Origin of the sequence: Aeromonas sp. R2-4 (assembly GCF_040908365.1) — a bacterium.
GTDB classification, from domain to species: domain Bacteria; phylum Pseudomonadota; class Gammaproteobacteria; order Enterobacterales; family Aeromonadaceae; genus Aeromonas; species Aeromonas veronii.
This window is the reverse complement of record NZ_JBFODO010000012.1, coordinates 114,202-169,748: the sequence shown is the minus strand read 5'-3', so window position 1 is coordinate 169,748 and position 55,547 is coordinate 114,202. Positions and strand designations below refer to the sequence as shown.

The following is a 55,547-nucleotide window of genomic DNA, read 5'->3' as shown; positions in this document are numbered from 1 at the left end:
TTCCAAACTGGTCATCATGCCGCTCGGCTCCTTTTAATTTGACGATGTATTGCTGCTTGCCCTTGCTCACCACCACCGCATCGGGGCGAATGGCCAGCACCCGCACCCCGCTGGAGGTTGCGCCCCCAACCGGATAGCGCTGGTTGTCTGCCAGTACCACATAAGGCACCCGGCCAAACGAGACGCTGCGCACGTCGAACTCCAGCTCATCCTGACGCGGCGTTCTGGTCTGATTGATCAGCTCCAGCGTCGGGTGTGTACCGAACTCCCGGCGAAACTGCTGGTTGACCTGCTGAAACTGGCCAAGTTGGCGCTCATCCAGCTGGCCGGAGAGTTCGAGTCGCCCACCCGCCTCACGCACCCGCAATGCACCATCCAGCCCCTGCTCCTGCAGCAAGGCATCGAGGCGCTTGCGATAAGCCCCGGCAATCTGTACCTGATTTTCAACCCCCAGCAGGCCGGGCACCTCCTGCTTGAGCAGAGACTCAATAGTGCTCCACTTGCCATCCTGCCCCTGAATTTCACCGCTGAGCTTGAGCCAGCCGGGCTCCTTGCCATTGCGGATCTGCAGCTGTTCATAACCCAGCTTCTGCAAGATAAAGCCGGCCCCCTGCCGCAGATCTTCCATGGTGCGCAGCTCCAGCCGGTAGTTGAAACCCCTGCTATCGAGATACTGCTGCAAGGCAAGACGCGCGCTGTTCTCATCGACGTAACCCGAGAGTTGCCACAGCTCGGGGTCACTGCTGTTCAGCACCACCTGACGGTAGTTTGGTGCGGCCAGAAAGCGCTTCAATGCCTGCTCACTGCGGGCGGATTCGTTCTCGTCGGCGCCATGCCACCAACCCGTGCCGAGCAGCAAGACCACCGCGACCACCAGACTCAGGCAGAGGACCCCCATCCAGACATCGGCGCCCGCTGCCCGCCGCCGCGGCGCACGAGAAGGAGCAACCACCGCCGCCAGTGCCTCCAGCTGTTCGGGTAGCGAACGACTGTTGTCACAGAAGCTCCAGAGCAGCGGACCGGCCTCCAGTCGCGTCCCTGCCCTGAGCGCCTCTCCCACGGTCAGGGCGACACCGTCCTGAGTCGGGGTAATACCGTCCGCCCAGGCTTGCAGAGTGATCCCTTCCCCATTCACCAGCAGTACCAGATGCTCGGGGGCCATCCCCTCATCCACCAGCACCAGATCAGCCTTGAGGGGATCGGAACCGATGACCAGACGCCCCTCCGGCAGAGGAACTTCTACCCCGCGGTTGAGCCCGCGATATACGCGGCACTTCCAGCTCATCGGGTAGCGCCCTCATTACCCGCCTGCACGCACCAGCTGGCGGCCGGTGTACATTTTTGATCCTTGTTCATTTCGACCAGACGCCAACCCAGCTCATTGCCCATCCGGCACTGAGTGAGGGACGAGCTCTTGCCCCCCTGACGCAGCAGTTGCTGCACATCACGGGCTGCAGCCAGCGGCTGGCATTGCGCGCCCCCCAGCACCTTGCCAAGGGAGAGACTCTGATTGGAGATCTCATCAGCCCCGAGCACCCCGGCTCGCAGATCCTGACCATTGCCCAGCGCCAGATAGTGGGCAATACCGTCATCAATCAGACGAGGCTCGATGATAAAGAGCCGCACCGAACGACGAGTCTGGGTATCCTTGCTACGGAACAGCGCCCCCAGATAAGGGATGTCACCAAGGAAGGGCACCTTGCTCAGGTTCTCGCTCATCTCGTCGCGGTAGATACCGCCTATCAGCAGACTCTGGCCATGGCCGACCCGAGCGATGGTATCGACCACGGTGCGACTGATGGTGGGAATGCCATCAGCCCCCGCACTGTTGGGTTTCTGGTTGCCATCCTCGATGTGGAGGCTCAGGCTGATCTCGGGTCTGTCACCCATCTGGATCACCCGGGGCGTCATCCGCAACATGGTGCCGTAAGTGATCCCCTGCAGCTCGGCCACCCGCTCGCCGCTGATCTTCACGTAATAGGTTTCGCTGTGGTCGATCACCGCCTGGGTGTTTTCCTGGGTCAGCAAGGTCGGGCGGGAGACCACCTGGGCATTGCCTTCGTTTTCCAGCAAGTTGACCCGGGCCAGCAGATAGTCGAGTCCCTTGGAGTCCACTAGACTTCCGAGCGCAGCGCCCCCTTCAATTCCTTTGCGATCGCCGGTGGTCTTGATAATCACCTGCTGGTTGGAACCGGTGCGGATCCCCACTCGCCAATCCACCCCCAACTGGGAGAGATCCTCGGCATTGATGTCGATGATGGATAGCGCCACCTCAATGCGGGCCGCCGGTTTGTCGAGCGCGGCGATCAACTTGCCGTACATCGCCATCCGCTCCGGAGCATCGCGCACGATCACCGCATTGAGGGAAGGATCGGCTTGCACGATGGCCTGACCGGAGGTGGCCGTCGCTGCCGTGCTACCCTCGCCGTTGACCATCTGCACGCCAGCATCGCTCAGCAGCTTGGCCAGAATGGTCGCCACACCGGGCGCCGCCACATCGGTATCGCGGTACTGGATGGATCGGTCAGTCGCCGAGGCGTACTTGAGGGGGAAGATCTCGATGGCCAGCGGCCCGGTCTTCTCGCTGCGCAGCTGGGATTGTTGCTCCAGTGCCAGCGCGGTCTGCTCAATCAGCTCAAGGTAACGGGGCGGGCCGGAGACATAGACCAGCCGGTTATCCGCATCGGGGCGCCAGCCAAAACGGGGCTCCCAGATCCCGGCTCGTTGCAGTGCCTGCTTGAGTTCTGCTGCGCCAGTCTGCTCCAGATTGATGAGACGGGACTGCACTTCGCTGTTCTTGAAGACGTAGAGCACATTGCCGTCGTAGTACCAGACCAGGTTGTAGAGGGAGGAGAGCTGCTGCAAAAAGGCGAGCGGCTCGTCATGCTCAAACTGACCGTTGACCTGATCGTTGACCTTGTCGCTGACTACCACCGAGACCTCGTAGTTAGCACCGAAGTTCACCAGCACGTCGCGCAGACTCTCCCCTTCTGCCACATAGCTGTAAGGCATGGGCACCCAGTCCAGCTCCTGTGCCATGGCGGGACGCTGCCACGCCATCACGGCGAGGCAGATCCACAACAGGGGACGCAGCAGGGGTTGCACGCTCAAGGGTGCCATATCATCTGTCTCCATTGGGGGGCCAAAGCGGCCTCGGTCAATTGGGGTTCCAACCGCTCCAGCAGGGCGATGTGCTGGCTCAGGCGCTCCGCCAGCAGCGCCTCGTCGAGCCACTCCAGCGCGAGCCGCGCCTCCAGCTGCAAATTGCCAAGATCGTCCAGCACCAGGGCATGGGGGGCATGACGGCCCCAGGCCACCACCTGTTGCAACAGACGCTTTAGCAGCGCCGGATCATGGGCCTCAGCGTCATTCCTCTGGCTGCTTGCAAGCGGGGTACTCAGCAGCAATTCACCGTTTCTGGGGGTCAGAAAGAGGGGATAACCATCGATCCGCAGATGGTACTTTCCCTGTGCGTCGGCAATAAAAGGCCCTTGGCCAAGGTTTGCGGCCAATCGATTCAGTAGCGTTTGCATAGTTCCTCGGGCTATCTAGGGCGCAGGAGGCTGCCAGTAGAAGTGATCCTGACCCAGGGCAATGCCCCGGCCGGCCAGCCACTCATGCAGGGTTAGGGCAGCCTCATCCTGATGGGGCAGAGCCTGCAGGGCATGCCAGAATGTGCCGAGCTCGAGCGGTACCGGCATCAGGTGAACCGGGTCCCCCTCCTTGCTCGTTTGCGCATACCAGGCAGGCCAGGCCAGCTGGAGACGTGTCTCACAATCAGTCTGCAGCCGGGTTAGCTCCTGCTCGCGCTGGTTCAACTGCTCAAGCTGATCGGCGATCCGGCTCTCCAGATCCGCCGGTACATCGACCACGGTCTGCCAGAACACAGCCTGGGCATTGAGCTGGCGGCGCATCACCTGCAACTGCTCCAGTTCGTTAAGCCAGGCGCCGTAAAGTGGTTCAAGACGCTGAACCCACCAGCGGTGCAAGGGATAGAGCACCCAGTGCCACAGCAAGGGACGATCCGCCAGATTGATGCGATCCCCCAGCTGCTGCATCCAGTCACAACGCTCGCTGCCTGCCAGACGCAAGATCTGTTGCAGCTCCTCACGCGAGACGGCCAGCGCGGCATCGAGACGGCGCTGAAACCAGATGGAGCCCAACAGGCTCTCCAGTCGGGTTCTGGGCAACAGTCGTTGCAACAGGGCCATCTGCTGCGAGGTGATCACGCCGGCATCCTGATAACGGAGCACGGACAGCTGGCCGACCAGACGATCCCGACTCAGGGTATCTGGCTGGACAACGGTAACCCGACGACCTGCAAACAGGCCCTGGTTAGGTGAATGGTGATCTTGCTGACTCATGCTATGCCTTGCTCATCTTGCTGCGGGCAATAATGGAATGATGTTTCGATATGCTGGCTATTCTATCCATTGCCTCGCTCCGCGGCTTATAAAAAACGTCAGATTATTTTAGTCCGGCGTTAATCTGTGCCGTGTCGGGCACGGCTTGGCGTACAGCCAAAACGACGACGATAACTCTGGGTAAAATAGGATTGGCTGGAGAAACCGGCCTCCATCGCAATATCGACAATGCTCATTTCACTATTGAGTAATAACTGATGAGCGAAAAGGATCCGCCTTTCACTGATCCAGGCGCGTGGAGAAACACCATATATCGAGCCAAACAGCTCCTTGAAAGTGGTCAATCCCATACCGAACTCTTTGGCGAATTCGCTGAGCTTCCACTCCATCAGATAGTGCTTTTCCATAAACTGTTGCAACCGCTCGACCTGGCGATTGCTCAGCTGGCGCAAAATAGACATTAGTTGAGGCCCCTGTTCGCCAAAAGCGAGCAGAAACAGCAACTCTTCGGTGCGTAATTGGGCCAGTGCGGGGGGATGTTCATGTTCGGTCAACCCGCGCAGTCCCTGAATACATTGGGTCAGCAAGGGGGATGAGTGAAACGGCAACAGCGTGGGGGCCATCCCCTCCAGCCGGGGGACTTCACTCAACAGTGAACCGAAACGTTGCAAGAAGCCTTGCAAAAAGGAGTTTGACAGAGGTAGCCAAAGCAGGCGGCAGGGGCCGTCACCGGTACAGACCGCGTAGTTGCCACGGCGTACGAACAGAAGTTCGTTGGGGGATAATTCATAGGTATCGGTACAGTCCTGCCACTTCATCGATCCTTCCAGGAGAATATAAATTCCCTCTTGCGGATGTTCGATAACGTTAAAAGCAGACATGCACCACTGGAGCAGGGCCATATCGCCCTTCTCTGTGGTAGTAATGCCCTTCATGTTTTATTTTCCTGAATCTGCGTGTAGTACCAGTAACACCTCCGGAAGCGGGTCGCTCTCGGGTGCTTTATTATTGCTGTTATTTTTATTTATTATTTTGTAATCAAGTCATTCGCTGGTGAATTCAAAAATTAATCACCATTGAAATGAGGGGGGATCCTACAACAGTCACAAGCAGAAAAACCAGCCTAAAATTAGAGCTAACACACTATTTATCCAGTGCAACGACTCATACTTAATGGTGTGCTTACAGCAAAAGATACTTCGTTACAAAAAGAAACCTTCAATCTTAACTGACAAATTAATAAATGATTGATTTGAGGCTTTTTATTTAAACGCAATCATTACTGACATTGTGGATAGCAAGCTTTTGGCTGCAATTGAATAATCATTTTTTTGTCATTAAAAATCTTAAAAACTTTCTGCTGACTCATAGCCTGTACCGCGGTGCCATCCATAAATCGCAAGCGGGCACGCAGATAGATCTCCCCTTCCGCCAGTTGCAGAGGGGTCAAACGCAGATCAAACAGCAATGGCAGCATGGTCACCTCATAACGGGTGGCTGCCACTTGCAACGGACGCCCCCCGATCACGCTGAGCACAGCCACCTCCACTGTCGCCGGACGTGGCAAGGCTTGCGGGAAATGCACCTCGCCCTTGAGTTGCTGTTGCGATGGCTTCAGCTCCGGGGTGGTGACACAACCGGCCAGCATGGCCGACAACATCAGTGCCAGCAGACCTCTCATAACACCCGGATCCGCCGTTCACTCAGCGGTGTGTGCTCACCCTGTTGCAGTCGCTGCAGCGCCAGCTCCTGGACCTGATTGAGGGTGATGGAGCGTCGCAGCAGTGCCGACAGGGGAACCTGGCTCGCACTGGCTGACCGGGCACTCACGGTTCTGCCTGCAAATGCCCCCACCTTGCCCGCCTCTGCCCCATGCAGGGCCAGCGCGCCTTGTGATTCTTGAATCTTCATGGTTATACCCGCACTCCCATCACCTGATCACTGCTGCCTGCCTCCCGAGTACCGGGTTGCAGCAACTCCTGCCAGAACTCGGTATGCTCCAGCATGCTGGCGAGACTCTCTTCAAGGTACGCCAGGGTCAACCGGCTTGCCGCCATCTGGCGATAGAGTTGCACCGTCAGACTCTCTTCATCGAAACCGAAGTGAAGATTGAACTGATACCAGTGACGATTGAAGCTGGCCAACTGACGAAAAATCCCCTCGCCCACCTGATGCAGCTCGGCCACGTCGGCCTGCAACACCAGCTGATCACGCTCCGGCACCAGGATCAGGCTGAGTTGGAACTGCTCGTCAAAGCAGAGCGCCGCAACCCCCTCCTGATTCAGAGCCAGTGATGGCAAACCATATTTGGTGGCAAATTCAGCGAGCAGTCGATTGATGATGACAGTTACATCCATGATTTCCTCCAGCAGAGAGGAAGGCATGTTAGCCTGCCACCGCCATGCAGGCTGTCACTCAAGGGCGGCACTTTTAAGAAAAATGGCCGGAAAACAAAAAGGCGCCCCAGTGGGCGCCTTGATTGCCATGACGTTTATGCAACGCCGAATGCCGCTTTCCAGGCCTGATTCTGGCTCTGGGAATACTGCTGCATCAGTTGCAGCAGATCTTTCATAAAGTTGGCATTGAAGGACATATTGTCCTCGGCCTTCTGCTTCTCGGTCTGACTGATGGTCGCCTCGACCTCGTCTTCTTTCGCATTGGCCTGGCTGTCACCCTGCGCCACCTGCACCGCAGAGTTGCTCATTTGCCCCACAGACTGGGTTACGCTGTTGAACACCTGACCACGCTGGGTATTGCGGTCAAATTTCTTGTCCAACAACTGCTTCGCGTTACTGTCTGCAACTTGATCCTGTTTCCAGACTTTGCCCACATCAGCACGGTCAACCTGTTGGCCCTGCTTGCTCAAGCTATCAACCTTGGCGTCAATCAAGGCCTCGCGACCGGCAATCTTGCCATCAAGGGATTGTTGCTGCTTGATAGCCTTGGCGCCCTTGCCCAGGCTGATCCCGCCCATAATGGCAGAGAACCCCGCCATCACGCCGGAGACCACCGCCATAGCGATCATCAGCTTGGCGCCGTGGCGCATCTCGTCAACCTGTGCCTGCTGGTTGCTGATGACCAGCTTGTTCTCGATATCCCGAACCTGTAACCCCTCCTCACGGGCCTGACGGGCCAGTTTGAACAGCAAGGACATCATATCCATCGCACTGTCCAGCTGCGCAACCATCTGGGTCACCCCTTTGGTATCGAAGGGAATGGAGGGACGTGGCAGAGTAGGAACGCTCTTGTTCTCTGCCCCTTGCGAACGGGTCGAAGCGGCGGCCTCATGGGCAGTGGTCGCACTGCGAACCTGCTGCGGCTCACCGGCCTGCACCTCAGTCAGCGGGGCGGTACGGGTCACGCCATTTGCATAATCACTGTTAATCATGGTCGGTACTCCTTAGATAGCGGCAGGTCTGCGGGCCAGGTTGTTCATCATGTCGCCCTTGGCATTGATCATCTGGAAGATCATCTCCATGGTCTGCTGGAACGCCTCGATCATCTGGGCTATCGCCTCCTTGAGCTTGTCGATGACCCCTTGCAGTTCGGTCATCTCGCTCTTGCTCAAGGCAAGATCAGCCTGGGCATCGAGCGACTCGGACTCTTTCGCTGACTGGACCGTTTTGGCCACGCCACTGCTCACATCAATGAGGATATCGGCACCCTGGGTGGCCAGTTTGGCCACTTTCGCCACCTTGTCACTCACCTTCACCGCCTCAACGGTTGCTTTGGCACCAAATTTGGCGGCCACTTCACCCGCCTTGGCAGCGATTTTGGCGGTAACATCCGCGACCTTGCCACCAATCTTGGCGCCCAGTTTGGCAATCGCACCACCAATGGTCGCGCCGAAACTGACTGCGGCTGAAATCACTGCCAACGCAATCTCTATCCCCATCAGGGCTGGCCCCAGCTTCTCCATCACCTCCTTGGAGATAAGGCCATCAGCGGCAGCCTGCTGCACAGCCATGTTGACCACGCCAACGACGCCAGCTGCGATCATCAGGGCACCGGCGGCAGCACCAATCCCGGTTGCCACCATGATGGCACCGATCACCAGCGAGGCGATGGCACTGATCCAGCCAAAAATCTTGCCAAAGATACCGGCCTTCTTGGCCTCCTGGGCACTATCTTCTGCCTCTTTGATCTTCGCCTGGTTCTCGCCGATCTTCTTCTCGTTCAGCGTGCGAGCTTGCCGGATATCATCAAGCTTCAACTTGGTCTGGGTCTTCTCCAGATCGCTGGTGAGCTTGCCCAGCTCAATCTCGAACGCTTCGGGCGAGGTAAAGGCTGCGGTCACCAACCCGGTGGTATGCGGCAGAATCAAGCGGGTGTTCTCTTTCACCGAAGCCACCAACTTGCCGATTTCACCAAGTTGCTGCGCACTGACCTGGCTATTGCTTACCGCCAGTGGTGCGTTTAGCGAGACCCCTGACTTGCGGGCCTGACCGGTGGCTTGCACCGTGGCGGCATCGAGCCGTGTTTCACTGCGAGGTTGGGTTACGGGCGCCAGGCCCGCAACATCACCTGTGTTTCCCAGCGGGGAAACCTGTCTTTCATTGCTGATCGGGTTCATCTTGCAGATCCCTTCTGATTGCGATGGCTTCCAACATGACCTTGGCGCTTGCCGCCAGGTCTGCCTGCCGGGGATCTGTGTCCGCCAGCAGTCGGGCCGAGTGGAAGCCACTCTCGGCCCCGTTCAAATCACCTTGTTGCAGCAGGCACTCGGCAGCATGAAACGGGAAACGGGGATCGTTCAGGTCGAGCATGGCGCCAAAGCTATAACTTTGAACCGCCGTTTCAAACTCCCCCATCGCCTGACGGCAGGCACCCAGCCCGAGGAAATAGCGCGGCTCGTAGTGATCCAGCATGCAGAGGGCCTGGAAGATCTTGTGAGCATCCTCCCACTTGCCGGCCTGATACTGGCCAAAGGCCAGGGCATAGAGCTGCTCCAGGGTGTCGCCCGAGATATCCTGCAGCATGGCCAGGGTGCCACCGTCAGCCATAAAGGCTTCCAGCTCTGCTTCATATTCCGGGGTCAGGGTGGTATCGGTCTGCATGATCTCTCCTCAAATTGCGCCAAGAATGTCGCGCATAATGCTGTCGTATTTCTGGATAAAGCGGTTGAGTGCCTCGATGGCAGCGTTGTAGCGCGAGCTGACGTCGTTGAGGCGGGTGGTCTTTTCACTGACCTGATCGTTGAGCGGGCGAGAACGGTCGCTCACACTGGTGGAGAAGTTGCCAAGCTTGTTGTTGTCCTTGTCATAGCTGTAGCTGGCTTCGATATTTTTCATCGCGCCGCTCTTCTTCTGATCACTTTCCAGGAAATCTTTAACTGTGATGTGCTGCTTCGCTACGATCCGCTCCAAAATGGCTTTTTTACTGTCGTACGCAGCCTGCAGTTCAGAACGTTGTGACTCGAAATTTATGGCGATACCTGTCGATAAACCCGCATTATGGCGTTGCTGATTCTTGATTAGCTCGTTCAGATTACTTTCAGCCTCGCTGACATCTTGTTGTGCTTTTTTCACTTGCTCATCAGTAAACATTTTTGACAACAGTTTGTACTCGGCCCCATCCATAAATTTGGCCTGCGACTCATAGCCATAGAGCTTGTAATCCATCAAATTGAAATTAGTGTTGAAGGTCTGGCTGGATGCCGCAGAGAGCACCTTGTTGATCTCGGACTGGATCACCCCGTAGATCTTCAGCTCACCGGTCATCTCTGCCAGCTCGTCCCGCAGCCCTTTACGCTGGTTGTCCTGAAACGCCATCACCCCGGTAAAGGTCGTGATGAGATCGTCATCGATGCGATCCATGGTCAGCGCACTGAGGGAGAGCAACATAAATTCAGGGACGGTCCAGTGGGTGACTGGCGGGGTTTGTTTTGCTCCCCGCTCGATCATTCCCTTGATGGCGGCAATGGCCGCATCTTGCCCCCCCTGGAACTGGCCCATCGCCCAACCCCCGTTGATCGAGGCGGGATCCGTCAGATAGGCAGCCAGCAACTTCTCCAGCTGCTCCTTGCTCAGCGCAGTCGATGAGTCAGCACTGATAGTGATCTTGCCCTTGAGCAGCTCGACCAGTTCGGTCAACTTGGGGTTTTTATGGCCCGGCAATGCGTCCAGCGCTTGCCCATCAAGCCAGCCGACGAACGCACCAGGGTTGGTGTTGTAGTCAGGGATAGTGCTCATCACGACTCCTTAAATCATCAGTCCGCGCATCATGGTGGGACGGCGACTCTTGCGGCCCTCTCCCGGCTGTGCCGGCAGTAACGCCTGTCTGCGCTGGATCTCAGCCAGCAACTCCTGCTCGGCCACGGCCACTTGCTCGGTCGGCGCATCGAATAGCAGCTGACAGGTCTGATCCGAGAGAGCGAGGCCAGCCAGCATCTCTTGCAACAGAGCGTTGCGGTGATCGCTGTCGGCAATGGCCTGCTCTGCCTGCGAAATGGTCTCGCTATGGTCGGCAAAACGCGGTTGTTTCATCTTGGCTCCTATTCTATGAGGCCCTTTTGGACATGCCTGTCACGCAAGGCCGTGCTTTTGTCGTTTTCGCATATCTCGTAGGGAACAGACTTGCTCGGCGGCCAGCATGAACCAGCCGGGCTCGGGTTCACTGGCTCCCGTCCAGCGCAGGTAGAAGCGCCCGAGCCGCTCACAGCTCAGGCTACTGCCGCGAAAGACATCGACGTTGCCGTAGAGGTAATAGCCCGGCCCGAGTACAGCCAGAGTGGCTTCGGCCAGCAGATAGAGAGCGGCAAAGGGATTGGCCAGTCCGGCCCGCCCCCCCTCACGGCGCACCAGCAGGATCCAGACCCGTCGGGTCGCTGGTTCAAGGCGCCAGGCGAGATAAATTTGGCGATAGCAGAAAGCGTGGCCGAGCTGGATGGGGGTTGCCCCCAGATGGTGAGGGGCCACCGCCACTCCCCTGGCCTGCAGCCAGGGGATCAGGGGGTCAGAGGTTAACGGCTCCCCCCTCACAGGCAGACCCTCCCGAGGGGCTGGATATTGATCTGCTGGGTCAGCTCCTGATAGGAGAGCACCGGCAGGGCGTGGTAATCCCCCTCGATGAGCTTGCGCACATAGCGGCGGATATCCATGGAGACGATGAGCACCGGTTTGTTCTGCATCTGGGCCAGATCACCGACGGTATGGCGCACCTGATCGAGGAAGCTCTGGGTAATGGTGGGATCGAGCGCCAGATAACTGCCCGCGCTGGTCTGGCGAATGCCGCCACGGATCTGCTCCTCCACCTGCTGATCGAGCAGATAGGCAGGCAAGATGTTGTTGCCGTTGGCGTACTTGTAGCAGATGTAGCGCTTGAGGCTGCTGCGGATGTACTCGGTGAGCTGCACCACATCCTTCTCTTTCTGGCCCCACTCCACCATGGCCTCGAGGATGGCGCGCATGTTGCGGATCGAGATATCCTCCCCCACCAGCCGCTGCAAAATTTCGGTCATTCGCTGTAGCGGGATGATGCGTTGCGCCTCCTTGACCAGCTCGCCATAGCTCCCCTCCATCTGCTCCAGCAGGTAGCGGGTCTCCTGAATGCCGATAAAGTCCTCGGCATATTCCCGCAGCACATGGGATAGATGCCAGGTCACCACCTGATCGGTGGTGAGGCTGGCCAGCCGTGACTTCTCCAGCCGCTCCTGATGTTCATTAGCGACCCACAAGGTCGGTTGTCCGGGCAGCAACGGCGCCCCCTCTTCGTAGGGGATCCCCAGCAGATCGAGCTGGGAGGCGCTCTCCTGCACCAGCTGATGGCCCGGGCGCAGCAGACCGCGGGCGACCGGCACCTCCTGCAGCTGGATCAGGTATTCACCAGGCCCCATCCCCTCGTTGAAACGCAGGTGAATACCCGGGAAGGGCACCCCGAGATCGAGATAGAGGGCGCGGCGCACCCGCACCAGTTCGTCGTTGAGGGCAATCGCCTCCAGCTCGGCCTGCAAAGCGGCATCCACATCGATCAGGAGCGGCACCGTCATGGCGAACTCCTCCTTCTCCCCCAGCTTGCCCCGAGGCTTGCTGCCCGGTTTTGGCTTGCTGCGGGCGGCGGGGGCTCCCGCCCCCTGCGCCAGCACGGCAGGAAGATCCTGACTGTTGCTGCTCTGCGCCTTGCGCTGACGCAAGCCGATAAAGTAACCGCCCGCCGTGACGATGGCCGCCAGCGCAAAGAAGGTGATCATCGGGAAGCCCGGGATCAATCCAAACAGCACCAGCAGCAGACCACCTATCAGCAGCGCCTTGGGCTGGGCCACCACCTGGGCGCCAATATCGGTACCCAGATCGGAAGACTCTTCGGAGGAGACCCGGGTCACGATGATCCCCGCGGTGATGGCGATCAGCAGCGCCGGCACCTGGGAGACCATGCCATCACCCACCGTCAGGATGGAGTAGAGCTGCAGCGCATCGGCGGCGGATAACCCCTTCTGGGTCACCCCGATGGTGACGCCGCCGAGGATGTTGACGAAGATAATGATGAGGCCCGCGATGGCGTCCCCTTTCACGAACTTCATGGCGCCATCCATGGAGCCGAACATCTGGCTCTCCTTCTCGATGACCCCGCGGCGATCCCGCGCCTCGTGCACGTCGATCACCCCGGCGCGCATGTCACCGTCGATACTCATCTGCTTGCCCGGCATGGCATCGAGGGAGAAGCGGGCACTCACCTCGGCGACCCGTTCCGAGCCCTTGGTGATCACCAGAAACTGGACGATGGTGATGATGAGGAAGATGACGATCCCCACAACCAGATTGCCCCCCACCACGAAGTTGCCGAAGGTATAGACGATCTGCCCCGCATCGGCCTGTAGCAGGATCATCCGGGTAGTACTCACCGACAAGGCAAGCCGGAACAGGGTGGTGATCAGCAGCACCGCCGGAAAGGCGGAGAACTGCAGCGGCGAATTGATATAAACCGCCATCATCAGCAGTACCACCGAGATGGTCATGTTGATGGCAATCAGGATATCGAGGGCCACAGGCGGCAGCGGCAAGACCATCATAAAGACGATGGCCAGCAGCAGGATCGCCAGCATGATGTCCTTGCGCTCGCCTATCCGGCGCAGCAGCTCAAGGGAGCGTTGATTCATTCTGCTCTTCCAGTTCGAGGTATTGTTGATAGGCAAAACGGGCTTCATCCAGCCGCCCTGCCAACTGGCAGGCCCTGCTGCGGCAGAGCCAGAGCGGGCCGTCGGCCTCCCCTTGCTGCATCAGCTGATCGACATGGGCCAGCGCCGCCTCCCCCTCCCCCTGTTTGATCAGGGCCACCAGCAGGGTCCGTCGCCCTCCCTGATGGTGGGGGTGGATCAGCAACAGGGCGGCCAGCAGGACGCACGCCTTGTCAGGGTGGCCATATTGCAGTTGCAACCAGCCGGTGAGCAGCAGCGCATCCTGCTGCTGTGACGTAAGCACCATGGTCATACCTTGTGCAGCAGATGAAGGGTCATCTGCATCAGTTGTTCATCGGCGTGCATCTGTTCGAGCAGCGCAGCGGCCGCTCGCAACTCGGGACTCTGCCCTTCTGCCAGCACACTGCGCAGCCCCTGCATCGCCTGATTGAAATCAACCGGCCGCAGCAAGTCGTGGAAGCCGCGATCCGGGGTGGCGAAATCGAGCAGCGCCCGATCCGCCAGCCGCTCGGGGTAGAGGCGGCTGATATGGGGTTCGATGGACTGGCCATCGGGTAACAGGGCATAACGCCTCGGCAGGCTTCGCTCCTGATCGTCAAGAGAGATGGCACTGAGCTGCTCGATACCGATATGCGCGACAGTGATCCGGCTCATGACGCCAGCACCTCTCGCAGCAACCGTGTCAGGGTGGTCACTGCCTGATGGAGCAGGGGCAAAGTCACGGCCCGCTCATCCAGGGTGACGAAGAGGATCAGCTGATCCTCCCCCAACCAGCCGCTGCGCACCGGCAGTGCCGGGCCTTGCGCCGCGGCGGTCAAGGTCATGGCGCGGCGGATCGCCTCGCCACTCTGATGCCAGGGCACGGAGCGGGCCAACCAGAGGGTCAGTTGCCCCTGATGGCGCTCCAGCTGCAGAGTGCCGCTCTGCTCCAGTTCAAGCTGGATCAGCGAATGGGGGTTATCCCCTATGGTGATGCCCAGATCCTGGCAAAACTGCACCAGCAGGGGTTCAATCCAGTTCATGACGACTCTCCAGACAACTCATCCTCTTCCCGCTCGATGGCGTTATCGAGCGCACCCTGACAGCACTGCAACAGGTTCTGGCGCTGCTCTTCCTCACTGAACAGCTCCACCGGCAGCAGGCGGATCAGCCGCTTGAGCTCCTGATAAAGCAACACCTGCTGGCGACAATCTGACAGCTCAAGAGCCACACCGACCTGCTCCACATCCCGCACGCTGGCCCAGCGTTTCTCCACCAGGGCGATCAGATCGCCCATCAGATCAGAAGGCCCGTATGCCATGGGCCGAGCCCTCCTTCACCCGTTGCCACAGCTCGTCCACTTGCGCCGAGAGAGTGTTGAGCAGCCGCAGCTTGTGCATGTCGCTCATCACCCGCTCCAGCTTGACCGGGTCGAGCCAGCGCTGCTGGCTGTCGAGATCGGCGCTCAGGGCCTTCATCATGAAGCCGGTCACCTTCTCCAGCGCACCGTTGCCAAAGCGGCTGTGAATATCGCGCCAGGCGGCAGAAAGGGCACGGTAGTCCTGCACAGCATCGCGATAGAGATCCCGCAGATCCTGCTCGGCTCCCACGCCCGCTTTGGCCGCTTCGGCCGCGGGGCCGGTAATGCGGGCTCCCAGCACGATGGCACTGCCCTGCTCGTCCGCCAGCTTGGCCAGCGCCTGCTCCACCAGCGCCAGGGTGCCCTGCATCTCCGGTCGTCCGGCGAGGGCCTTGCGCGCCTGACAGAGCGCCTCGAACTGCTCGCTCACTTCCCCCGAATAGCTCTCGAGGTAGGCCAGCAGCTGGGAGAGATTGGCCAGCCGACCACTGCCGAGGTGGCTCACCATCTCCTTGATCTTCTGCTGGCGTTCGAGCTCCGGCACTTTATCGAGGTAATCCCCCACCAGCGCCTCGATCTCGCTGATGCGGGCATGGCTGTCACTCAGCTTGCGCTTGGCGAGCGAAAGCTCAGCACGCTCGGAAAAGACAAAGGTGAGCTCTTCGGCGGCATCTGCCAGCGACTGGGCGGCACTGGCCAGCACGACCCGCTCCCCCTGAAATTGCCCACCCTGCAGGGGAGCCTGACGGGATGCGACCTCTGCTCCGCGCAGCTCGGGCTGGGCAGCAAGGACATAGGGGTTGCTCTGGATAATGGCCATGGAAACTCCCGTGACGAATGGATTGACGAGGATGGCATTATAAAAATCGCCCTAGCCTCCCTATGCCAAAATCGGCCGTGAATTTTTAGCCCGCCCCCAACGGTTTTCTAAAAAGTCCCGACTCGCGCTGAAATCCCCGTAGCCCCCCATCCCCTATAGTGGCCACCAGTTTCAATGGCGCAGATTGCTATGACCCTCTCCCTCGACCACATCCCCGACCAGCTTCGTCACGCCATCGACGAGTGCCGCCTGATCCAGATCCGTGGCCGGGTCACCCAGGTGACCGGCACCCTGCTCAAGGCGGTCGTCCCCGGGGTGCGGATCGGCGAGCTCTGCCATCTGCGCAACCCGGACAACACCCTCTCCCTGCAGGCAGAGGTGATCGGCTTTGCCCAGCATCAGGCGCTGCTCACCCCCCTTGGCGAAATGTTTGGCATCTCCTCCAATACCGAGGTGAGCCCGACCGGCGCCATGCATCAGGTCGGGGTCGGCGAGCATCTGCTCGGCCAGGTGCTCGATGGCCTCGGCAACCCCTTTGGCGGTGGCCATCTGCCAGAGCCCGAGGCCTGGTATCCGGTCTATCGGGATGCGCCCGCTCCCATGAGCCGCAAGCGCATCGCCGAGCCCATTTCGCTCGGTATTCGCGCCATCGACGGCCTGCTCACCTGCGGTGAGGGGCAACGGATGGGGATCTTCGCCGCCGCAGGTGGCGGCAAGAGCACCCTGCTGGCGTCGCTTATTCGCAGCGCCGAGGTAGATGTCACCGTGCTGGCGCTGATCGGTGAACGGGGCCGTGAGGTGCGCGAATTTATCGAAGCGGATCTGGGAGAGGAGGGTTTAAAAAAGGCCGTGCTGGTAGTGGCCACCTCGGATCGCCCCGCCATGGAGCGGGCCAAGGCGGGCTTTGTCGCCACCTCCATCGCCGAGTATTTCCGAGATCAAGGCAAGCGGGTACTGCTGCTGATGGACTCCGTCACCCGCTTTGCCCGTGCCCAGCGGGAGATTGGTCTGGCCGCTGGCGAGCCGCCAACCCGACGGGGCTATCCGCCGTCGGTGTTTGCCGCCCTGCCCCGCCTGATGGAGCGGGCCGGTCAGTCAGACAAGGGATCCATCACTGCCCTCTATACCGTGCTGGTAGAGGGGGATGACATGACAGAGCCGGTCGCTGACGAGACCCGCTCCATCCTCGATGGCCACATCATCCTGTCGCGCAAACTGGCGGCGGCCAACCACTACCCGGCCATCGACGTGCTGCGCTCCGCCAGCCGGGTGATGAACCAGATCATCGAGCCCGAGCATCAGGCTCAGGCCGGTCGACTGCGCAGCTGGCTGGCGAAATATGAAGAGGTGGAGCTGTTGCTACAGATCGGCGAATACCAGAAAGGGCAGGACAAGGTAGCCGATGAGGCGATCGCCCGCATCGAGACTATTCGCCAGTGGCTCAGGCAAGGCACTCATGAACCCAGCTCACTGCCGGAAGCCCTCTCGACTCTGGAGACGCTGACCCGATGATTGGCCGCCTGCAACGAATAAAAGACCTGCGGCTGGATCGAGCCGAGCAGCAGCTCGCCGCCCAGCAGGCTCGGGTGCAACTCGCCCGCGTTCGCCAACGCGAAGCGGAGCAGGAGAGTCTCGACTATCGCCAGTGGCGCCTTGCCGAAGAGGAGCGGCTATTTGCCATCTGTCAGGCGGAGCAACTCGATCGCAAGGGGCTCAAGGCGTGGCAACAGCAAGTGGCGCTGCTGCGGGAGAAAGAGGCTCAGCTTGAACAAACTGCCGCCGAGCAGGCCGAGCGGGTCGCCGAAGAGCGCATTCGCTTGCAGGAGCGCCAGCAGGCGGTACACCGAGCCCGCCAGCAGCAACAGAAATTTGCCGAACTACACCGTCAGGAGCAGGCCTCACAGCAAGCCCTGCGTGACTACAACGAAGAGCAGGAACAGGAAGAGTTCCGCCAGCAGATCAGGATGTAACGAGTCATGAACCGAATCCTCCCGATACAGGGCACAGTGACAGCCCGGGGCGATACCCAGATGGCGGAAGCCAATCGGTCGCAACAGCAGCGTTTCGAGCAAGCGATGCGGCTGGATCAGAACCTCAAAGAACGCGGCCACAACCCGCAGCCTGATGGTAAAGGGCAGATTCGTCATTCACAGAGAGTGACGGACGTCCACCCCTTGCCGCAACAGAATATCTACCGCGCGCCCTCAGAAGCTGGCAACCAAGTTCCCCTACGCCACACAACCAAAGGCACGCAGCCGGACAACAAAGAGATCACTGCAAAACAACAGCGGCAGGGGAGCGAGCAAACCAACCCGCAACAGCTAACATTCACCCCTTCTAACGGAGATCAGAGCCAACGCCTTACTGATGAGCGAGTGGCAGCAACAGATATCTCAGCTAAAGAAAGGCACGACAAACCCACTTTTGCTGCACATTCTAGCGCTGAACTGCTCGACACAAACCCGATAGCGGTAACGGCCAACACACCACTCGTGCCACCAGCCATTGCACCAATAAATGCTATAACACTGACGCTTGATAAGGCTCGCACATCTCGTCAACAAACCAAGTACACACAACCCACTGCTCAGGACAAGGATCAACGCCCCCCCATACTGACGATAACCGCTAATCCGGCTGCACTGAGGCCAACACATGCCAGCAGCGATGTAATTTCAACGCCCCTCAACGAGTCTCTGCCGCTCACCGAGGGGGTTGGGAGCAAGCTCACCGCGCAACCGGAGAGCATGCAAAGCGCTCCAGAGACAAGCTTGCTCGAAAGCTCTGCAGGTTTGGGGCTAACCGCCATTATTACCCAGCCCTATGGTCATGTTACCCAAGCCACGCTGACTGAAAACGAGTGGCTTGATGAACAGCGTCCAGTCATGGAGGTTCATGAAGCAAGCAGCGCCAACCCGATACATACCCTCGCCAATACCACGCCACATCTACTGCCATTGGCAACGGACAGCGAGGTGATAACTCCCGAACTGGCCCCCCCCCAGCCAACGGAGGTCGGTGAACAGGTAGCTCAACTTGACGCAGAAATACCACCGCTGGTGGCGCTCAAGTCTGTCACTACAGGTGAAACAGCCCCCCAAAATGAGCTCTTTACCAACCCGACAATCTGGATCGCTCCCCTTGCCGTGACCCCAGGGGATCTGCAGCTCGCCCGGCTGGCACCAGCCGAGAATAATCGGGAGCTGGGTCAACTGCTGGAACGGCTGGCAGTGGATATCTATCAGGAGCTGGGCCGCCCGGAGCGTCCGCCGCTGCTGCGCCTGACGTTGCCACAGCTGGGCGATCTCTCCATTCGCATCGCTCACCACCATGGCGAGTTGCAGATCGAGATCCTCGCCACGGCGCAAGGAGAGCTGCTGCTCAATCAGGGGCGTAGCGATCTGATCGACCGCCTGCAACGACTCTATCCCGGCGAGCGGGTCGCCCTCGATCTCTTCGGCCAGCCTGACAGTGAGCAGGGCTCGCGCCATAAACGATCCATCTACGAAGAGTGGGATGCCGACGCATGACACCGATTGCCCTCACCTCCGCCTCGCTGGCGGAGTTGACTTTACAGCAGACCCTGAGCCAATACCGCCAGCACTTTAGCTGGAGTGGCGGCGAGCTTCTCCTCGCCATCGGTTTGCCGCCTGCGACACTCGATACCCGGCTGCAACTGCAGTGGCAGGGGCTCTCTTTGCCGCTGTTGTGCAACGGCGCAGAGCTGGCGCACTGGCTCGCACCAGATCTACAACAGGCGGCGCTGTTCAGTCTGCCCGAGCCACTGCAACTGGCGTTGATCGAACGGCTGGGACAACCCCTCGGTGGCCTCAGCTGCTCGGCGCTGACCCAACCGGAGAGGAACGTTCAGACCGATGAGCCTGCCCTGCAACTGCTGTTGCAACGGGAGGGGGCCAGCCTCGCCCTCTGGCTGCCGCAGCCCGAGCCCTTGCTGAGTAAGTTGCCACCACGGCCACAGCAGCAGCGGTTGCCGCTGCCCCTCACCCTCTTCCTGCAGTGGGGCGAGATGGGGCTGACCATGGATGAGCTCGCCACTCTCGCCATCGGCGATGTGCTGCTGCCGCCGCCCCATTCGCAGCTCGGCCAGCAACTGCTGATCTGCGTGGAGGGTCGCCCCTTTGCCTACTGCCAACCCCATCAACAACATCTGGAACTGACTGCCATGTATAATGCTGCCTCCGCTGAACCCTTCGGCCCGACCGAACTGGATCAACTGCCGATCCAGGTGAGCTTCGAAGTGGGCCGCCAGACCCTGGACTGGCATACTCTCACCAGCCTGCAACCGGGCGCCCTGATCGATCTTGGCACGCCCCTCGATGGCGAAGTGCGCATCATCAGCAACGGCCATTCGCTGGGAACGGGCCGACTGGTGGAGATCCAGGGACGCCTGGGGGTAAGAGTCGAACGCCTCGACAACGAGTCACAGTCATGATCCAGTTGCCAGACGAGCTAAACCTTATCGTCGGGCTGGCGCTGCTGGCCCTGCTCCCCTTTATCGCCGTGATGGCCACCTCCTTCGTCAAGCTGGCGGTGGTCTTCTCGCTGCTGCGCAACGCCCTCGGGGTGCAGCAGATCCCCCCCAACATGGCGATGTACGGGCTGGCGATCATTCTCAGCATTTATGTGATGGCGCCGGTCGGCTTTGCCACCCAGGATTACCTGCGCCAGAACGAGGTGTCGCTGGCGAAAGCCGAATCGGTGGAGAAGTTCCTCGATGAGGGGATTGCCCCCTACCGCGACTTTTTGAAAAAGCAGATCAAACCGCGGGAGCACGCCTTCTTTATCGACAGCACCAAGCAGCTCTGGCCCAGCAAGTATGCCGACCGGCTGGAGCCCGACAGCCTGCTGATCCTGCTGCCCGCCTTTACCGTGAGCGAGCTGAGCCGCGCCTTCGAGATAGGCTTTCTGATCTACCTGCCCTTTATCGCCATCGATCTCATCATCTCCAACATCTTGCTGGCGATGGGGATGATGATGGTCTCCCCCATGACCATCTCGCTGCCCTTCAAGCTACTGCTGTTTGTGTTGCTCGATGGCTGGGCCCGCCTGACCCACGGGCTGGTCATCAGTTACGGAGGCTAGCATGAGTCACGCCGATATACTTCACTTTACCAGCCAGGCGCTCTGGCTGGTGCTGATCCTCTCCATGCCACCGGTGCTGGTGGCGGCGCTGGTGGGCACCCTTGTCTCTTTGCTGCAGGCACTGACTCAGATCCAGGAGCAGACCCTGGGCTTTGTCGCCAAGCTGATCGCCGTGGTGATCACCCTGTTTGCCACCACCGCCTGGCTGGGTAACGAGCTCTACAGCTTTGCCGATATGGTGTTGTTCAAGGTGCCGCAGATCCAATGACACTGGAGAGCCTGCAGGCCCAGATGCTGGCCTATACCCTGCTGCTGCCGCGCTTTATCAGCTGCTTCGTGATGCTGCCGGTGCTGAGCAAACAGATGCTGGGAGGGGCGATGATCCGCAACGGCGTGGTCTGCTCGCTGGCACTCTACGCCTACCCCACGGTCGCCGACACCTTGCCGGATCAGATCGACGGCATGGCGCTGGCCATGCTGATCGCCAAGGAGGTGCTGCTCGGCCTGCTGATCGGCTTTGTCGCCGCCATCCCCTTCTGGGCCATCGAGGCGAGCGGGTTTCTGATCGACAACCAGCGCGGCGCCGCCATGGGGTCCCTGTTCAACCCGAGTCTCGGCAGCCAGACCAGTCCCACCGGCCTGCTGCTGACCCAGACCCTGATCACCCTCTTTTTTGCCAGCGGCGCCTTTCTCGCCCTGCTGGCCGCCCTGTTCCAGAGCTATATCAGCTGGCCGGTGGCGCACTTTTTCCCCACCATCGACGAGCAGTGGGTCAACTTTTTCTACAGCCAGTTCAGCCATATGTTGCTGCTCTGCGCTTTGCTGGCAGCGCCGCTGCTGATCGCCATGTTTCTGGCCGAATTCGGGCTGGCGCTGATCAGCCGCTTCGCCCCTTCACTTAACGTCTTCGTGCTGGCGATGCCGATAAAAAGCGCCGTCGCCAGCCTGCTGCTGGTCATCTACATCAAGCTGATGATGGACCACGCCTATAAACAGGTGCTGGCGGTGATGGATCCGCTGCAACTACTGATCCCCATTCTGGAGGCGCGATGAGCGGCGAGAAGACCGAACAACCCACCCCCAAAAAGTTGCGGGATGCCCGCCAGAAGGGGCAAGTGGTCAAGAGCAAGGAGGTGGTCTCCACTTCCATCATCCTCAGTCTGGTAGGCATGCTGATGGCGATGTCCGACTACTACCTCGAACATCTGGGCAAGCTGATGATGATCCCGGAATCCCACATCAACCTCCCCTTTACCCAGGCGCTCAACCATGTGGTGGAGAACCTGATGCAGGAGATGGCCTATCTCTGCATTCCGCTCCTCGCGGTCGCGGTGCCGGTGGTGCTCGCCTCCCACTTCGCCCAGTACGGTTTTCTGCTGAGTGGCGAGTCCATCAAGCCCGACATCAAGAAGATCAATCCGGTGGAGGGGGCCAAGAAGATCTTCTCCATCAAAAGCCTGATGGAGTTCGTCAAATCACTGCTCAAGGTGAGTCTCCTGAGCCTCTTGGTGTGGGTCACCATAAAGGGCAATCTGCAAGCGATGCTCCAGTTGCCCGGCTGCGGCATGAGCTGCATCACTCCGGTGCTGGGGGGCATGCTGGGCCAGCTGATGGCGGTTTGCGCCATGGGCTTTGTGGTGATCGCCATCGCTGACTACGCCTTCGAACACTACCAGCACATCAAGCAGCTCAAGATGAGCAAGGACGAGGTGAAGCGGGAGTACAAGGAGATGGAGGGGAGCCCGGAGATCAAGAGCAAGCGCCGCCAGTTCCATCAGGAGTTGCAGTCGAGCAACATGCGCGCCGACGTCAAGCGCTCCTCGGTCATCGTCGCCAACCCGACCCATATCGCCATCGGTATCCGCTACGAGCGGGGAGAAACCCCGCTGCCGGTGGTGACCCTCAAATTCACCGATGCCCAGGCGCTGCAGGTGCGCAAGATTGCCGAAGAGGAGGGGATCCCTGTGCTGCAACGCATCCCGCTGGCTCGCGCCCTCTATCGAGACGCCCAGCTCCACAACTACATCCCGGCCGACCAGATTGAGGCAACCGCCGAGGTTCTGCGCTGGCTGGAGCAGTGGCGCCAGAGCGAAGGGTCGCAGTGGTAGGGCAGCACGCTGCCCGCCAGGCCAAACAAACAGCGCAACACGCGAAAAACTGACAAATCCCCGACCGCTCCCTGATATAGCGCGCCGTCACGGCTCGTTATCATCCTCTTATCGTCAACCCTGTCGGGAATCACATCATGGCCTTACCAGCAATCGGTGGACACATTCACCTCAACCGTCCAGCATCGCCCCAGCAGACAGAGGCCGGCCCGCTGCTGGCCAAGGGTAACAAGCTGTTCGAACAATCCGTCAAGCGCGGCATCGGCCACTTCCAGAGCAGCGATCTCAAGCAGGTCATCAGCGCCCTGCACCAGTTGCAAAGCGCCCCCGATAGCGGCAAAGCGCAGCGGGTGCAGGATGCGATCCAGCACTGGGAGCAGCACCACCCCAAAGAGGTGGCTGCACGTGGCGCTCGTCTGACCGAACTGAAACAGGCGCTGGCCGAACAGGGCGCTATCACCAGAGCCGCCCCGCGACATGAACCGAAAGTGATGGCGGGTGGCACCCAGGCCCTGCTGCAAAAGAGCATGGCCGGACTGGAAAAACTGGGCAGCTACGCCTGTACCGACGCCCAGACCTTTGTACAGCCCAACAACCCGAGCTATCAGAAGATCATCGGCAAACTCAACGCCTTCGGGCAGGATCCCCAGCGCCTGGCAGCTAACCAGCGCGCCAACAACAGCGCCAATATGGCCGCCATCCAGATAACCAGAAACAAGCAGCCACTCTCGTTACGTACAATGGAAAACATCGCCAAGGCGGTGGATGACGCCAAGGCCGGTTGCTGCTCGACCCTGGCCTATTCGGCGGCGGCCGAACTGCTGCGCCACAACAGTGACCAGCGGATCGAAGTGCTGGCCCATCGTGGCGCACAGGGGCACGCCCAGACCCACTGCTTTGTGGTAATTGGCCGCGCCGAAGGGAGCGAACTTACCAAGCCGGAAAGCTGGGGGCCACACGCCAAGGTAGTCGACCCCTGGGCCGCCACCATAGGGGCGCCACTGGTCGGTACCTCAGCCCGCCCCCCTATCGCCAACCTGTGGCCGCCCACAGAGTCGGTCTTTGATAACACTCATCGGGAGGATTAATAATGTTCCATGCCATGCTATCAACCCTCGTTCGCCAGCTATCCCTGCCGCAGGAGTGCCTGCACGAAGAGGGGCTGGATCTGCAGGCGGGCCCCTTCAGCCTCCATATTCGCGAGCGGGATCAACTGGTGACCCTGTTTATCCCGCTGGGGGATATCCAGACCCCCTCCCTCGCCGCCATGGCCGACTGGCCGGTGCTGCAACTCAGTCGCGGCAGCGAGCAGAGCCCCCTGCTCTGGTGTCGCGAGTGGCTGGACAAGCTGGATGTAGAACTTCTGATTGACCTTGTCAGCCGCATGCTGCATCAGGCCGAAGCCCTGACCCAAGGCACTGCACTAGCAGCTACCGAGCTCAGCGAGCCCGCAATCGAACCAGCCATGTCACGCCCGAACTGCGGTATCCCGACGACCATTCGCGCCTGATATCGGCGTCTGCTCATAAGGGAAAACAGCGCAAACATAACGGGGCCATCACTGATGGCCCCGTTATGTTTTCAAATCCGCATCAAGTTGACCTCACACCCGCCCTCACCTTCGTCAGCTCACCGGCCCGCGAAATCGGCCGTCAGGCGGCAAGACGACTGCTGACCCGGATGCAGCAACCCGAGCTCGCTCCCAATCGCCATATCATCACCCCCAACCTGCAAAAACGGGAGTCGGCCTGAGTTCCCGCCATTTACTAGATGAACATGAGTTGGCCCGCCAACCGGCAAGCATGGACATTTCTCTCCAATCTGCTTGGGAACCATTTCTCGACAAAGCTCACATGCGTGACTAATGGCAGACAAGCCTTCTGGCCTGATTGAAGCCATCTTTTATATGATGAGATCATTAGGTTCACCCGCAGCGAGCCATCTCTCTACGGGTAGTTCCCACTCTCTTTGTAACCAGCAAGGGATCATGCAATGGGTGAAATGAATCGTCATGGCCAGCCAGTCGCTAACTACAATGCCGCACGCAACCGCGACAAGCAGTTGAATAATCTGATGGGAATCCTGGATGGCATAGTCGCTGACAGTGTCATCGATGAGCAGGAGATCCTTTATCTGGATACTTGGCTCAAAGAGAGTGCCAGCCTCAACGGCTGGATCTTTCGTGAGCTACGAGAAATGGTCGCTAATGTGCTGCAAGACGGTAAGTTGTGTGAAGAAGAAAAAGTCCACCTTATGAGTGCGCTTCCCCGTCTGATGGAAACATATCGTCATCTACCGGGTGTCGACTTCTATTCAGAGGAATCAGACAAGCTATTACTCGAGGGGCTCTGTCAGGGGTTGATGGGAGATCAACAGCTGTCCGATGACGAGATCCATTACCTGAGTTGGTGGATGAAACAAAACAGCATGCTGAGGGCCCACTATCCCGGAAAACAGCTGTATCAGACGGTGGAGCGGATCCTTTTGGATGGCATTATTACTGCCGAAGAGAGAGAGGAGTTGCAGCAACAATTGATGTTGTTTATCGGCAATTCCTTCGAGCAGGGGGCTGTCACGGGTATGGCAACCAAGTTGGCCATCAGTGAATCCGAAATAGATACCCTATATGACTGTACTGTTTGCTTCACCGGCATGTTTCTTTCCGGTACACGCCGACAGTGCGAGGAAACAGCCTTGCTGTTGGGGGCAACACCCCAAGACTCTGTCACCCAGAAACTTGATTACCTCATCATCGGTGAGCTCAGTTCGCGGGATTGGCGCTTCTCCTCATACGGCAGAAAAATCGAAAAGGCCATGTTGTTGCAGGAGAAAGGACACTCGGTACGTATCGTCACCGAAGAAGCCTGGCTTGCCCATGCCAACACTCTGCACGAGTCGGCTTGAACCTTACATCACGGCGGGGGCTCACGCCCGCGCCTTGATAATTCACTCCTTCTGCTAGCCAACAGCACGCCAAAACGTGAGCCTGCTCACTGGGTTGGCAAGGAGAGATTGAGAGCCAAGTGGAGAGGAATATGATGGGCGCCTGCCTCTCTTCACGAGTCTCTTTATGAGCAACCCGCACGACCAGAATCCGCCGAGTGAAATCCATCGCTGTGACAAATGCAGGGAACGAACCCGCCATATCGTGGTGCTGGTCGCCCGCGATCACAGCCAGGACATCATGCCCAAGGATCCGCGCAAAGCCTTCTGGCAAGCCTTTACTTCCAGCAGCATCACCAACTGGGCGTTTGGTGAAACACTGGCCTACCAGACCACCCATGTAAAACATCTTATTTGTGAGCGGTGCGGGGAGAAGTTTCTGGAGTATTGAGGGCTACAGCCTGCCATCCGTCACACAACCAACCGAATAAACTCCCGCCATCAAGCAAGTAGTTTGTTGATCCTTAGCAGGTTTTTACCTGCTGCCGGTTTTGCATCGCCCCCACATTGATTACCATGGCTCACTTGGCAACCGGGATTGGGAAGGGCGTTGCCGAGATCGCTCTGGCCACCATAGCGCCATCACCTCCCGTCACATCATCGGTTAACAGCAGCAGAGTGGAGGCTGTCGTCCAGGGGCGGTAGCGTGCCACTTGGCCACACCTGGGCCACAACCCCTCTCCAGTAATCCACAAGGATCCCCCGCCGTTATGTTTGAGTACGTCGAAAAACTGCAAGCGCGCATCGCTACCATGGTCAGCCAGAACGAAGCCGGGATCCGGCAGGCGGCCCACTGGTTTAGCGAGGCCATCGTTCACAACAAAATGATCCATATGCTGGGCACCGGGCACTCTCATATGGTCGGGCTGGAGGGGTTTATCCGTGCAGGTGGCCTTGGCAATATCAACGCCGTGCTCGACTCCACCGTCACCACCGCCGATGGCGCCCTGCGCAGTTCGGCGCTGGAAAAACTGCCCGGGCTTGCCGCCATTTTGTGGGAGGATCAGCCGATTGCGCCGGGGGATCTGATGGTGGTCATCTCCAATTCGGGGCGCAACGCCCTGCCCATCGAGTGGGCCCAGCTTGCCAAAGCGCGCGGCCACAAGGTGATCGTCATTACCTCGGTGGCACAATCGGCGCAAAATCCGAGTCGTCACCCTTCTGGCCAGAAACTGATGGAGCTGGCCGATCTGGTACTGGACAACTGCGTGCCGCCGGGCGATGGCCTGTGCGAAGTCAATCATCGGGTCACCGGCGCCTTCTCCTCCATCTCCGGCATGGTTCTGATCAATACGCTGGTAGTCGAAGCGCAGAAACTGGCGCTGGCACAAGGCGTCACCCCGCTTATTTTCTCCAGCCAGAATGTGGATGGCTTTAATAACGACGATGTTTACCGTCATTTTCAAGGGCGATTGAAGTCGATGTAAGCAATTAAGATATTGTCGCGGTAAACGTTGGGCTTCACTTCGTTCAGCTCCAACCTACGATGTTTGGCCCAACATACGAGATGTTCCAGAAAAGAGTGCTCATAGATGAAACGTATTCTGATTATTGGCAACTCTGGATCGGGCAAGAGCTGGTTGGCGGCGCAGCTGGCTGAGCGGTTAACTATCCGCGAGGTCAATCTGGACCCCATTGTCTGGCAGCCGGGCGGCTTTAACCAAAAACGGCCCCAGCATGAGATTGATCATGCCATTCAAACACTTGCTCAAGAGCCATCATGGGTGGTCGAAGGGGTATTTGGTGCCCTAGCCGAGCAACTGCTTGATGCCGCTGATACCCTGCTCTTTCTGGATCTCGACTGGTCGGTATGCCGTGATTCACTGCTATCGCGCGGATCACAAAGTGCCAGGCAACGGGATGCCGTAGCAGCCGAAGAGAGCTTTCAACAACTGCTGGTGTGGGCATCGGAATATGGGCAGCGATCCGGTAAAAGCTCCCGCCAATTCCATCGCGAGCTGTTTGATCGATTCCCAAACGACAAGCACCATTTCACGACTCGCACAGAGGTAAATAGCTATCTCACGCAACTGACCACTCATAGCTAACGGGGTAGAGGATGACGCAACAGGAGTTGGCGAAAATGGGGGGCGCTTCGGTAAATATCCAGCTGCTGGATGGCAAGCCCTGTATCAGAAAAAGCTGCGCATCGCCTGTCGAGCGCCATTTCTACCAACGCGCCGCACTGCATTTGAGCGGGCTCAACACTCCTTCCCTGCTCAAGGTCGAAGGGGAGACCCTGTTCCTTGAGCAGATCCCTCATCCGGTCACGCTCACGCAGCTGCACCACAACGAACAGACCTTTGCTCAGCTGGCCTGCCTGCATAACGCCAACTATCAGCCCGACTTTGCGGTGAAAACTCACGGCTGGTCGCTCGCCGACACCAACGAGGCGCTCTCTGTACTCTGCCTGCCGGAAGCGGTAAACGAGAAGATCCGCCATATCCAGCAAGTCGGCCACGAACTATTCGAGGAGTCATGCCTGATTTCGGGAGACAGCAATGAGGGCAACTGGGGCACCCGCAACAATGGTGAGCTGGTGTTGTTTGACTGGGAGCGATTTGGTTATGGCAGTCCGGCCATCGATCTGGCCCCGCTGGTGCCGCGGATGGGTTCGCTGGCTGAATATGAAACCATCATTGAACGCTATCTGTGCCACAGTTCGCTGCTCTCTGGCGACCGGTTGCTGCGCCATCTCGTCATGGCCAAGTGCTGGCTGATTATTGAAGTCACCAATCTGCTGACCAGAAGGGAGAAGCCGCAGGCACAGCAATATCTGGAGTGGTATCGGCAACAAGTTCCCAACTGGCTGGAGTCGGTGGCGCATATTGTGTAGTCCGTAGGTTCGAATAGCGGAGCGTATTCGGACGTTCGCGTTATAACCTATCTCTTTTCAGCCATCCCTCTCTTGCCACCACACTTTCTTCCCAAACAACGCCCCTCTGCGCTCGCCCAGCCAATGCGATTGGCCTCCGCCATCAGGCGCATAAAAATCCTAATCCGCCCGACGAAACTGCGACTTTTTGTGAGAAAGGTCACATCTTATAACGCCTTAAAACCACATATAAATCCAGACCCCGCTGGTGATTAATTTATTGACATGATGCATTACAAACCTGGTTACGAGACCAGCCACAATCCATTTATTTGTTTTTAAAGACAAAATTAGCAATAACCTGAAAATGGTGAGTCCTGCCTGAAAACGGGATCTTCATCACATCGCGTTTTACTGCGCACAAAAATCCAGTGATTAGCACATTTGTCCGATAGGGAGGGGGCGAGCGAGCCACGATAATGAACAGGTCATTTTTATCCAGTACGTCGATACGTACTCACGCATAGCTTCCGTCACCGGAAGCGGGGAGAGCGCCATGATCACCACCTTGATCAATGAACATCTGATCAACCTCGATTTGAAAGCGACGCGTAAGGAAGAGGTCTTCACCGAAATGGCCCGCCTGCTGGCGTCGCAAGGCAAAGTCAGCAACGAGCAGGCCTTTATCAAGGATCTGTGGGCCCGCGAAGAGCTGGGTAACACCGGCTTTGAAGAGGGCGTGGCCCTGCCCCACGCCAAGAGTGCGGCGGTGTGCAATCCGGCGGTCGCCATCGGCATCAGCCGCAACGGCATCGAGTACGGCGCCGAAGATGGCAAGCCGTCCCACATTTTCTTTATGATCGCCTCCCCCGATGGCGGCGCCAACCACCATATCGAGGTGCTGGCCGAGCTCTCCGGCAAGCTGATCGAAGAGGGCTTTATCGCCAAGCTGCTGGCGGCCAACACCCCGGCCGATGCGCTGGCGCTGCTGCTGGCCAAGAAAGAGGAGAAGAGCGCGGCTCCGACCACCAGCAAGGGCTTTATCATCGGTGTCACCGGCTGCCCGGCCGGTATCGCCCACACCTATCTGGCGGCCGAGTCGCTGGAGCGCGCCGCCAAGGAGCTGGGTTATGAGGTGAAGGTGGAGACCAACGGCTCCATCGGCGTCAAGAACAGCCCGACCGCAGACGAGATTGCCCGCGCCGCCGCCATCGTGGTGGCCTGTGACAAGCAGGTGGACATGGCCCGTTTTGCCGGCAAGCCCCTCATCAAGACCGGCGTAAAAGCCCCCATCAAGGATGGCAAGGGTCTGATCGAGCAGGCCCTGAAAGCCCCCGCCTATGTGGCGGACAAGGATGAGAAGAAGGGTGACGAGAAGCGCGCCAGCGGCGGCAGCTCGGATCTCTACCGCTACCTGATGAACGGCGTATCGCACATGATCCCGTTCGTGGTGACCGGTGGTCTGCTTATCGCCCTGTCACTGGCCATCGGCGGCAACCCGACCCCGAGCGGCATGCAGATCCCGGAAGGGAGCATGTGGAACCAGATCCTCAACGTGGGCGTGGCCGCCTTCACCCTGATGATCCCCATTCTGGCCGGCTATATCGCCTACGCCATCGGTGACCGTCCGGCGCTGGCACCGGGCTTTATCGGTGGCTGGATCGCCAACAACGGCAGTTTCTACGGCGCTGACGCAGGTACCGGCTTTATCGGTGCCATCATCGCGGGCCTCCTGGTCGGCTATCTGGTGCGCTGGATTGCCACCCGCCAGTACCACAAGATGGTGCAACCGCTGGTGCCGATCCTGATCGCCCCCATCGTCGGGTCGCTCTTTATCGCTGCGGTATTCATCTTCATCATCGGCGCCCCGATTGCCGACATGATGACCGGCCTCAACGCCATGCTGCTCTCCATGAGCGGTGGCAGTCTGGTGCTGCTGGGTATCGTGCTGGGTGGTATGGCCGGCTTTGATATGGGTGGCCCGGTCAACAAGGTGGCCTTCCTCTTCTCGGTGGGCATGATTGCCTCCGGTCAGACCCAGTTTATGGGTGCCATGGCCTGCGCCATCCCGGCCGCGCCCCTTGGCATGTCGCTGGCGACCGTGCTCGGTCGCAAGCTGGGAATCTTCGATGCCTCTGAAATCGAAGCGGGCAAAGCCGCCGGTGCCATGGGTCTGGTGGGGATCTCCGAAGGGGCGATTCCGTTCGCTGCCCGTGATCCGCTGGCCGTTATCCCGGCCAACATTCTGGGCAGCATGACCGCCGCTGTGATGGCCTTCCTGTTTGGCATCACCAACAGCGTCGCCCACGGTGGCCCCATCGTGGCCCTGCTGGGTGCGGTCAACAAGCCGCTGCTGGCCCTGCTCTGCATGATCTGCGGTGCCATCGTCACCGGCGTGGTCGCGGTTGCCCTGAAAAAACTGCGGGTCAAAAAGAGTGATGAGATAACTCTGGCCAAGGCGGCCTGAGGCCTCCATCGCCATGTCGGCTCGTAGAGCATAAAAAGAGGCCACCCCACGGGGTGGCCTCTTGTTTTTTGGGATGGCTGACGAGCCGTATTTCCCAAAATCGCCCCCCGAGAAATAGTGGCCGATAAGCACTCTTCCCTCATCTCTCCCTTCACCTCTCTCCTTGCCTTTCCCTGGCTCCCTTCTGGCCTCTCCCCTCCTCAGCCCAGCACTCACACAGAGCGCCAAACTGGCTGAAATGGCAGCAATCCGGCGTCAGCGGTGTGATGTTTCTCACGCTTTGTCCGCGAAAGCGCAAAAACTAGGAAAATTTCCTATCCCCACTAGGGATGGCTCTCAAGCCATTTTTTGCCCCTCTTATTAGAGTCACCCCACCTGATGTCGTGACCCGCACCGCGACGGGCAATGTGCCCCGTCATCCCGTGCCGGGCCCGGGTTTATATGGATGGAGCGTCGAGCGCAGCAACGGCTGACAGCCCCGACGTTCCGTTCTCCCTTCCGTGGCGTGACCTCGAACAACCTATCTACAAATGAGGGGCGCGGCGGAAATACCGTCTATCTCGCAGAGGATGAACGAAGATGTTGAAATTGCTCCAACAGGTCCGGGTCCCCACCCTGGACCTGCCGGTCGAAGCCCGGCGCAAGCTCTGGTTCAAGCCGTTTATGCAATCTTATCTGGTTGTATTTATTGGCTATTTGACCATGTATCTGATCCGCAAGAACTTCAACATTGCGCAAAATGACATGATCCAGGAGTACGGTCTCTCCATGACCGAGCTTGGCATGATCGGCCTTGGCTTCTCCATCACCTACGGGGTAGGCAAGACCATCGTCTCCTACTATGCCGATGGCAAGAACACCAAGCAGTTCCTGCCGCTGATGCTGATCCTCTCCGCGCTGTGCATGCTGGGCTTCAGTGCCAGCATGGGCGGCACCGGTTTCAGCCTCTACTTCATGATCTTCTTCTATGCCCTGAGCGGTTTCTTCCAGAGCTGTGGCGGTTCGTGCAGCTACTCCACCATCACCAAGTGGACCCCTCGCAACAAGCGCGGCACCTATCTGGGCATGTGGAACCTCTCTCACAACGTGGGCGGTGCTGGTGCGGCCGGTGTGGCGCTGTTCGGTGCCAACTACCTGTTCGATGGCAACGTGCTCGGCATGTTTATCTTCCCCTCCATCATCGCGCTGATCGTCGGTTTTATCGGCCTGCGCTTTGGTAGCGATTCGCCGGAAGCCTATGGCCTTGGCAAGGTGGAAGAGCTGTTTGACGAAGTGGCGAGCGAAGAGGATATCGCCACCGAAGAGCAGAAGCTGACCAAGTGGCAGATCTTCGTGAAGTATGTGCTGCTCAACAAGGTGATCTGGCTGCTCTGCTTTGCCAACATCTTCCTCTACGTGGTGCGTATCGGTATCGACCAGTGGTCTACCGTCTATGCCCACCAGGAGCTGGGCTTCTCCAAAGACGTGGCTATTCAGGGCTTTACCTTCTTCGAAGTGGGCGCACTGGTCGGCACCCTGATGTGGGGTTACCTCTCCGATCTGGCCAATGGTCGTCGTGGTCTGGTGGCTTGCGTGGCGCTGGCGCTGATCATCGCCACCTTGGGTCTCTACCAGCATGCGACCACCCAGTTTATGTTCCTGGGCTCCCTGTTCACCCTGGGCTTCCTGGTGTTTGGTCCGCAGTTGCTGATCGGCGTGGCCGCCGTGGGCTTCGTCCCCAAGCAGGGCATCAGCGTGGCCGATGGCGTCAAGGGCACCTTCGCTTACCTCATCGGTGACAGCTTCGCCAAACTGGGTCTGGGCATGATTGCCGATGGCACCCCCATCTTCGGCCTGACCGGTTGGACCGGCACCTTCGCGGCGCTGGATATCGCAGCTGCCGCCTGTCTGGTGCTGATGGGTTGTGTCGCTGTCGCCGAAGAGCGCAAGATCCGCCGCATCAAGCGCGAACTGAAAGCCGCCGAGCTGGCTGCCCAGACCGCCTGATAGCCATAACAACAGACGCAGATTGTTCAGGGCCACCCACAGGGGTGGCCCTTGTTGTTTGGGGCAACCCCACTCCCGGCTGGCTCATATCAGCCTGCACTGCCGTTCAAGGGACGGGCATATCCCCATCAAGATCCCACTTTTCATATGGACTTTTGGTAAAAGCCCCCCGCTGGCGCTATCTTGTTGCTCCCCCTTGTCAGCATCACAGAGAGCAGATGAAGATCGTCGCCGTCACCGCTTGCCCGACCGGTATTGCCCATACCTATATGGCTGCCGATGCCCTGCAAAAAGCCGCCACTGGGCTGGGACTCAAGATCAAGGTCGAGACTCAGGGCGCCATGGGCATGGAGAACATGCTGACCGCCCGCGATATTGCCAGCGCCGACCTGGTGTTGATTGCCTCCGATATCGAGATTGAGCAGAAAGAGCGCTTCCTCGGCTGCACCATCCATCAGGTGAAACTGGAAACCGTGCTGCTGGATGCCAACGCCGTACTCAAGGCCCTGCCGATCCCGGCCTGATGCTGACCCGCGAAATTACCTTCTACTGCCAGCAGGGGTTGAGCATCACCCAGGCCAAGCAGTTGAACCGGCTGGCGGGGATGTTCAAATCCACCATCCGCTGCGCCAACCTCACCCGGCGCCAGACCGTTGCGGCCAGCAACCAGCTCTCCCTGCTCACCCTCGCCACCCAGCCCGGCGATCTCTGCCAGTTGCAGATTGAAGGGTGCGATGCCGAGCTCGCCCACATGGCCTTCACCTGCTGGTGCGGGGAACTGGGTCAACCGCTGGTGCGCCCGTGCACCGCCGCACTGGCGGAGTTGCGACTGGCCAACGCCCTGCCCGACTACCATTTTGCCCTGCGCCAGCTGGCCCACAGCCACGAACCGCTGACCAAAGCCGAAGCGCTCGAGCATCTGATCGATCTGCTGCCCACCGAGCTGATCACCGACCGCGCCACACTGACCGCCGCAGTGGAGCGGCGCGAGCAGGTCTCGGCCACCATCATCCGCCCCGGCCTTGCCATGCCCCATGTATTGAGCGAAGGGATCAGCCAGCCAACGCTGGCCCTGCTTAGCTGCAAGGAGCCCATCGAGTGGGGATCTCAAATCGGACCGGTGCAAACCATTATTCTGCTGGCTGTGCCGGTTGGTAGCGGACGGGAAACCCTGCGCCCCCTCACCCGACTGGCGCAGGCGATGATCGACGATGTGGTCAGCCACGCCCTGCTGTTGGCGGGCTCGGCCCCCGCCCGTCAGGCTATCGTGATCGAGAGCCTGCTGAGCTAGGCAAATTGGCTCTGGGCACTGCTTGTTGTGACGCCACAGCCATTCATCCTGCCCTCAGCACCCTGTGGTACACTCGCTGCCATCGTCTGTCTGAAGTGTGTATCCGATGAAATCTCCCCGCTCCCGTCTCTCTGTCAGCCGCGCGCCGCGCGATAACGCCCCGCGCACGGCGGCCAAACCAGCCGCACCCCGCCATGCATCCCCCCGCAAACCGGAGCTGGCCCCAGAGGATCGCAAATTGCTCCTGCTGAACAAGCCCTATATGGTGCTCTGCCAGTTCACCGACGAGGCGGGCCGCGAGACTCTCAAGGATTACATCAAAGAGCCCGGCATCTATGCCGCAGGGCGGCTCGATCGCGACAGCGAGGGGCTGCTGCTGCTCACCAACGATGGCAAGCTGCAGGCGCGCCTCACCCAGCCGGGGGAGAAGACCCCCAAGACCTACTGGGTGCAGGTAGAAGGCATCCCGAGCGAAGAGAAACTGGCCGCCCTGCGCGCCGGCGTGGAGCTCAACGACGGCATGACCCTGCCCGCCGGAGCGCGCATCATGGATGAACCTGCGGTGTGGCCGCGCAATCCGCCCATTCGCGAGCGCAAAGAGATCCCCACTAGCTGGCTGGAGATCAAGATTATCGAGGGACGCAACCGCCAGGTACGGCGAATGACCGCCCATATCGGCCACCCCACCCTGCGCCTTATTCGCTACGCCATCGGTGACTGGACCTTGGATGGACTGGCCCCCGGCGAGAGCCGCAGCCTGCCCGCCTCCGAGCTGGCGCCGCTCTCCACCGGCCGCCCGCGTCCCTCCTCATCCCGTTCAGGCGCTCATACCGCCAAACCGGCCAAACCGGCAGGGGAGGCGCCACGGCGGGCTAGCCAACCGAGACGGGACGAGCGTCCCCGCAGCACTCACCCAACTGAGCGCGCAGCCACGAACCCGACTGGCGGCAAACCCCGCAGCAGTGGTCGAGGAACGGCACGCAGACCCGCCCGTGCGGGCAATCCCAATAGCAACGACAAGGAGTCATGATGAGCAATCAGGCAGAGCAATCGGCCACCAGCCACGCCCGCATGGAGGCGCGCCTGACGGTCGCCGCCCTGGTGCAGTGGCAGGGGCGCTTTCTGGTGGTGGAAGAGGAGATAAAAGGCCAGCGCCGTTTCAACCAACCCGCCGGCCATGTGGAGCCGGGGGAAAACCTGCTTGAAGCGGCCTGTCGTGAGCTGAAAGAGGAGACGGGTCTGACCGCCACGCCGACCGCCTGGCTTGGTACCTATCTGTTCAAACCGGCCGACAGCGAAGCCACCTATGTGCGCACCGCCATCATCTTCGACCTTGAAAAAGCGCCGGGTCAGCACCATCCAGAGGATCCTGACGGCGATGTGCTGGCTTGCCACTGGCTTACGCTGGAAGAAATTGCGGAATGCAAACCGGCCCTGCGCAGCCCCTTGGTGTGGCAGTGCATTCAGGATTATCTGACAGGGACACGGCTGCCACTGTCGGCACTCAAGGCCTTTATTTGAGGCCATTTGATACTCTTTTACGGCCACGCTGGCCAATAACAGAAAAACGATTTCCTGCTATCAGACTCCTGATGGGAACTGCGGCATGGATATGTGACCGGGGGCGCAAAACTCTGGTAGAATACGCCCCGTTTAAACGAACTGGTAACTTCGACTAATGACAGACAACAGCCAAATCAAGGTGATCGTCGGCATGTCCGGCGGCGTGGATTCTTCCGTCTCGGCCTACCTGCTCCAGCAGCAGGGCTATCAGGTCGAAGGCTTGTTCATGAAGAACTGGGAAGAAGACGACACGGACGAGTACTGCTCTGCCGCCCAGGATTTGGCTGATGCCAAGGCCGTCTGCGACAAGCTGGGGATGAAACTCCACACTATCAACTTCGCGGCCGAGTACTGGGACAATGTGTTCGAGCACTTCCTCGAAGAGTACAAGGCTGGCCGCACGCCAAACCCCGATATCCTTTGCAACAAGGAGATCAAGTTCAAGGCGTTCCTCGAATTTGCCGCCGAAGAGCTGGGTGCCACCTACATCGCCACCGGCCACTATGTGCGCCGTGACGACAGCACCGGCCGCCCGCGCCTGCTGCGCGGTCTCGATACCAACAAGGATCAGAGCTACTTCCTCTATACCCTGAGCGAGAAGCAAGTGGGTCAGAGCCTGTTCCCGGTTGGCGATCTGGAGAAGCCCGAGGTGCGCCGCATCGCCGAGCAGCTGGATCTCATCACCGCCAAGAAGAAAGACTCCACCGGTATCTGCTTTATCGGCGAGCGCAAGTTCAAGGACTTCCTGGCCAAGTTCCTGCCCGCCCAGCCCGGTAACATCGAGACCGTGGATGGCAAGGTGATCGGCGAGCATCAGGGGCTGATGTATCACACCCTGGGCCAGCGCAAGGGGCTCGGTATCGGTGGTCGCAAAGATGCCACCGAAGAGGCCTGGTATGTGGTCGACAAAGAGGTCGAGCGCAACGTGCTGGTGGTGGCGCAGGGCGAACATCCCCGCCTCTACTCCGATGGTTTGATTGCCAGCCAGTTGCACTGGGTGGATCGCACTCCCATTCGCGAGCCGCGTCGCTGCACCGTCAAGACCCGCTATCGTCAGCAGGATATCCCCTGCCTGATCCAGCCCATCGACGACGAGACCATCCGGGTCATCTTCGACGAGAAACAGGCTGCGGTGACCCCGGGCCAATCCGCCGTCTTCTACGACGGGGAAGTGTGTCTGGGCGGTGGCATCATCGAACAACGTTTCAGCCATCCGGTTTGAATCCTTAACAGAAGGCAGCAGACGTGAGCGATAAATTCCAAGACAGAACCATGGCCTTTGCCGGCATCTGCCAGGCCGCGTATCTGGTGCAGAAGGTGGCCCGAGACGGCAGCTGTGACGAGGCCGCCCTGCGCGAGAGCCTCTCCAGCATTCTGGTGACCAACCCGAGCCAGCCGCTCGAGGTGTTCAACAACACCCATCTGGCCATTCGCGACGGCTACCGTGCGCTGGTCGAGCAGCTGGGTGCCGACGGCAGCCAGAAGAATGCCGAGCTGACCCGCTACGTGGTAAGCCTGATTGCACTGGAGCGCAAGCTGGCCAAGCGCAAGGACATTCTCAACATGCTGGGTGAGCGGATCAGCCAGATTGGCCGCCAGCAACAGCACTTCGATCTGCTCGACGAGCAGATTTTGGCCAACATGGCGAGCATCTACAGCGATCTTATCAGCCCCATCGGGCCGCGCATTCAGGTGGCGGGTACCCCGCTGTTCCTGCAGCAGCCGCTGGTGCAGCACAAGGTGCGCGCCCTGCTGCTGGCGGGCATTCGTGCCTGCGTGCTGTGGCGCCAGCTCGGTGGCAGCCGGACCCAGATCATCTTCGCTCGCAAGAAGATGGTGGAGCTGGCCAAGCGTTACTAATCATTGGCTTGCGCGCAGGCAGAGGGAGGACAAGGTGAACAGCCGCACATCAGCCTTGATACACCCCGACCGGCGTGCAAGTGAATACGGATCCCCCACACAAATCATCAGGAGTTCACCCCATGGAGCTGTCCGCGCTGACTGCTGTTTCCCCGATTGACGGTCGTTATGGCGACAAGGCCGATGCCCTGCGCCCTATCTTCTCCGAATTCGGCCTGCTGCGTTTTCGCGTCGAAGTCGAGGTGCGCTGGTTGCAAAAACTGGCCAGCCACGCCGGGATCCCGGAAGTCCCTGCCCTGAGCGCGGCCGCCAACGCCCTGCTCGACGGCATCGTCAGCAACTTCAACGAGAGTGACGCCGCCCGTATCAAACAGATCGAGCGCACCACCAACCATGATGTGAAAGCGGTGGAGTACTTCCTCAAAGAGAAAGTCGAAGTGAACCCGGAGCTGGCGGCTGTCAGCGAGTTCATCCACTTCGCCTGCACCTCGGAAGACATCAACAACAACTCCCACGGTCTGATGCTGAAAACCGCTCGCGAAGAGGTCATCAAGCCTTATTGCGAAAAGCTGATCAGCGAGATCAAGCGTCTGGCCCACGAGTACCGTGACATGCCGCTGCTCTCCCGTACCCACGGTCAGCCTGCCACCCCGAGCACCATGGGCAAGGAGATGGCCAACGTCGCCTACCGTCTTGAGCGTCAGTTCAAGCAGATCATGGCGGTGGAGATCCTCGGCAAGATCAACGGCGCAGTCGGCAACTACAACGCCCACATCAGCGCCTATCCGGAAGTGGACTGGCACCAGTTCTCCGAGGAGTTCGTTACCTCCCTGGGTCTGACCTGGAACCCCTACACCACCCAGATCGAGCCGCATGACTATATCGCCGAGCTGTTCGACGCCATGGCCCGCTTCAACACCATCCTGATCGACCTCGACCGCGATGTGTGGGGTTACATCTCCCTGGGCCACTTCAAGCAGCGCACCATCGCGGGTGAAATCGGCTCCTCCACCATGCCGCACAAGGTCAACCCCATCGACTTCGAGAACTCCGAAGGCAATCTGGGTCTGGCCAACGCCGTGTTCCAGCATCTGGCGAGCAAGCTGCCCATCTCCCGCTGGCAGCGTGATCTGACCGACTCGACCGTACTGCGCAACCTGGGTGTGGCGGTGGGTTACTCCCTGATTGCCTATCAGGCGACCCTCAAAGGCATCTCCAAGCTGGAAGCCAACGACGCCGCCATGGCCGCCGATCTGGATGCCAACTGGGAAGTGCTGGCCGAGCCGATCCAGACCGTAATGCGCCGCTACGGTATCGAGAAGCCCTACGAGAAGCTCAAGGAGCTGACCCGTGGCCGCCGCGTCGATGCCGAAGGGATGCGCACCTTTATCGACACCCTGGAGCTGCCGGAAGCGGTCAAGGTTGAGCTGAAGAAGCTGACCCCGGCCAACTACATCGGTGACGCCCAGCGTCTGGTTGATCTGCTGAAGTAAGCCAACCGGTTGTGACGAAGGGGCCCTGTGCACGATACGCCACAGGGCCCCTGTTATTTTCCCTGCCACGGCAGGATCCCGAGTGGCTTTTCCCAAGCCTCCCTTGGGCAAAACCTCTTTGCGAGACACGAGAAACAGCATGTACGAACTCAATCTGGATATCGCTCACTTCCTCGAGCACTACTGGCAGAAGCGCCCGCTCCTTATCAAGGGTGGCTTCACCGACTTTCAGGATCCCATCAGCCCGGATGAGCTGGCGGGTCTGGCCATGGAAGAGGTGGTAGAGTCGCGCCTCGTCACCCGTTTCGACGGCAAGTGGGATGCGGCCCACGGTCCTTTCGAATCCTATGACCATCTGGGCGAAGAGAACTGGACCATTCTGGTACAGGCTTGCAACCACTGGGCTCCCGAGGTGAACGAGCTGGCGGTGCCGTTCCAGTTCATTCCGGGCTGGCGCTTTGACGATGTGATGGTGAGCTTCTCCACCCCCCATGCGGGTGTCGGCCCCCACATCGACAACTACGATGTGTTTATCACCCAGGGTCTGGGCAAACGCCACTGGCGGGTTGGCGATGCCAAGCCGCTCAACGAGTTCGCCGCCCACGCCGCCCTGCTGCACTGCGAGCCGTTCGAGGCGATCATCGACGTCATCATGGAGCCGGGTGACATCCTCTACATTCCGCCCGGATTCCCCCACGAAGGCTACGCCATCGAGCCCTCCATGAACTTCTCGGTGGGTTTCCGCGCACCGGATGCCAAGGCGCTTATCTCCTCCTTTGCCGATCACCTGATCGACAACGAAGTGCGTACCGAACGTTACGGCGATGCCGACCTCAAGCCCCGTGCCCGCCACGGCGAGATCCAGCCCCACGAGCTGCACCGTCTGCGCGAGCTGATGCAGCAGGCACTCGATGACGAGACCCTGTTCAAGGAGTGGTTCGGCACCATGATCTCCGAGGCCAAGCACGATCTGGACGTCAATCCGGTCGAGCCGGACTATAGCGCCGAGGAGGTAGCCGACCTGCTGACCCAGGGCGAGCCAGCCATCAAGGTGCCGGGTCTGCGCACCGTCTGGTTTAGCGGCGGGAGCCAGCAGTGCTTCATCGACGGCGAAGCCTGGACTCTGCAGAGCGAAGACGCGGCAGCCATTTCCCTGTTGTGTGACAAGGACATCATCACTCAGGCCGACATGGTGGAGCTGGCCGATCAGGCCGGTTTCCTGCAACTGCTGACCCGTCTGGTCAACCGTGGTTACTGGTTCTTCAACTGATCCGGCGGTAAACGAAGGATAAAAAGGCGCCTTATGGCGCCTTTTTTGTCACTCAGATGCGGTTCAATTAACAATCGATGCGCGAAGCTGAACCTACTCTTGATGAACCGACAAGTGGTGATTTATTGAACTAAGATCGATGGGTATCATGCGTCCGTCCCTGTTCAAAAGAGAAGCGCCACCATGCAAATCACCTCCCGGCCCATGCCGCTGCCTGATTACGGCAAATACCCCTCCTCTCCCGCTGTCACACCCGAGCAGGTCAGTCAGGCCCGTAACGAAGCACTGACCAAGAAGGATGAAGTGCAGGCACAGAGCGAAGAGAAAGCAACGGCTCGCAGAACCATGGCGGTCTCTTATACGGCTAACCAGCAAGATAAAGCCGTGGTGGCGCGCTACCTGGAGGCCAGCGGTCAGGAGAGCGACAGCAAGTCGGGCCCGAACATGGCTGATATGTATCAGGCTGCTAATCGCTACCAGCGCCAGCAGAATCTGAGTGACTACATGCAATTCCAGCAGAGCCCGCTCGCCCAGCAGATGGGGGACATGGTGGGTGAAGATAATCGCAAGGGTATCCAGCTCGATATCATTGCCTGAGCCAATTTGCTCGAATAAGCCCGGCAGGGACCAATACAAGATGAAAAAGCCCTCGATGAGGGCTTTTTCGTTATGGCTTGTCGCTGCGACGTCTCGCTATAAATGGGACGCTTCTGCCTGCGCATCCGGCAACTCGTCGGGGAGTTCATCAAACAGGGGGTGATAGAGCACCTCACCCTGCACACCCGCAAAACCGCGCTCCTGTAGCTCCATTGCCATAAAGCAGTCGGCAGGCACCTCATAGATGCAGTGGAGGCCAAACTCGCTGGCCGGGCGGAAACCGAAACGGCTGTAATAGGCCGGATCCCCGAGTACAACTACCCCTTTCCAGTCCATCTCGAGCGCCGTATCAAGCCCTTCACGGATGAGATCAGAGCCAATCCCCTGACCTTGCCAGTCGGGATGAACCGCGACCGGCGCCAGACCGAGCCAGGGCCCTTCCATGCCGTTAATGGTGATCGGGCTTAGCATCAGGTGCCCCATGAACTCGTACTCTTCCTCTTCGACCATGGTCACCACGGCAGCGCCACATTCGCGCAGGCGGTTGACCAGTTCGGCCTCATCGGAACGACCGAAGGCGGCACTCAGCAGCTCATAAACCGGCAGCATGTCACCGGGGCGCTCGGTTCTCAACATCTGGTATTACTCCTCGTACAGCAGAGCAGGCATTATTCCACACAACGGCTGGTCATTCTGAGTACCTTTGTCCAAAAATGGGAGGGTGCACTCAGGAAAACGAGCGGCAAACTGCTGCTGCAAGGCGGTTAGCGTAGCCGGGGTGGCCCTGTTCATCGCCTCGCGGTAGGCCAGCCAGAGGGTGGGAGCCTCCCGCGCCAACCGCTCAAAAGTCAGTTCGGGCGTTTGATGCCAACAACCATCCAGCTCATCGACCAGCTCCGGCAGCTCCACCAGCAGCCGTAACTGCTGATAGCGTATCTGCGACGAGTCACCGTTGCCACCCAGCGCCTGCGCCATCAATTGGTTGAACCAGTGGAGCCGTGATGCGCGCTCCTCGCGGCTAAGCAGCTCGGGCCCTTGACGCTGCAGCGCGGCCAGTTGCAGCAACCACGCCAGCCCCTGTTCATCCCTGTCTTTCAGCAAGACGCCGCCAAGATGGGACAACTGCTCCGGTTCGGCCTGCTCCAGCAGTTCGACGGGGTAACAGTGCAGCTCCAGAGACCTCTCAAGATGCGGCGGGCAGCGAATAGAGCAGGACTCCTCCCCCGCGCCCCTCTCATCCACAAAGAGCAAGATGGCCAGCTTGCCGTTGGCACTCTGCCGATCCAACGTTACAGGATCCCACAGGATCACCACGGCGATCCGCTCATCAGCAAGCCAATGGGAAATTTCCTCGGGCAAGGGATTGGGTAAGGAGGGAGCGCGATCCAGCCGCCAGTAGCTCACCTCGCACGGCTGGCGACCACTGATATGGCGCCGCCCGCGATAGTGCATGCCCACTTTTGCCATCACCCGGCCGGAGGCAAGATTGTCTGGCATATGGCGAGCCGTCAGCGCTGGCAGTTGCAGTTGGTCAAGGGCGAACGCTTTGACCAAGCTTGCTGCCCGGGTCGCCAGACCGCGATTCTGCCAGGGTACGCCAACCCACCAAGCGAGCTCGCCATTCCAGTGCAGGGAGATCACCCCAAGCAACGCCGCACCTTGCGCCTCTGGTAAGGTGATGGCCCAGCTCCAGCCAAGGCCAAGCGCCGCTTTGCGCCAGCTGAGCACCAGCCAGTCGCGGGCCCCCTCCGGCGGATAGGGGTGAGGAATATTGAGGGTGTAGCGGGCCAGCGCCTCATCGCTGCAATAGCGCACTATCTCGTGCTCATCGGTGGCCTGCAGTGGTCGCAACACAACACCTGATAGCGAATGCCCCTCAGCCAGGGTCGGCACCGTCACGCGGCGCGCCAGCAGGCGATTGAGCACGGCGCCCAAATCGGCCTCGGGGGTAAGCGGCAGATCGGCCCCCACAGGGCCAAGGGTAAGCAGCCCCTGCTCTCTGGCGAGGGTCAGTAGCGAGGTGGAGGCACTGATCAGGATCTGGCGGCTGGGATCAACATGAAAATCCGCCAGCAGATCCCCATCGAGCCAAGCAGCCAGCAGGGCCCCCGGGCAGAGCACCCCGTCAGGAGGACTGCTCGCCCAGGGAGCATCGGTTTGATCGAGGACGGCGGCCGCCTCTTTGCCCAGTAGCAGCTGCCAGCGATGACCCTGCTGCTGCCAGTGCGGCAACAGCGCAGCCCACTGCGGTTGCCACAGACTGGCCTCGATCAGCAGTTCCATCAGCTGGCCTGACAGGCCGCTGGCAGCGTCAGGTGACGGGGATGGGCTTCGATACGGGCGATCCAGCGACGGATAGCGGGCCACCCCTGCAGGGAGAAAATCCCCTCCTCTGCTACATGGGTGTAGGCATAGAGGGCGATATCGGCGATGGTCGGCCCATCACCACAGAGATAGGGGCTCTGTTTCAGCTGCTGCTCCATTACCGCCAGCGCCTTCTCGCCGCCAGCTTTCAGCCCGTCGAGACGCGCCTCCTGCGACTCGGGGCGGCCGAGATAGTGAACAATAAAGCGGGCCACCGCGATATAGGGCTCATGGCTGTATTGCTCAAAGAACATCCATTTGAGCACCTCGGCCTGCTGGCGCGGATCGGTTGGCCACAAGGCGCTGCCGTGCGCCAGATAGAAGAGGATGGCGTTGGATTCCGCCAGTGTATCGCCCTGGCCAATCTCCAGCACCGGGATCTTGCCGTTGGGGTTCATGGCCAAAAATGCGGGAGTACGGGTATCCCCCGCCTGAATATCGACCTCTACCCACTCAAGGGGCAGCTCCAGCCAGCGAGCCAGCAGCCACACCTTGTAACAGTTGCCGGAACGCAGATCACCATACAGACGCATACACACTCCTTGTGAAAACAGAATTGAACAGCGCGCTCAGGGTGCCAGACGCTCGATATGCCAGCCATCCCCGTCGCGGGTGTAGTAGAAGCGGTCGTGCAGCCGGTGCTCGCCCCCCTGCCAGAACTCCACCGTCTCGATCACCACCCGGAATCCGCCCCAGAAGCTCGGCAGCGGCACTTCGCCATTGGCAAACTTCTGCTTGAGCTCGAGGAACTTGGCCTCCAGCACGCCGCGGGCCGAGATGCGGGTCGACTGTTTGGAGACCCAGGCAGCGATCTGGCTGTCCTTGGGACGGCTGTGGAAATACTTCATCACCTCGAAAGTGCTCATCTTCTCCACTCGGCCGGTCACATGAACCTGTCTGTCCAGCGTGTGCCAGGGGAAGAGCAGGCTGATACGAGGATTGCCTTCCAGCTGCTGCGCCTTGCGGCTACCCATATTGGTGTAAAAGACCATCCCTAGGGCATCGTAGTGCTTGAGCAGCACAGTGCGCTGCCAAGGCTGACCATCGGCATCCACCGTCGCTACCACCATGGCGGTGGGATCGGTCAGTTTGGCCTCACAAGCCTGCGCCAACCACTTCTCGAACAGCGCCAGCGGCTCGGCCGGCAGATCGGCCCGGTGCAGCCCGCCACGGGAGTATTCACGGCGCAGATCAGCAACATCCATCATCTTGATTTTCCTTCAAATAAATAATGGTTCCACGACCATCAAGAGAGTGACGCAGGCATTGTGCGCTCGATAAAGCGACCTTGTAAACCATACAAAAAAAGCGAAGAGGCTAACGCCTCTTCGCTTGGTTTATCAATTTACCAAAGATGGGTAATCTCACCCTTGGGTTATCTGGTTTAGTAGCTCATGACCTCACGACGACGCATCAGCGCAGCGATACCAAGGCCCAACAGCGCGAACAGACCGGTCGAACCGCCGCCACCACCGCCGCCATTGCTTTCAGGCTGGGGAGCCGGTGTATCACTGCTCTTGGTCGCCAGTTTTGGCGTAATGGCATAGAAGATATTGTCGCTACAGGCCAGCTTGAGGCGAACAGCGCTGCCAGCATTGGCCGGAATGGTCACCTCATGGGCGCCATTGTTGTTCACGCCATTGACCAGCGGCTGCCAGCTCTTGCCTTCATCGTTGCTATAACTGATATCGACCCGCTGACAGTTGATGCGGCCACCGTCGGTTCCAGCTACTTGCCAATTCACTGTGGTCGGGCTACCAACCAGAATACGCTGGTCAGGGGCTGGCAATATCTTGAAGGTTTGTGAACCTGTATCGACCACCTCGACCGAGGTCTCATCATAGGCACCACCACCTTTGCCATCACGGGCGACCAGACGGAAGTTAAGGGTGCGCGGTACATTGACCCATGGTTCGCCCTTCTCTTCATCTTTTATTAGCTCAGGCTGTTGCAACATAAATCGTTCATATCCCCTTAGCTGAGTCGCTAAAGAAGGAAAGTGACGTTCAGGAGACGTTGTAGGCGCCACAAAACGATATAAGGGGCCATCGTTCAATTTCCCATAGTATATATCAGATGCACTCTCTGTCGCTCGACCAAGATCAACCTGTTCCCAGGTAAAGGTCATTCCATCTTCATCAGAACCAATCCCTGTGAGTGAAAATGCAGTTCTAACAGGAATAACTTTTGATTGCGATGCTGGTGAGATGTTCACATCAATATCTTGCTTGGTCATAGGCTCAACAGCACCACAATTATCTGGACGACTGGCTAGCATAGCAAGCATCTGCTCAATGGACTTGCTATGAAAATAACCAGTCGTTTTAGATTGCAGATTTTGTGACCCCATGCCAACTCTGCCCGGATAACCCATGATGGTCGCACCGCTACCAACCTCCCAAGCGGAATTAGCTACACGTCCGAGGATGTCGACATTAAAGATATGCTCGGCACCGAGCTGATGACCCACTTCATGCGCAAAGGTATCGACAAACACCGCATCAATCTCTGCGATTCCCGCCCCCGAGCTGCCATTACCGGCTCCACTCATTGCATTAGAACGCAAATTTCGACCAGGGGAGTTTTCCCCGCTATAACCCCGATTTGGAGCTGCGCATAGCGTTCCCATTGCCAGACCAGAATAATTGGTAGTCGTAAGCACGTGACCAATATCAAAATCGCCTAGTTTTTTAGTGAGATCTGTCTCTCTGTGAGCCATCAGCTGGACGAGCTCATTTCGATAAGCATCGTTTCTATCCATGATTGGCGTGGTGAGAGTTGCATCTGCATTGTCCCCATTAAAAAACAGGTCTGTAGATGCATCTTCAAAAATGACATTGTCATTGCCATCAGCCAAGATAAATTTTATACCGAGATCACGCTCATATATCTCATTGACTCGAGCCAGCAATGTTACAATAGATGACAAAGCGCCTACTTTACCATGAAATGAGGTGGTATACTCTCCAGTGGTAGATATCGCAATCCGATATATTTTTATTCCAGGAAAGTTATGATTTTGTGCTGCTTGCTTAGTTGCACTATCTAACAATGAGCGCTTTTTTTCACTTTCATGCTCACTTGTATTATTCTGCATCAGCTCTTCATGATGCCCATTTTTTCGCGGCTTTACATTTTTCTTGTAATAAACAGAATAAAGACCACTACGTTGAACATCAATAAACACCTGCTCCCCTTGGTGCATAAACATGCCATTAAAACCACGTGGGGAAATATCAAAACTACCAGTGTTATTTTCATTACCCACCTCATGGCCTTTAAAGGTCATGATATCCGGATACTTGGCGGCCAATGCAGGTGGCAATACCGACGAGGGTTGCACTTCAAATTGCACCATTCCACCATTGGGTAATGGCAAGGTAATCAGCGTATCGCCAGCACGCAGATTTTGAATAAACTCTTCATCGACCTTAAAGCTGGTATAGGCACTAGTTGTGACTGTATCAGCCGTCTGCCTATTGTGTGCTTCGACCATATGCCATGGGGATGCCAGCGCGATATTGGCTGACATTGCGATGACAACTGAGATTGCATTTATTGTGAACTTCATCATTATTAATCACCTGACTGAACAGCCGGCGAGAATAACGTGACACAAATCACAATTCAACTTTTTCAATAAGAGTTAAATGAATTTAATTTCATTTAAAATCATAAAGTTAGTGAGTTAAAGTTTATAAACAGCTCATTTTGTTAGCATTTTCAGCAGTTCTTTTTAATAGAGTTAAAACTCCAAAAAAGTATATGGGGCTCATATGTGAGTCATCGAATCACTCCCATGAGGCTATCACTATGTTTGGAATATTAGAGTTATAACTCCAATCATGCCGAATTACATGCCGTTGTTGAACAGCCACTACGGCCTTGAAATTGCCTCCGGCATGCACCTTTCCAGCATCTGTCGGTTATATCGGGTGGCATAGTCAATCCGCTGCTCAAACTCCGACTCCTTGCCCATCTCAATTACATCACCGAACCCTTTCAGATAACGGACTCCGCACCGGGTTATCGCTTCTGCTTGCAATGACTCCACAACCCCCGGGGCCATACCACCGCGCCCGCCGCGCACTATGAGCCGATAATCCTGAGCAGCAAGACTCTCATCTATTGCCTCGGTCAGTGATGCGGCCACAACAGGCACCACGCAGATATGCAGAAACAGCAAACTGACGACTAACCGTAATACCTGCGCCATCCAGCTATCCCTCCCATCAGGAGGATCACGATAAGATTCACTGCACCACCACCACCACCACCACCACCGCCGCCACCCGCATTGTTGTCGGTAATGACAGTTGCACTTTCCGTAGTGGCAGACGCATTACCTCTTATCCCATTGATAGAGAAAAAAATATTATTGCTACATGCCAGCTTCAGCCTGGCCGTGCTGGTCAACGGTGCAGGCAACACCACACTGGCCGACCCGTTATTGGCAAGCCCGCTTGCCAGCGTAGTCCAAGTAGAACCACCATTCTGTGTCAGTGCCAAATCCACGCTGGGACAATTGATAGGAGGCTGATCGGTCCCAGCAACATTCCATGTCACTAGCTGAGTGCTACCCGCCACCATGGCGCCGATCTGCGGAGCTGTGATGGCAAATGCCGCGCCAGTATTGATCACCTGAACCACCATTTCATCACTGCTCACCGCCCCCTGACCATCACGTACGGTAAGGCGGAACTGGAGATTGCGATTGGTCGCAGGCCACGCCTCTCCTTTGGCCAAGACACCCGATATCAGAGAGCTCATGGCGGGCAATGTTCTGCGGGGATCCGATGTCGGTGAAACAAAGCGAAACAGCGGGCGGGTTCCATCATCCACCATGGTTGCCACGCTGTAGGATGCATTGCCAAGATCAACCTGCTCCCAGGTGTAACTGAGGGAATGACCATCCAGATCCAGCGCACTACCGACAAGAGTGAAAGGCGTATTGGCGGGGATCACCCTATCGCCCCCCGCATCCACAACCGGCGCGTTATTGGCAAGCGCCAGGTCGGTACCGCAGGAGGGCAGAGAGGCCATCAGAGCCCGCATCTGCTCGATCGACTTGCTGTGAAAAAAAGGGGTGCTGTTAACCTGCAGATTCTCCTCACCACAGATCCCGGCATAGGCCATGATGGTCGAGCCACTGCCCGGTTCCCAGGCTGAGCTAGCCTTGCGACCTGTTGCACAACTGTCGACCATGCCATTGAAGGAGTGCTCGGCCCCCAGCTGGTGCCCCAATTCGTGAGCCACATAATCAATAAAGAACGCATCACCGATAGGCTGTGAGCCTCCGGTCATGCCCCGTGAACGGCTGAAAGGGTTGCATAAAGATCTCAGGGTCGCCACCCCGCCGCCTGATGTCGCCAGCAGATGGCCCAGATCAAAAGAAGGATTGAGCAACACCCCCTGTTGGGTCTGGTTGATGGCGATATCCTGGGTCGAGTTGGTGAAAGGATCCGTCGCAGGATCGGTGAAAATCACATTATCCGTATCAGCTGCAAGCTGAAACTCGGCCCCCACATCACGGCGATAGACTTCATTGACCCGATTAAGCAGTGTTGCAATGGCCGAGAGTGCTGCAACCTTGGTACCACCGTGATACTGGGTATATTCCCCGGTTGCCGAGATGGCGATGGTGTAGCGCTTGCGCAAATTGCCATCGACCAGCACAGCTCGCTCACGCTCGATACCATGAGGATCAATCACCTGATCCACATCCTGTCGCCGCCAGGCATCTTGCTGTTCATAAACGGCATAAGAGAAACCGTCCTGAAGCGGATCGACATAAAAGGTACGCCCCTGATGGGTAAACATACCGTGAAAACCATGTATGGTGACATCAAATCGGCCTTTATCCGCTACCCGATCGATAGCCTTCCCACTGTAAGTATTGATAGAAGGGTAGCGCTGGGCCAAAGGCTCCGGGAGCAAGGCATTGGGATGAACATCAAACTGCACCGTAGTGCCATCCGGCAATGGCAAGGTCAATACACTGGCGAGATGCCCGGGTTCAAAAGGCTTGTCAGGAACCACCACTCTGACCTTTTCAGCTCGCACATCATAGCTCCCTCCCCTTTCCAAGTTTTCATCCATGAAGGTCCACTGTGGTTCTGCTGCAACCTGAACAGACAAACTGGTGATAATCACCGCAATGCCATGCTTCATAGAGCCTCCATGCCCTACCTTGGTGACAACAAGTATGGTGCAGCCTCAATTGACAATCTGCGTGACAGACAGAAAAGAAAATTCGCACAAAATTTCTGTCACGCTGAAAAATCGTGCTACACCCGCACACCCCATCTCAGGCAAAACAGACTGATCCCATTCAACAACGGAAAAAGTGAAGGCGCCATTGGCGCCTTCACGGATAGATAGGGGGCTGAATATCCCCCCCCATTTGGATTGGTTCGTTGGCGTATTACTGCTTATCCGCGCCCGATGCTATCGGGCAATGAATCACCATACGCTGGTTATACTCGTTGGCGTAAGCGCTCAACTTGGCATGTATCTCTTGCTGACCGGGCCTTATCACATCGCCCAACCCGTCCAGATAACGCACACCACAGCGCCCCTTGGCCTCTGCCTGCTGCTCGGCTGCAATACCGGGGGCGAACTCTCCCCGCCCGGCTATCACTATCAGGCGGTAATCCTGCCTGGCGAGGTTTGCACTCAGCTCCTGTTCCAGCGTGCTGGCATCGGCCTGACAACCGCCGAGCATGACAAGCAGCAACAGAGGGACTCCCTTCATGTGCGCCTCCGTTGCCAGCCGAGCAGCGCCAGAGCCAGCGTCCACAATCCGAGCGCCCCGCCACCACCGCCGCCACCTGAAGTCGAGCCACCTTGCACCAGAGGCAATTTGAGGGGACTGATGGTAAAGAAGATATTGTCGCTGCATGCCACTTTCAGCCTGACGCTGCTGGTGAGATCGGCAGGCAACGTTACCGTTGCTGCGCCGTTATTGGGTTGTCCGGCGGCGAGCATTGTCCAGCTTACGCCCTCATCCTGGGTCACCGAGATGTCCACCTTGCTGCAACTGATCGGCGCCACAGTTGTGCCCGCCACATCCCATGCTACGGCCTGACTGGCCCCCGGAGTGAGAGTCACCCCGTAAAACGGGTTGGTGATGCGAAATGCCGCACCGGTATTGATCACTTGCACTTTCATGTCATCACTGGCAACGCCACCCTGACCATCACGCACCGTCAGTCTGAAATTGAGATCCCGATTGGTAGTCGGCCAGGCCTCTCCTTTGGCAAGCGTGCCGGAGAGCAGGGATGGCAAACTCGGCAGGATCCGCTCCGGCGATGCCGTGGGAGAGACAAAACGAAACAGCGGCCGGGAGCCATCGTCAATCATGGTGGCGGCACTGCTCGATTCAGTACCCAGATCGATCTGCTCCCAGTTGTAGAGCAGAGAATCATTATCCAGATCTCCACCAGCCCCTTTTAACATAAAGGCCGTATTGGCAGGGATCACATAGTTCCCCCCTGCAGCTGCCTGCGGGGCATTATTGCTCAACGCGAGTGTGGTTCCACAAGTCGATACGGTCGCCATGTGTGCACGCATCTGCTCGATGGACTTGCTATGAAAATAGGGGTCGCTGTGAGTCTGGATATTCTCATCACCACAAATACCGGCATAGGCCATAATGGAGCTGCCACTACCAGGCTCATAGGCTTGACTCGCAACCCGGGTACCAGCACCGCAACTCCCGGTAGTGCCGTTGAAGGTATGATCGGCACCAAACTGGTGGCCAATTTCATGAGCCACATAGTCAACGAAGAAGGCATCTCCCACCGGTGTGGGTGAACCCGACATCCCACCAGACTTCTGATTGGTGCAGAGCACTGCCAATCCGGCCAGACCGCCGCCATTGGTATTCAGGACATGGCCGATATCAAAATTACCGAGCTGCATATTGGTAAAGTAATAAGCCTGTACCCCGATATTGGTCTGCGCATCCGAATTATCATTGGCAAACAAGTCGCTGGCCGGATCGGTAAAGATCAGGTTGTCATTGCCACTGGCTAGCACGAATTCGGCGCCCACATCCCGTTGATAGACCTGATTGACGCGGTTGAGCAAGGTCGCAATCGCCGCCATGGCAAGCGCTTTGGAGCCACCGTGGTATTGGGTAAATTCTCCTGTCGCCGAAATGGCAATGACGTAGCGCTTGCGAACATTGCCATCCACTTGCACCTTGCGCACCAGTTTGCTGAGCTTGGGCCCTATCACCTCATCTGCAGCCTCTTCCAATCGACTATGGGCATCCTGCTGGTAATAGATGGCGTAACCTTCGGCATTGCGCAGCGGATCGACAAACACCAACCTGCCCTGATGGCTGAACATGGCGTGGAAACCTTGCGGCCCCAGATCGAAGCGTCCTGTCTCTATCGGATGCGCCGGGTTGTGCCCCTTGAAGGTGCGGATCTGCGGATACTTGGCGGCAAGATCTGCAGGCAGCAAGTCGTAGGCTTCCAGAGCAAAGGTGACCTCCCCCCCATCGGGCAGCGGCAGGGTCAGCTCACTAACCCCGGCTTGCAGCCCGGCAAAATAGTCGAGCGGCACCTTGGCCACCCGAAACTGATTGGCCCGCACCTCATAACCTTGCTCCGCAGTCGCTCTGGCGGCTACCGTGCTCCACTCGCTGGCCATCAGGCTGGTTGACCCCAACAAACTGGCCACCAACAAGGCCAACGAACACTTACTGGTCACATGCATCTTTGTCATCCTTGTAGTCATGCACTTTTTTGAACCATTACCGGCATCATTATCCCGCCGAATCAAAAAGCCCGGCGCCACTGTTTCAGCCACTCACCCATGGGGAGTGTTGCGCCAACCCCGTCTAACCCCTATCATTGCGCGGATTTGTCAATTTTAGAACTGCCCCTCTTCACAAAGGTGCGGTTCATCTTTATCTGGCCAAGGTTAATCTCATGCTCAAATCCCCACTGTTGCCCCGTTTCGGGGATCTGGTCGTTGCCATTGTTGACGATGTGCTCGGTCAGGGTCTTACCCTCGACCGCGCCTATGCCCGTCACTTCTCCGGCATCGAACTCAAACCGCAAGAACAGGCAAGGATTGCCCTGGTCACCGGCGACCTGCTGCGCCGTCTCAGCCTCTATTGTTTCCTCACCGGTATTCAGGTGCGTCAGGCCGAAAAGAATGTCTGGCCACTGCTGCACAGCTGGCACGCCTTCCACAAAATTGCCCAGCCCAACCACCCGACCCTGGATCGCTTCAATGAAGAAGCATTCCGCCGCCGTCTGACCGAGGCGAAGAAGAACCCGGTATTGATGGATGGTTGCCCGAGCTGGCTGGAGAAACTGGGCTGCGAGCAGCTGGGTGAAGCCTGGCCTGCCGAGCGTGCCGCCCTGGCCTGGATGCCCAAGCGCTACCTGCGGGTCAACACCCTCAAGTGCACCCGTGATGAGCTGCAGGCCATGCTGGCCAAAGAGCAGGTCACCACTATTCCGGTTGAAGGTGTGGAGACTGCCCTGCAGGTCACCTCCGACGCAGCCCTGTTCCGCACCAAGGCCTTTGCCGATGGTTGCTTCGAACAGCAGGACGCAGGCTCCCAGCTGGTTGCTGCCGCTTTGGAAGTTGCCCCAGGCATGCGCGTTATCGACGCCTGCGCCGGTGCCGGTGGCAAGACCCTGCATATCGCCGCCATGATGCAGGGCAAAGGCCGTCTGCTGGCAATGGATGTGGAAGAGTGGAAGCTGGAGAACCTCAAGCAACGCGCTCGTCGCGCCGGTGCCCACAACGTGGAGACCCGGGTCATCACCAGCAGCAAGACCGTCAAGCGCCTCAAAGAGAGCGCCGACCGCGTACTGCTGGACGTGCCCTGCTCCGGTCTAGGCGTACTCAAGCGCAATCCGGATGCCAAGTGGCGTGATACCGCCGAGCGTCTGCCGGTGCTGGTCGCGCTGCAAGAAGAGATCCTGCAGCGTTACAGCCAGATGGTGAAAGTCGGCGGCCTGCTGGTCTATGCAACCTGCTCCATCCTGCCCGAGGAGAACCGCCAGCAGGTGGACAAGTTCCTCGCCGCCAACGAAAACTTCCGTCTGCGTGACGATCACACCGTGAGCCCGTCCGAGACCGGCTTCGATGGCTTCTACATGGCTCGTATCGAACGGATCGCCTGATCCAGAATGACCTGCTCCTTGCGCCCTTATCGCGCACGGCGGGTTCGATGAAAAAAGAGCGGCAGCCCTCGGGCTACCGCTCTTTTTATTGATAAGGATCGCCGCGTCAGGACTCCAGCGCAGCAATCGCCTCTATCTCGATCTTCACATCCTTCGGTAACCGAGCCACTTCTACGCAGGAGCGAGCCGGATACATGGCATCGTGCTCGGTGAAGAAGTCGTTGTAGACCTGATTCACCGCAGCAAAGTCGTTCAGATCCGAGACAAACACCGTAGTCTTGAAGATGTTGCGCACCTCGCCGCCTGCCGCCTCGACAATCGCCTGAACGTTTTGCAGGGAACGCAGGGTCTGCGCTTCGATACCCTCCGCAATGTCGCCGCTTACCGGGTCCAGTGGGATCTGACCGGAGGTGTAGAGGATGTTGCCAATCCGGGTGGCCTGCACATAGGGGCCGATGACGCCCGGCGCCGCCTTGGTAGTGATAACCTGTCGCATCTGTTACTTCCTCGTGCTGACAAACAAAAATAGGCCCGGAGCAAACCTGCTCACTCCGGGCATGAGAGTTACATCATGTTGGTGAAGGTTCTGGAGATGACGTCCTGCTGCTGCTCGCGGGTCAAGGCGTTGAAGCGCACCGCATAACCGGAGACCCGGATGGTCAGGCTGGGGTACTTGTCCGGATTGTCGATGGCATCCAGCAGCATCTCGCGATTCATCACATTGACGTTGAGGTGCTGACCCCCTTCCACATCCCGCTCATGATGGAAGTAGCCATCCATCAGCCCCACCAGATTGCTCTCGCGATTGGCCGGCTCCTTGCCGAGCGCCCCCGGCACGATGGAGAAGGTGTAGGAGATCCCGTCCTTGGCGTATTTGAACGGCAGCTTGGCCACCGAGGCCAGCGAAGCGACCGCCCCCTTGCGATCCCGACCGTGCATCGGGTTGGCCCCCGGTGCAAACGGCGCACCGGCACGGCGGCCATCCGGGGTGTTGCCGGTCTTCTGGCCATAGACAACGTTGGAGGTGATGGTCAGGATCGACTGGGTCGGCACCGCATTGCGGTAGGTCGGCAGCGCCTGGATCTTCTTCATGAAGCGCTCGACCAGATCGCAGGCGATGGAGTCGGCCCGCTCGTCGTTGTTGCCGTACTGGGGATACTCCCCCTCAATCACGAAATCGACCGCCAGCCCATCCGCATCGCGCACCGGCTTGACCCTGGCGTACTTGATGGCCGCCAGCGAATCGACCGCCACCGACAGACCGGCGATACCGCAGGCCATGGTGCGATAGACGTCGCGATCGTGCAGCGCCATCAGCGAGGCCTCATAGCTGTACTTGTCGTGCATGTAGTGAATAAGGTTGAGCGCGCTGATGTACTGCACCGCCAGCCAATCCATAAAGCTGTCGAGGCTGGCCATGACGGTCTCGTAATCCAGCACCTCGTCCATGATGGGCGCCACTTTCGGGCCAACCTGAATCTTCTGCTTCTCGTCCACCCCGCCGTTGATGCAGTAGAGCAGGGTCTTGGCCAGATTGGCACGGGCCCCAAAGAACTGCATCTGCTTGCCGATCACCATAGGGCTCACGCAGCAGGCGATGGCGTAGTCATCGCTCTCGAAATCGTTACGCATCAGGTCATCGTTCTCATACTGCAGGGATGACGTATCGATGGAGACACGGGCGGCATAGGTCTTGAAGGCCCGCGGCAATCCTTCCGCCCAGAGAATGGTGAGGTTGGGCTCGGGCGCCGGCCCCATGGTCTTGAGGGTGTGGAGGTAACGGAAGGAGTTCTTGGTCACCAGAGTACGACCATCCAGCCCCATGCCGCCGATCACCTCGGTCGCCCAAATGGGGTCGCCGGAGAAAAGGGAGTCAA

At 58.6% G+C, this 55,547-nt stretch carries 59 protein-coding genes and 2 pseudogenes (3 of these 61 cut by a window edge); 29 read left to right on the top strand and 32 right to left on the bottom strand.

Translation table 11 applies throughout. From position 1 onward, the window contains the following. Positions 1 to 18, bottom strand: partial view of an EscE/YscE/SsaE family type III secretion system needle protein co-chaperone gene (locus tag AB5Z05_RS05205; protein ID WP_005334536.1) — the beginning only. The gene continues 195 nt to the left of window position 1, outside the view; 18 of the gene's 213 nt are visible here — the first part of the coding sequence; its start codon is at positions 16 to 18; its stop codon lies off the left edge, out of view. Then, positions 1 to 1,285, bottom strand: partial view of a SctD family type III secretion system inner membrane ring subunit AscD gene (gene ascD / locus AB5Z05_RS05200; protein ID WP_368150369.1) — the 5' portion only. Its footprint begins 20 nt before the window's first position; only the first 1,285 of its 1,305 coding nucleotides appear in the window; the start codon lies at positions 1,283 to 1,285; its stop codon lies off the left edge, out of view. Before ascD ends, AB5Z05_RS05205 begins: the two co-directional genes overlap by 38 nt. Further along, positions 1,282 to 3,135, bottom strand: a complete 1,854-nt coding sequence (gene ascC / locus AB5Z05_RS05195; protein WP_368150367.1) for a SctC family type III secretion system outer membrane ring subunit AscC — start codon at positions 3,133 to 3,135, stop codon at positions 1,282 to 1,284. Before ascC ends, ascD begins: the two co-directional genes overlap by 4 nt. Then, positions 3,108 to 3,533, bottom strand: a complete 426-nt coding sequence (ascB, locus tag AB5Z05_RS05190) for a YscB family type III secretion system chaperone AscB (protein WP_017411838.1) — start codon at positions 3,531 to 3,533, stop codon at positions 3,108 to 3,110. Before ascB ends, ascC begins: the two co-directional genes overlap by 28 nt. Positions 3,534 to 3,548: 15 nt before the next feature. Continuing rightward, complete coding sequence (gene exsD / locus AB5Z05_RS05185; protein ID WP_005334544.1) at positions 3,549 to 4,364, bottom strand: type III secretion system negative regulator ExsD; 816 nt, start codon at positions 4,362 to 4,364, stop codon at positions 3,549 to 3,551. Between the two features lie 119 nt (positions 4,365 to 4,483). Beyond that, positions 4,484 to 5,299, bottom strand: a complete 816-nt coding sequence (locus AB5Z05_RS05180) for an AraC family transcriptional regulator (protein ID WP_019446814.1) — start codon at positions 5,297 to 5,299, stop codon at positions 4,484 to 4,486. 344 nt (positions 5,300 to 5,643) lie between these two features. After that, positions 5,644 to 6,045, bottom strand: coding sequence for a YscW family type III secretion system pilotin (locus AB5Z05_RS05175; RefSeq protein WP_323914855.1), 402 nt, complete (start codon positions 6,043 to 6,045; stop codon positions 5,644 to 5,646). Then, positions 6,042 to 6,275: a T3SS regulon translocated regulator ExsE family protein gene (locus AB5Z05_RS05170; protein ID WP_005334547.1), complete on the bottom strand. Its 234-nt coding sequence runs from the start codon at positions 6,273 to 6,275 to the stop codon at positions 6,042 to 6,044. Before AB5Z05_RS05170 ends, AB5Z05_RS05175 begins: the two co-directional genes overlap by 4 nt. Before the next feature lie 2 nt (positions 6,276 to 6,277). Next, the gene (locus tag AB5Z05_RS05165) at positions 6,278 to 6,721 is read right to left on the bottom strand and encodes a type III secretion system chaperone (protein WP_323914856.1); all 444 of its coding nucleotides are present in this window, start codon (positions 6,719 to 6,721) and stop codon (positions 6,278 to 6,280) included. A gap of 134 nt (positions 6,722 to 6,855) precedes the next feature. Next, positions 6,856 to 7,752: a type III secretion system translocon subunit AopD gene (aopD, locus tag AB5Z05_RS05160; protein ID WP_106842693.1), complete on the bottom strand. Its 897-nt coding sequence runs from the start codon at positions 7,750 to 7,752 to the stop codon at positions 6,856 to 6,858. A 12-nt stretch (positions 7,753 to 7,764) separates the two neighbouring features. Next, positions 7,765 to 8,937 carry a type III secretion system translocon subunit AopB gene (aopB, locus tag AB5Z05_RS05155; RefSeq protein WP_368150364.1) on the bottom strand — a complete coding sequence of 391 codons (1,173 nt, stop codon included), beginning with the start codon at positions 8,935 to 8,937 and terminating at the stop codon, positions 7,765 to 7,767. After that, entirely contained in the window at positions 8,918 to 9,421 is a 504-nt protein-coding gene (acrH, locus tag AB5Z05_RS05150) for a SycD/LcrH family type III secretion system chaperone AcrH (protein ID WP_127006678.1), read from the bottom strand. Before acrH ends, aopB begins: the two co-directional genes overlap by 20 nt. 9 nt (positions 9,422 to 9,430) lie before the next feature. Next, the gene (locus AB5Z05_RS05145) at positions 9,431 to 10,555 is read right to left on the bottom strand and encodes a virulence-associated V antigen (protein ID WP_368150362.1); all 1,125 of its coding nucleotides are present in this window, start codon (positions 10,553 to 10,555) and stop codon (positions 9,431 to 9,433) included. A gap of 9 nt (positions 10,556 to 10,564) precedes the next feature. Further along, positions 10,565 to 10,849: an LcrG family type III secretion system chaperone AcrG gene (gene acrG / locus AB5Z05_RS05140; RefSeq protein ID WP_005334559.1), complete on the bottom strand. Its 285-nt coding sequence runs from the start codon at positions 10,847 to 10,849 to the stop codon at positions 10,565 to 10,567. Between the two features lie 39 nt (positions 10,850 to 10,888). Then, positions 10,889 to 11,344, bottom strand: a complete 456-nt coding sequence (locus AB5Z05_RS05135; RefSeq protein ID WP_368150360.1) for an LcrR family type III secretion system chaperone — start codon at positions 11,342 to 11,344, stop codon at positions 10,889 to 10,891. After that, positions 11,341 to 13,506: a SctV family type III secretion system export apparatus subunit AscV gene (gene ascV / locus AB5Z05_RS05130; protein WP_269719424.1), complete on the bottom strand. Its 2,166-nt coding sequence runs from the start codon at positions 13,504 to 13,506 to the stop codon at positions 11,341 to 11,343. Before ascV ends, AB5Z05_RS05135 begins: the two co-directional genes overlap by 4 nt. Then, entirely contained in the window at positions 13,439 to 13,789 is a 351-nt protein-coding gene (gene ascY / locus AB5Z05_RS05125) for a type III secretion system chaperone AscY (protein ID WP_368150358.1), read from the bottom strand. Before ascY ends, ascV begins: the two co-directional genes overlap by 68 nt. Then, positions 13,786 to 14,151 carry a type III secretion system protein AscX gene (gene ascX, locus AB5Z05_RS05120; RefSeq protein WP_368150356.1) on the bottom strand — a complete coding sequence of 122 codons (366 nt, stop codon included), beginning with the start codon at positions 14,149 to 14,151 and terminating at the stop codon, positions 13,786 to 13,788. Before ascX ends, ascY begins: the two co-directional genes overlap by 4 nt. Next, entirely contained in the window at positions 14,148 to 14,519 is a 372-nt protein-coding gene (gene acr2 / locus AB5Z05_RS05115; protein WP_368150354.1) for a SycN family type III secretion system chaperone Acr2, read from the bottom strand. The genes ascX and acr2 overlap by 4 nt, the downstream gene beginning before the upstream one ends. After that, entirely contained in the window at positions 14,516 to 14,797 is a 282-nt protein-coding gene (acr1, locus tag AB5Z05_RS05110) for a type III secretion system gatekeeper subunit Acr1 (protein WP_005334576.1), read from the bottom strand. Before acr1 ends, acr2 begins: the two co-directional genes overlap by 4 nt. Beyond that, entirely contained in the window at positions 14,778 to 15,656 is an 879-nt protein-coding gene (gene aopN, locus AB5Z05_RS05105) for a SctW family type III secretion system gatekeeper subunit AopN (RefSeq protein WP_368150352.1), read from the bottom strand. Before aopN ends, acr1 begins: the two co-directional genes overlap by 20 nt. A gap of 189 nt (positions 15,657 to 15,845) precedes the next feature. Between aopN and ascN the strand changes: the two genes are divergently transcribed. The 27 genes and pseudogenes from ascN to AB5Z05_RS04970 all read left to right on the top strand — a co-directional run bounded on the left by ascN (position 15,846) and on the right by AB5Z05_RS04970 (position 41,152). Beyond that, a complete protein-coding gene (gene ascN, locus AB5Z05_RS05100; protein ID WP_043821343.1) occupies positions 15,846 to 17,168 on the top strand; it encodes a SctN family type III secretion system ATPase AscN in 1,323 nt (440 codons plus the stop codon). Further along, positions 17,165 to 17,626: a type III secretion system central stalk protein AscO gene (gene ascO, locus AB5Z05_RS05095; RefSeq protein WP_058055778.1), complete on the top strand. Its 462-nt coding sequence runs from the start codon at positions 17,165 to 17,167 to the stop codon at positions 17,624 to 17,626. Before ascN ends, ascO begins: the two co-directional genes overlap by 4 nt. Before the next feature lie 405 nt (positions 17,627 to 18,031). Continuing rightward, a complete protein-coding gene (locus tag AB5Z05_RS05090) occupies positions 18,032 to 19,186 on the top strand; it encodes a type III secretion system needle length determinant (protein WP_368150397.1) in 1,155 nt (384 codons plus the stop codon). Next, positions 19,183 to 20,109, top strand: coding sequence for a type III secretion system cytoplasmic ring protein SctQ (gene sctQ, locus AB5Z05_RS05085; RefSeq protein WP_368150349.1), 927 nt, complete (start codon positions 19,183 to 19,185; stop codon positions 20,107 to 20,109). The genes AB5Z05_RS05090 and sctQ overlap by 4 nt, the downstream gene beginning before the upstream one ends. After that, positions 20,106 to 20,759, top strand: coding sequence for a SctR family type III secretion system export apparatus subunit AscR (gene ascR / locus AB5Z05_RS05080; protein WP_005334585.1), 654 nt, complete (start codon positions 20,106 to 20,108; stop codon positions 20,757 to 20,759). The genes sctQ and ascR overlap by 4 nt, the downstream gene beginning before the upstream one ends. 1 nt (position 20,760) lies before the next feature. After that, positions 20,761 to 21,027, top strand: coding sequence for a SctS family type III secretion system export apparatus subunit AscS (gene ascS / locus AB5Z05_RS05075; protein WP_005334586.1), 267 nt, complete (start codon positions 20,761 to 20,763; stop codon positions 21,025 to 21,027). Further along, entirely contained in the window at positions 21,024 to 21,812 is a 789-nt protein-coding gene (gene ascT / locus AB5Z05_RS05070) for a SctT family type III secretion system export apparatus subunit AscT (RefSeq protein WP_076491464.1), read from the top strand. The genes ascS and ascT overlap by 4 nt, the downstream gene beginning before the upstream one ends. After that, entirely contained in the window at positions 21,809 to 22,867 is a 1,059-nt protein-coding gene (gene ascU / locus AB5Z05_RS05065) for a SctU family type III secretion system export apparatus subunit AscU (protein ID WP_368150348.1), read from the top strand. Before ascT ends, ascU begins: the two co-directional genes overlap by 4 nt. 137 nt (positions 22,868 to 23,004) lie before the next feature. After that, on the top strand, positions 23,005 to 23,955 hold the full coding sequence (locus AB5Z05_RS05060; protein ID WP_368150346.1) for a hypothetical protein: 951 nt from the start codon (positions 23,005 to 23,007) through the stop codon (positions 23,953 to 23,955). Next, entirely contained in the window at positions 23,955 to 24,377 is a 423-nt protein-coding gene (locus AB5Z05_RS05055) for a hypothetical protein (RefSeq protein ID WP_368150396.1), read from the top strand. Before AB5Z05_RS05060 ends, AB5Z05_RS05055 begins: the two co-directional genes overlap by 1 nt. Before the next feature lie 89 nt (positions 24,378 to 24,466). Further along, a pseudogene (locus tag AB5Z05_RS05050) lies at positions 24,467 to 24,619 on the top strand (substrate-binding domain-containing protein); the annotation flags it as partial. 240 nt (positions 24,620 to 24,859) lie between these two features. Beyond that, positions 24,860 to 25,771, top strand: a complete 912-nt coding sequence (locus AB5Z05_RS05045) for a BRCT domain-containing protein (protein ID WP_368150344.1) — start codon at positions 24,860 to 24,862, stop codon at positions 25,769 to 25,771. 166 nt (positions 25,772 to 25,937) lie between these two features. Next, positions 25,938 to 26,201, top strand: coding sequence for a hypothetical protein (locus tag AB5Z05_RS05040; protein ID WP_005334591.1), 264 nt, complete (start codon positions 25,938 to 25,940; stop codon positions 26,199 to 26,201). Between the two features lie 319 nt (positions 26,202 to 26,520). Beyond that, positions 26,521 to 27,237 carry a sugar isomerase domain-containing protein gene (locus tag AB5Z05_RS05035; RefSeq protein ID WP_368150342.1) on the top strand — a complete coding sequence of 239 codons (717 nt, stop codon included), beginning with the start codon at positions 26,521 to 26,523 and terminating at the stop codon, positions 27,235 to 27,237. Between the two features lie 105 nt (positions 27,238 to 27,342). Then, a complete protein-coding gene (locus tag AB5Z05_RS05030; RefSeq protein WP_368150340.1) occupies positions 27,343 to 27,858 on the top strand; it encodes an AAA family ATPase in 516 nt (171 codons plus the stop codon). An 11-nt stretch (positions 27,859 to 27,869) separates the two neighbouring features. Beyond that, positions 27,870 to 28,646, top strand: a complete 777-nt coding sequence (locus tag AB5Z05_RS05025) for a choline kinase (RefSeq protein WP_335854905.1) — start codon at positions 27,870 to 27,872, stop codon at positions 28,644 to 28,646. A 535-nt stretch (positions 28,647 to 29,181) separates the two neighbouring features. Beyond that, positions 29,182 to 31,092 (top strand): fructose-specific PTS transporter subunit EIIC, encoded by a 1,911-nt coding sequence (locus AB5Z05_RS05020; protein ID WP_368150338.1) that lies wholly within the window; start codon positions 29,182 to 29,184, stop codon positions 31,090 to 31,092. A gap of 579 nt (positions 31,093 to 31,671) precedes the next feature. Further along, positions 31,672 to 33,078, top strand: coding sequence for a hexose-6-phosphate:phosphate antiporter (gene uhpT / locus AB5Z05_RS05015; RefSeq protein WP_005334609.1), 1,407 nt, complete (start codon positions 31,672 to 31,674; stop codon positions 33,076 to 33,078). Between the two features lie 218 nt (positions 33,079 to 33,296). Further along, on the top strand, positions 33,297 to 33,602 hold the full coding sequence (locus tag AB5Z05_RS05010; protein ID WP_139440095.1) for a PTS fructose transporter subunit IIB: 306 nt from the start codon (positions 33,297 to 33,299) through the stop codon (positions 33,600 to 33,602). Then, complete coding sequence (locus AB5Z05_RS05005; protein WP_368150336.1) at positions 33,602 to 34,369, top strand: PTS sugar transporter subunit IIA; 768 nt, start codon at positions 33,602 to 33,604, stop codon at positions 34,367 to 34,369. The genes AB5Z05_RS05010 and AB5Z05_RS05005 overlap by 1 nt, the downstream gene beginning before the upstream one ends. A gap of 106 nt (positions 34,370 to 34,475) precedes the next feature. Continuing rightward, a complete protein-coding gene (rluE, locus tag AB5Z05_RS05000) occupies positions 34,476 to 35,399 on the top strand; it encodes a 23S rRNA pseudouridine(2457) synthase RluE (RefSeq protein WP_368150334.1) in 924 nt (307 codons plus the stop codon). After that, positions 35,399 to 35,890, top strand: a complete 492-nt coding sequence (locus AB5Z05_RS04995; protein ID WP_368150332.1) for an NUDIX hydrolase — start codon at positions 35,399 to 35,401, stop codon at positions 35,888 to 35,890. The genes rluE and AB5Z05_RS04995 overlap by 1 nt, the downstream gene beginning before the upstream one ends. Before the next feature lie 157 nt (positions 35,891 to 36,047). Next, positions 36,048 to 37,154, top strand: coding sequence for a tRNA 2-thiouridine(34) synthase MnmA (gene mnmA, locus AB5Z05_RS04990; protein WP_043850388.1), 1,107 nt, complete (start codon positions 36,048 to 36,050; stop codon positions 37,152 to 37,154). A 23-nt stretch (positions 37,155 to 37,177) separates the two neighbouring features. Beyond that, the gene (hflD, locus tag AB5Z05_RS04985) at positions 37,178 to 37,792 is read left to right on the top strand and encodes a high frequency lysogenization protein HflD (protein ID WP_005334622.1); all 615 of its coding nucleotides are present in this window, start codon (positions 37,178 to 37,180) and stop codon (positions 37,790 to 37,792) included. Positions 37,793 to 37,914: 122 nt separating this feature from the next. Beyond that, entirely contained in the window at positions 37,915 to 39,285 is a 1,371-nt protein-coding gene (purB, locus tag AB5Z05_RS04980; protein WP_368150331.1) for an adenylosuccinate lyase, read from the top strand. Between the two features lie 139 nt (positions 39,286 to 39,424). Then, complete coding sequence (locus AB5Z05_RS04975; protein WP_227274088.1) at positions 39,425 to 40,555, top strand: cupin domain-containing protein; 1,131 nt, start codon at positions 39,425 to 39,427, stop codon at positions 40,553 to 40,555. A 183-nt stretch (positions 40,556 to 40,738) separates the two neighbouring features. After that, complete coding sequence (locus AB5Z05_RS04970) at positions 40,739 to 41,152, top strand: hypothetical protein (RefSeq protein ID WP_368150329.1); 414 nt, start codon at positions 40,739 to 40,741, stop codon at positions 41,150 to 41,152. 96 nt (positions 41,153 to 41,248) lie between these two features. Here the strand turns inward: AB5Z05_RS04970 and AB5Z05_RS04965 are convergent, their stop codons facing one another. Further along, entirely contained in the window at positions 41,249 to 41,788 is a 540-nt protein-coding gene (locus tag AB5Z05_RS04965) for a GNAT family N-acetyltransferase (RefSeq protein WP_159164073.1), read from the bottom strand. A 285-nt stretch (positions 41,789 to 42,073) separates the two neighbouring features. On the opposite strand from AB5Z05_RS04965, the gene AB5Z05_RS04960 reads away from it, so the two are divergent. After that, the gene (locus tag AB5Z05_RS04960) at positions 42,074 to 42,154 is read left to right on the top strand and encodes a polyketide synthase docking domain-containing protein (RefSeq protein WP_368150394.1); all 81 of its coding nucleotides are present in this window, start codon (positions 42,074 to 42,076) and stop codon (positions 42,152 to 42,154) included. A 456-nt stretch (positions 42,155 to 42,610) separates the two neighbouring features. Here AB5Z05_RS04960 and AB5Z05_RS04955 read toward each other — a convergent pair. The 8 genes and pseudogenes from AB5Z05_RS04955 to AB5Z05_RS04920 form a co-directional block, all read right to left on the bottom strand. Continuing rightward, positions 42,611 to 43,435, bottom strand: a pseudogene (locus AB5Z05_RS04955) (GNAT family N-acetyltransferase); the annotation flags it as partial. Next, complete coding sequence (locus AB5Z05_RS04950) at positions 43,435 to 44,049, bottom strand: glutathione S-transferase family protein (RefSeq protein WP_368150326.1); 615 nt, start codon at positions 44,047 to 44,049, stop codon at positions 43,435 to 43,437. The pseudogene AB5Z05_RS04955 and the gene AB5Z05_RS04950, both read right to left, overlap by 1 nt. Positions 44,050 to 44,085: 36 nt before the next feature. Continuing rightward, positions 44,086 to 44,724, bottom strand: a complete 639-nt coding sequence (pdxH, locus tag AB5Z05_RS04945) for a pyridoxamine 5'-phosphate oxidase (RefSeq protein WP_139734964.1) — start codon at positions 44,722 to 44,724, stop codon at positions 44,086 to 44,088. Positions 44,725 to 44,900: 176 nt separating this feature from the next. Then, positions 44,901 to 47,090 (bottom strand): reprolysin-like metallopeptidase, encoded by a 2,190-nt coding sequence (locus AB5Z05_RS04940; RefSeq protein ID WP_368150324.1) that lies wholly within the window; start codon positions 47,088 to 47,090, stop codon positions 44,901 to 44,903. A gap of 303 nt (positions 47,091 to 47,393) precedes the next feature. Beyond that, a complete protein-coding gene (locus AB5Z05_RS04935) occupies positions 47,394 to 47,732 on the bottom strand; it encodes a hypothetical protein (protein ID WP_368150323.1) in 339 nt (112 codons plus the stop codon). Continuing rightward, entirely contained in the window at positions 47,711 to 49,687 is a 1,977-nt protein-coding gene (locus AB5Z05_RS04930; protein ID WP_368150321.1) for a reprolysin-like metallopeptidase, read from the bottom strand. Before AB5Z05_RS04930 ends, AB5Z05_RS04935 begins: the two co-directional genes overlap by 22 nt. Positions 49,688 to 49,940: 253 nt before the next feature. Next, complete coding sequence (locus AB5Z05_RS04925) at positions 49,941 to 50,270, bottom strand: hypothetical protein (RefSeq protein WP_368150319.1); 330 nt, start codon at positions 50,268 to 50,270, stop codon at positions 49,941 to 49,943. After that, the gene (locus AB5Z05_RS04920) at positions 50,267 to 52,243 is read right to left on the bottom strand and encodes a reprolysin-like metallopeptidase (RefSeq protein WP_368150317.1); all 1,977 of its coding nucleotides are present in this window, start codon (positions 52,241 to 52,243) and stop codon (positions 50,267 to 50,269) included. Before AB5Z05_RS04920 ends, AB5Z05_RS04925 begins: the two co-directional genes overlap by 4 nt. Positions 52,244 to 52,458: 215 nt before the next feature. Here AB5Z05_RS04920 and AB5Z05_RS04915 point away from each other — a divergent pair, with 215 nt between their 5' ends. Further along, entirely contained in the window at positions 52,459 to 53,670 is a 1,212-nt protein-coding gene (locus AB5Z05_RS04915; protein ID WP_110302509.1) for an RsmB/NOP family class I SAM-dependent RNA methyltransferase, read from the top strand. A gap of 106 nt (positions 53,671 to 53,776) precedes the next feature. Here AB5Z05_RS04915 and AB5Z05_RS04910 read toward each other — a convergent pair whose 3' ends face one another. Both AB5Z05_RS04910 and pflB read right to left on the bottom strand, forming a co-directional pair. Further along, positions 53,777 to 54,166: a RidA family protein gene (locus tag AB5Z05_RS04910; RefSeq protein WP_110302510.1), complete on the bottom strand. Its 390-nt coding sequence runs from the start codon at positions 54,164 to 54,166 to the stop codon at positions 53,777 to 53,779. A 68-nt stretch (positions 54,167 to 54,234) separates the two neighbouring features. After that, positions 54,235 to 55,547 carry the 3' portion of a formate C-acetyltransferase gene (gene pflB, locus AB5Z05_RS04905; protein ID WP_110302511.1) on the bottom strand. Its footprint extends 982 nt past the window's final position, so the window shows 1,313 of its 2,295 coding nt (coding positions 983–2,295); its start codon lies off the right edge, out of view — the gene reads right to left on this strand; its stop codon occupies positions 54,235 to 54,237.

Coding starts and splice junctions, on each gene's coding strand:
- ascC (WP_368150367.1), bottom strand. CDS start 3,135: ATGGAGACAGATGATATGGCACCCTTGAGCGTGCAACCCCTGCTGCGT.
- ascB (WP_017411838.1), bottom strand. CDS start 3,533: ATGCAAACGCTACTGAATCGATTGGCCGCAAACCTTGGCCAAGGGCCT.
- exsD (WP_005334544.1), bottom strand. CDS start 4,364: ATGAGTCAGCAAGATCACCATTCACCTAACCAGGGCCTGTTTGCAGGT.
- AB5Z05_RS05180 (WP_019446814.1), bottom strand. CDS start 5,299: ATGAAGGGCATTACTACCACAGAGAAGGGCGATATGGCCCTGCTCCAG.
- AB5Z05_RS05175 (WP_323914855.1), bottom strand. CDS start 6,045: ATGAGAGGTCTGCTGGCACTGATGTTGTCGGCCATGCTGGCCGGTTGT.
- AB5Z05_RS05170 (WP_005334547.1), bottom strand. CDS start 6,275: ATGAAGATTCAAGAATCACAAGGCGCGCTGGCCCTGCATGGGGCAGAG.
- AB5Z05_RS05165 (WP_323914856.1), bottom strand. CDS start 6,721: ATGGATGTAACTGTCATCATCAATCGACTGCTCGCTGAATTTGCCACC.
- aopD (WP_106842693.1), bottom strand. CDS start 7,752: ATGATTAACAGTGATTATGCAAATGGCGTGACCCGTACCGCCCCGCTG.
- aopB (WP_368150364.1), bottom strand. CDS start 8,937: ATGAACCCGATCAGCAATGAAAGACAGGTTTCCCCGCTGGGAAACACA.
- acrH (WP_127006678.1), bottom strand. CDS start 9,421: ATGCAGACCGATACCACCCTGACCCCGGAATATGAAGCAGAGCTGGAA.
- AB5Z05_RS05145 (WP_368150362.1), bottom strand. CDS start 10,555: ATGAGCACTATCCCTGACTACAACACCAACCCTGGTGCGTTCGTCGGC.
- acrG (WP_005334559.1), bottom strand. CDS start 10,849: ATGAAACAACCGCGTTTTGCCGACCATAGCGAGACCATTTCGCAGGCA.
- ascV (WP_269719424.1), bottom strand. CDS start 13,506: ATGAAGCCCGTTTTGCCTATCAACAATACCTCGAACTGGAAGAGCAGA.
- ascY (WP_368150358.1), bottom strand. CDS start 13,789: ATGACCATGGTGCTTACGTCACAGCAGCAGGATGCGCTGCTGCTCACC.
- ascX (WP_368150356.1), bottom strand. CDS start 14,151: ATGAGCCGGATCACTGTCGCGCATATCGGTATCGAGCAGCTCAGTGCC.
- acr2 (WP_368150354.1), bottom strand. CDS start 14,519: ATGAACTGGATTGAACCCCTGCTGGTGCAGTTTTGCCAGGATCTGGGC.
- acr1 (WP_005334576.1), bottom strand. CDS start 14,797: ATGGCATACGGGCCTTCTGATCTGATGGGCGATCTGATCGCCCTGGTG.
- aopN (WP_368150352.1), bottom strand. CDS start 15,656: ATGGCCATTATCCAGAGCAACCCCTATGTCCTTGCTGCCCAGCCCGAG.
- ascN (WP_043821343.1), top strand. CDS start 15,846: ATGACCCTCTCCCTCGACCACATCCCCGACCAGCTTCGTCACGCCATC.
- ascO (WP_058055778.1), top strand. CDS start 17,165: ATGATTGGCCGCCTGCAACGAATAAAAGACCTGCGGCTGGATCGAGCC.
- sctQ (WP_368150349.1), top strand. CDS start 19,183: ATGACACCGATTGCCCTCACCTCCGCCTCGCTGGCGGAGTTGACTTTA.
- ascR (WP_005334585.1), top strand. CDS start 20,106: ATGATCCAGTTGCCAGACGAGCTAAACCTTATCGTCGGGCTGGCGCTG.
- ascS (WP_005334586.1), top strand. CDS start 20,761: ATGAGTCACGCCGATATACTTCACTTTACCAGCCAGGCGCTCTGGCTG.
- ascT (WP_076491464.1), top strand. CDS start 21,024: ATGACACTGGAGAGCCTGCAGGCCCAGATGCTGGCCTATACCCTGCTG.
- ascU (WP_368150348.1), top strand. CDS start 21,809: ATGAGCGGCGAGAAGACCGAACAACCCACCCCCAAAAAGTTGCGGGAT.
- AB5Z05_RS05060 (WP_368150346.1), top strand. CDS start 23,005: ATGGCCTTACCAGCAATCGGTGGACACATTCACCTCAACCGTCCAGCA.
- AB5Z05_RS05045 (WP_368150344.1), top strand. CDS start 24,860: ATGGGTGAAATGAATCGTCATGGCCAGCCAGTCGCTAACTACAATGCC.
- AB5Z05_RS05040 (WP_005334591.1), top strand. CDS start 25,938: ATGAGCAACCCGCACGACCAGAATCCGCCGAGTGAAATCCATCGCTGT.
- AB5Z05_RS05035 (WP_368150342.1), top strand. CDS start 26,521: ATGTTTGAGTACGTCGAAAAACTGCAAGCGCGCATCGCTACCATGGTC.
- AB5Z05_RS05030 (WP_368150340.1), top strand. CDS start 27,343: ATGAAACGTATTCTGATTATTGGCAACTCTGGATCGGGCAAGAGCTGG.
- AB5Z05_RS05025 (WP_335854905.1), top strand. CDS start 27,870: ATGACGCAACAGGAGTTGGCGAAAATGGGGGGCGCTTCGGTAAATATC.
- AB5Z05_RS05020 (WP_368150338.1), top strand. CDS start 29,182: ATGATCACCACCTTGATCAATGAACATCTGATCAACCTCGATTTGAAA.
- uhpT (WP_005334609.1), top strand. CDS start 31,672: ATGTTGAAATTGCTCCAACAGGTCCGGGTCCCCACCCTGGACCTGCCG.
- AB5Z05_RS05010 (WP_139440095.1), top strand. CDS start 33,297: ATGAAGATCGTCGCCGTCACCGCTTGCCCGACCGGTATTGCCCATACC.
- AB5Z05_RS05005 (WP_368150336.1), top strand. CDS start 33,602: ATGCTGACCCGCGAAATTACCTTCTACTGCCAGCAGGGGTTGAGCATC.
- rluE (WP_368150334.1), top strand. CDS start 34,476: ATGAAATCTCCCCGCTCCCGTCTCTCTGTCAGCCGCGCGCCGCGCGAT.
- AB5Z05_RS04995 (WP_368150332.1), top strand. CDS start 35,399: ATGAGCAATCAGGCAGAGCAATCGGCCACCAGCCACGCCCGCATGGAG.
- mnmA (WP_043850388.1), top strand. CDS start 36,048: ATGACAGACAACAGCCAAATCAAGGTGATCGTCGGCATGTCCGGCGGC.
- purB (WP_368150331.1), top strand. CDS start 37,915: ATGGAGCTGTCCGCGCTGACTGCTGTTTCCCCGATTGACGGTCGTTAT.
- AB5Z05_RS04975 (WP_227274088.1), top strand. CDS start 39,425: ATGTACGAACTCAATCTGGATATCGCTCACTTCCTCGAGCACTACTGG.
- AB5Z05_RS04970 (WP_368150329.1), top strand. CDS start 40,739: ATGCAAATCACCTCCCGGCCCATGCCGCTGCCTGATTACGGCAAATAC.
- AB5Z05_RS04965 (WP_159164073.1), bottom strand. CDS start 41,788: ATGTTGAGAACCGAGCGCCCCGGTGACATGCTGCCGGTTTATGAGCTG.
- AB5Z05_RS04950 (WP_368150326.1), bottom strand. CDS start 44,049: ATGCGTCTGTATGGTGATCTGCGTTCCGGCAACTGTTACAAGGTGTGG.
- pdxH (WP_139734964.1), bottom strand. CDS start 44,724: ATGATGGATGTTGCTGATCTGCGCCGTGAATACTCCCGTGGCGGGCTG.
- AB5Z05_RS04940 (WP_368150324.1), bottom strand. CDS start 47,090: ATGATGAAGTTCACAATAAATGCAATCTCAGTTGTCATCGCAATGTCA.
- AB5Z05_RS04935 (WP_368150323.1), bottom strand. CDS start 47,732: ATGGCGCAGGTATTACGGTTAGTCGTCAGTTTGCTGTTTCTGCATATC.
- AB5Z05_RS04930 (WP_368150321.1), bottom strand. CDS start 49,687: ATGAAGCATGGCATTGCGGTGATTATCACCAGTTTGTCTGTTCAGGTT.
- AB5Z05_RS04925 (WP_368150319.1), bottom strand. CDS start 50,270: ATGAAGGGAGTCCCTCTGTTGCTGCTTGTCATGCTCGGCGGTTGTCAG.
- AB5Z05_RS04920 (WP_368150317.1), bottom strand. CDS start 52,243: ATGCATGTGACCAGTAAGTGTTCGTTGGCCTTGTTGGTGGCCAGTTTG.
- AB5Z05_RS04915 (WP_110302509.1), top strand. CDS start 52,459: ATGCTCAAATCCCCACTGTTGCCCCGTTTCGGGGATCTGGTCGTTGCC.
- AB5Z05_RS04910 (WP_110302510.1), bottom strand. CDS start 54,166: ATGCGACAGGTTATCACTACCAAGGCGGCGCCGGGCGTCATCGGCCCC.